Raw genomic sequence first — 55,414 nt, forward strand, 5'->3', positions numbered from 1 at the left:
GCGTGAGAAGGGCGGCGGCGACAATCCTCATCAACGGCTCCTTACGGCATCGTCACGCGGGGCCGGCCGGCGGCCATGTCATAGTCGCGGAACACACCGGCGACACGGATGCGGTAATCGGTGAACAGCAGCTCGATCCCTTCCTGCTGTGCCTTCTTGTGATTGGCCACCTTATACCACGCCTCGACCGCCTGCTCATCGCGCCAGGTGGACAGCGACAGATACTTGTTCTCGGTCACCAGGCTCTTGAAACGCTCCACCGAGATGAAGCCATCCACCTGATCCAGCTCGCGGCGCAGGCTGGCGGCAATCTCGAAATAGCGGTCGCCCTTCGCCGGGTCGAGATACACCTCGAACAGTACCACCACCATATCGCGCCTCTCCCGTTTTGCCTGGCCCCGGTTTCTTACCGCCGGATATAGGCCTCCCAAAGCGCAAGGTCAAAGCATGGTGCTCGACCTCCTTTCGCAGGTCCGATGCAGAGAGACCGCGCCTTACCGTCCGTCACCCCCGCATTTATTGCGGGGGGTCCAGGCTTCCGCTTACTGGATCGTCGGTCGAGTGGGCTGAACCCTGGATTCCCGGGACAAGCCCGGGAATGACGGTCGGAGTGGATAAACGCCAATCACCACGCAAGGTAACGCCAGTGAGCCTCTTGACCCGCCCCGGCCCCGCGCCATCTGCTAATATGCACGCCATCATTCTTCGGGACATGCAGAGGGGGAGATGCCGCATGATCCGCTTTGCCCGACGGACCTTCCTCGCCCTGCTGGCCCTTATCTGCCTCCTCGCCGCCCCGCCAGCATCGACACCAGCGCGCGCTGATAATCTGGATCTGCTGCTGGTGCTGGCCGCCGACGGCTCCGGCTCCATTGATGAGGACGAGTTCAAGCTGCAGCGCGAGGGCTATGCCGCCGCAATCAGCGATCCGCGCGTCGTGCAGGCGATCCAGTCCGGCTATGGCGGCGCGATTGCCGTCGCCCTCATCGAATGGGGCGCACCAACCTCCCAACACATCATCGTGGAATGGACGGTGATCCGGGATCAGGCCAGCGCCGATGGATTCGCCGCCGCCATCCTGGCCGCCCCACGCAAGGCCTTCGGCTATAATTCGATCTCCAACGCCATCGCCTATTCCGCGACGCTGATGCGCGAAAGCGGCCTGAAGGCGCCGCGCAAGGTGATCGATGTGTCGGGCGACGGGCCGCAGATCGGCGGCATGCCGCTGGAGCGCATCCGCAACGAGGCCATCGACGAGGACATCACCATCAACGCGCTGGCGATCAACAACAAGGACGGCATGCTGCGCGGCCCCGGCGGCATGCCGCTGGACGAGCATTACCGGCGCGATGTGATCGGCGGCTTCGGCGCCTTCGTGGAAGTGGCGGAAAGCCGCGCCGACCTGAACCGCGCGCTGCTGAAGAAGCTGATCCGGGAAATCGCCGATGCCCGCCCTACAGGCCGGGCACTGGCCGAACGCTAGGCCTCAGCCCAGCCGCTCTGGCACATAACCCTCCGGCAGCATTGGCACATGGCCGTGATCGCTGGCGATCCGGTCGAGCCAGAGCCCGATGGCGGGATAGCGAGACAGGGTGAAACCGCCATCCTCCGCCGCATGGGTATAGGCGTAAAGCGCGATGTCGGCGATGGTCATGGAATTGCCGACGAAGTAGGAACGGCTGAGCAGGTGCCGTTCCATCACCTCCAGCGCCGCCTCGCCGCGCTCCCGCTTGTCCGGCTCCTGCTGGCGGCGGGCCGCGTCCATCGGCCCGTGTCGGTACCAGAAGCGCAGCACGGCGAGATAGGGCTCGTGGCTGTACTGCTCGAAGAACATCCAGTGCAGCACCTGGGCGCGCGCCAGCCGGTCTTCCGGCCAGAAACGCGTCCCCTCCGCCAGATAATAGAGGATGGCGTTCGACTCGGCGATGACCGTGCCATCCTCCAGTTCCAGCGCGGGAATACGGCCGTTCGGGTTCTTCGCCAGGAAGTCCTTCGTACGGCTCGCGCCCTTTAGAATGTCCAGCTCGACCAGCTCATAGGCCAGCCCCAGCTTGGCCAGCAGAAGCCGGACCTTATAGCCGTTGCCGGAATCGAGATAATCGTACAGCCGGAGCATCAGGCCCGCAGTTCCGCCGGCTCGGCCGACAGCGGCTGCGGCAGCTTGTTCAGCATCTCCTTCGGCACGACCTGCCAGAAGGTGCCGGCTTCCAGCTTCCAGTCGATCAGCAGGCGTTGCGCGAAGGCGGAATGTGTCTCCTCCGCATGGCGGCGGATCAGCGACTGCAGCACCTCCGTCCAGTAGGGCGACTCCAGACGCTGCCAGATGACCGTCTCCGGATTCACCCGGCGCTCGAAGGAACCGTCGCTGTCATGGATGAAGGCCATGCCCCCGGTCATGCCGGCGGCGAAATTGTCGCCTACCGGCCCCAGGATGGCGACGGTGCCGCCGGTCATGTACTCACAGCCGTTCGAGCCGCAGCCCTCGACCACCGCCTCGGCGCCGGAATTGCGCACGGCGAAGCGCTCGCCCGCCTGGCCGGCGGCGAACAGCGTGCCCGCCGTCGCCCCGTACAGCACCGTGTTGCCGATGATCGTGTTCTCGTTGGTCACCAGCGGGCTGGAGGTCATCGGCCGCACCACGATGGCGCCGCCCGACAGCCCCTTGCCGACATAGTCGTTGGCGTCGCCGAACACTTCCAGCTTGATGCCCTGCACGGCGAAGGCACCCAGCGACTGGCCGGCCGAACCGCGCAGGCGGACCGTCAGGTGGCCGGGCTGCAGCCCCGTCATCCCGTATTTGCGCACGATGTGGCTGGACAGCCGCGTGCCGATGGCGCGCATCGTGTTCGAGATGTTGTAGGTCAGCTGCATCTTCTCGCCGTCCTTCAGGAACGGCTTGGCATCGGCCAGCATCTTGGCGTCCAGCGTGTCGGGCACCTCATTGCGGCCTTCCAGAGTGCAGTAGCGCGGATAATCGCCGGGGTCGGCCTGCGCCAGGATGGCGTTCAGGTCCAGCGCGTCCACGTCGGACGAGCCGCGATTGACCTGGGCCAGCAAGTCGGACCGGCCAACGATGTCGTTCAGCGTGTTCACACCCAGCGAGGCGAGGATTTCGCGCACTTCCTCGGCGACGAAGCTGAACAGGTTCACCACCTTCTCCGGCGTGCCCTCAAACTTGGCGCGCAGCTCCTCATCCTGCGAGCAGATGCCGACCGGGCAGGTGTTGGAATGGCACTGCCGCACCATCAGGCAGCCCATCGCCACCAGCGAGGCGGTGCCGAGGCCGAATTCCTCCGCCCCCAGCATGGCGGCGATCACCACGTCGCGGCCGGTCTTGATGCCGCCATCGACGCGCAGCGTCACGCGGTGGCGCAGCCGGTTCAGCGTCAGCACCTGATGCACCTCCGACAGCCCCATCTCCCAGGGGATGCCGGCATATTTGATGGAGGTCTGCGGGCTGGCTCCAGTGCCGCCGGAATGGCCCGAGATCAGGATCGTGTCAGCCTTCGCCTTGGCCACGCCGGCGGCGATGGTGCCGATGCCGCTGCGCGCCACCAGCTTCACGCACACCTTGGCCTCGGGGTTGATCTGCTTCAGGTCGTAGATCAGCTGCGCCAGATCCTCGATTGAGTAGATGTCGTGATGCGGCGGCGGGCTGATCAGCGTCACGCCGGGCGTGGAATGGCGCAGCCGGGCGATCAGGCCGGTGACCTTCATGCCGGGCAGCTGGCCGCCCTCGCCGGGCTTTGCGCCCTGCGCCATCTTGATCTCGATCTCGCGGCAATTGTTGAGGTACTCCGCCGTCACACCAAAGCGGCCAGAAGCGATCTGCTTGATCGCGGAGCTGGGATTGTCGCCGTTCGGCCGTGGCTTGTAGCGTGCCGGGTCCTCGCCGCCCTCGCCGGAATCGGACTTGGCGCCGATCCGGTTCATGGCAATGGACAGGGTCTCGTGCGCCTCCGGCGAGAGCGCGCCCAGCGAGATGCCGGGGGCAACCAGTCGCTTGCGGATTTCGGTGATGGAATCGACTTCCTCGACCGGGATCGCCTCCTTCTGCGGGCGGAAATCTAGCAGGTCGCGCAGGCTGACCGCCGGCATCTGCCGCACCGTCTCGGCATACTTCCGGTAGGTCGAGTAGCTGTCATTGTCGCAGGCGTGCTGCAGCATATGGATCAGCGAGCCCTCGAAGGCATGCGTCTCGCCGCGCTGGCGGAAGCGGTAGAAACCGCCGACCGGCAGGGCGGTGAAGTCCTCGGCATAACCGCGCCCGTGCTGTGCCAGCACCTGACGCTGGATGCCGGGCAGGCCGATGCCGGAAATGCGGCTGGGCATGCCGGGGAAGAATTCGGCGACCAGCGCGCGCGACAGGCCGATGGCCTCGAAATGATAGCCGCCGCGATAGCTGGACAGCACCGAGATGCCCATCTTGGACATGATCTTCAGCAGGCCCTCGTCCAGCGCCTTCTTGTAGCGCCGCACGCATTCCTCAAGGCTCATGCCCGGGAACAGGCCGCGGGCATGGCGGCCGGCAATGGCCTCCTGCGCCAGATAGGCGTTCACCGTGGTGGCGCCGACGCCGATCAGCACCGCGACGTAATGCACGTCCAGGCATTCGCCGGAGCGGACATTCAGCGAGGTGAAGGTGCGCAGATTCTGCCGCACCAGATGGCTGTGCACGGCACCGACGGCGAGGATCATCGGGATCGCCGCACGATCCTCGTTCATCGCCTCGTCCGACAGGATCACATGGGCGCAGCCGCCACGCACCGCCTCCTCCGCCTCGCGGCGGATGCGGGTAATGGCCTGGCGCAGCGCTTCCTCACCATCCTCGCCGGCATCGAAGGTGCAGTCGATATCGACCGCCATGTCGCCCATATAGGCGCGCATCGCCTCGAATTCGGCGCTGGACAGCACCGGGCTTTCCAGCAGCAGGTGCTGGCACTGGGTCGGGTCCTCGTCGAGGATGTTGCCAAGATTGCCCAGGCGGGTCTTCAGCGTCATCACCCGGCGTTCGCGCAAAGAATCGATCGGCGGGTTGGTGACCTGGCTGAAATTCTGCCGGAAGAAATGATGCAGCCCGCGATAGGTCTGCGACAGCACGGCGACCGGCGTGTCGTCGCCCATCGAGCCGACAGCCTCCTTCGCGTCCTCGACCATCGGCTGCAGGATCAGTTCCAGATCCTCCAGCGACCAGCCATAGGCCACCTCGCGGCGGCGCAACTCCTCGCGCGACAGGTAGGCCGGCTCGCTCTGGTCGCCGCGGATCAGCTTGTCCAGCTTCACCGAGCCGGCAATCCAATCGCCGAACGGACGCTTGCCGGCCAGATGATCCTTCAGCGGCCCGTCATGGAACACCCGGCCGGTGGCCAGATCGACGCCGATCATCTCACCCGGGTCGAGCCGGCCCTTCTCCAGGACGCGGCTTTCATCGACCTTCACCATGCCTGTCTCGGAGCCGGCGATCAGCAGCTTGTCGCCGGTGACGGTGTAGCGCATCGGGCGCAGGCCGTTGCGGTCCATGCCGCCGATCACCCAGTCGCCGAAGCAGGCGGCAATCGCCGCCGGACCATCCCACGGCTCCATGACCGAGTTGCAGTAGGCGTACATGTCCTTCACCGCCTGCGGCAGGTCAGTATGCTCGCCCCAGGCCTCCGGCATCATCATGGTCTTCACCATGGGCAGCTCGCGGCCACCCTGGCACAGCAATTCGAACACTGCGTCGAGCGCCGCCGAGTCGGAACTGCCGGACTGGATGACCGGCTTCAGATCCTCGCCATGGTCGCCGAAGGCCGGCGCAGCCATGCGCGTCTCATGCGACATCATCCAGTTGATGTTGCCCTTCACCGTGTTGATCTCGCCATTATGCGCCAGCACGCGGAAGGGCTGGGCCAGACGCCAGGTCGGGAAGGTGTTGGTGGAATAGCGCTGGTGATAGATCGCGAAGCGCGACACGAAGCGCTCGTCCAGCAGGTCAGGATAGAAGATCGTCAGCTGCTCCGCCAGGAACATGCCCTTGTAGATGATCGAGCGGCAGGACAGCGAGCAGATGTAGAATTCGGTGATGTGCGCGTCCAGCACCCGCTTCTCGATGCGCCGGCGGATGATGTAGAGGTCACGCTCGAAAGTCGTCTCCGGCACGCCCTTGGAGTTGCAGATCATGATCTGCTCGATCTCCGGGCGGGTCGCGTTTGCCTTGTCGCCGATCACCTCGATGCTGATCGGCACCTGGCGCCAGCCATAGATGGTATAGCCGAAATTCAGGATCTCGGTCTCGACGATGGAGCGGCAGGTCTCCTGCTGGTCGAAGCTGGTGCGCGGCAGGAACACCTGGCCGACAGCCATGCGCGTGCTGTCGGTCCGGAAGCCCAGACGCTCGACGACTTCGCGGAAGAAATCCTGCGGAATCTCGATATGGATGCCGGCGCCGTCGCCGGTCTTGCCGTCGGCATCGACGGCGCCACGGTGCCACACCGCCTTCAGCGCGTTGATGCCGGCCTCGACCACGTCGCGGCGGGCGGTCGCATCCAGCGAGGCGACGAACCCGACGCCGCAGGCATCATGCTCGTCAGCCGGATCATACAGGCCGGTCTCGGCCAGGATTTCGGCGTTGCGGCGATATTCGGAAACGAACTGCTGGCCGCTGTCCTGCTTGATCTTCTCGATACCCATTATCCGGCCCTCCCTCAGGATGCCATGGCGAGCGACTTGCCGCCCGCGCTCTTCTCGGTTTCCGCCCCAGCCTTGGCCTGCCCCGCCTTGCCCTGGATGAAGCGGTGGATGCTTTCCGCCACATCCCGGCCATCGCGCACCGCCCACACCACCAGCGAGGCGCCGCGCACGATGTCGCCAGCGGCAAACACGCCGTCCAGCTTGCTCATCATGGTGCGGTGATTGACCTTCACCGTGCCCCAGCGCGTCACTTCCAGCCCCGGCTGGCCGAACAAGGCCGGCAGGTCTTCCGGGTCGAAGCCCAGCGCCTTGATGACGAGGTCGGCCGGATGAGTCTCCGACGAGCCCTCAATGGGCTGCGGCGTCTGCCGGCCGGTGGCGTCCGGCACGCCCAGATGCATGCGGATGGCGCGCACGCCGGTGACAGTGTCGTCGCCGATGAAGGCCTCAGGCGCCGACAGCCAGACGAACTCCACACCCTCTTCCTCGGCGTGATGCACCTCACGCTGGCTGCCCGGCATGTTCGCCTTGTCGCGGCGATAAAGGCACTTCACCGATGTGGCCCCCTGGCGGATGGCGGTGCGCACGCAGTCCATCGCGGTGTCGCCGCCGCCAATGACCACGACATTCTTGCCAGCCGCATTCAGCGAGCCATCGTCATAGGCCGGCACCTCGTCGCCCAGCCCCTTGCGGTTGGAGGCGACCAGATAATCCAGCGCCGGCACGATGTTGCCCAGCCCCACGCCCGGCAGCTTGATGTCGCGCGCCTTGTAGACGCCGGTGGCAATCAGCACCGCGTCATGGCGCTCGCGCAGCTCGTCCATCGTGACGTCGCGGCCAATATCGCAGTTGAAGTGATAGATGATGCCGGCATCCTGCAGCAACCTGGTGCGGCGCTCGACCACTTCCTTCTCCAGCTTGAAGCCGGGAATGCCGTAGATCATCAGCCCGCCGCCACGGTCATAGCGGTCGTAGATATGGACCTGATAGCCCTTCTTGCGCAGCTGCTCGGCCGCCGCCATGCCCGCCGGGCCGGCGCCGATGATGCCGACCGAGTGCTCCAGCTCGCGACGCGGCTTCGGCACCTTCACCCAGCCCTTCTCCCAGGCGGTGTCGGTGATGTACTTCTCGACCGAGCCGATGGTGACCGAGTTGAAGCCCTTCTCGATAACGCAATTGCCCTCGCACAGCCGGTCCTGCGGGCAGATGCGGCCGCAGATTTCCGGCATGTTGTTGGTCGCCGAGGAAACCTCGTAGGCCTCCTCCAGGCGCCCTTCGGCGGTCAGCATCAGCCAGTCGGGGATGTTGTTCTGCAAGGGGCAGTGGACCTGGCAGAAGGGCACGCCGCACTGCGAGCAGCGCGCGGCCTGCTCGGCGGCATGTTTCGGCTCGAAGCGGGAATAGATTTCCTGGAAATCCTGCCGGCGCGTCTCGACACCCCGCTTTTCGGGCATGTTCTGCGGCACGGTGACGAACTTCAGCATCTTGCTTGCCATCGGGCTGGCTCCCTATTGCTTCATTTCCGGCGCGCGCTGCCCCCGTTGCACATCTTCCGGTCCGTTTTGGGGCCGGAAGGGCGCGCGCACCTCCGCCGGCCTGCTCGCGGAGGCCGACCGGAGGACTGCTATACGCACGAAACCCGCATATGGCGAGTAAAAAATCAGGATTAGGACCGAATTGATACCTATATAACAGGAATTTCATTCTTTCCCGATCAGGGCGGATTCCGATCCAACGAAGGTCATTTGTAAATAGGTCGCACAAGTGACCTATTTTGGCGATGGGGGGCGCCTTCGCAAAATGCTATATAGTCAGCCGCTTGCGGGCGGCGGCAGGCTGGCCGCGCCCCTCTCCTCGCCTGCATGGTGCTGTCTTGCCGCTGCTTCATCTGATTGTCCTCGCCCTGGTGCAGGGCATTACCGAATTCCTGCCGATCAGCTCCTCCGCGCATCTGATTCTGGTGCCCTATGTCACCGGCTGGCAGGATCAGGGCCCGTTGCTCGATGTGGCGGTGCATGTCGGCACGCTGCTGGCGGTGCTGATCTATTTCTGGCGCGATGTCTGGGAGATGCTGCGCGGCCTGATGCTGGCGCTGCGCGGCAAGCGCTCGCCGGGGCAGCGGATGATCGTGCATCTGGTGATCGCCACCATCCCCGCCATCCTGGCTGGCTATCTGCTGCACAAATATGCCGGCGACGCGCTGCGCAGCGTGGCGATCATCGCCTGGGCGACCATCGGCTTCGGCGTGCTGCTCTATATCGCGGACAAGATCGGCATGACGGTCCGCCGCATCGAACACATGAACATCGGCACCGCCCTGCTGCTGGGCCTTGCGCAGGTGCTGGCCTTCATCCCCGGTACTAGCCGGTCGGGCATCACCATGACGGCAGCACGCTTCCTGGGCTATGAGCGCGCCGACACGGCACGGTTTTCGATGCTGATGTCGATTCCGGTGATTGCCGGCGCCGGTCTGCTGGGCGCTCTCGACCTGGTCGAGGCAGGCGATGTGCGGCTGACCGAGGATGCGCTGATCGGCGCCGGCCTCGCCTTCATCTCGGCGCTGATCGCGATTGCCCTGATGATGCGCTGGCTGCGCCGGGCGAGCTTCACGCCCTTCGTGATCTACCGGATGCTGCTGGGCGCGGCCCTGTTGGCGCTGATCTATCTCTGAGGCTTACGCCGCGTAGCGGCTGTAATGCCCGCCCCGCCGGAAGCGCTCCATATAGGCCGGCAGGATGACTTCGACCGTGGTCGGCTCGATACCGAGATCGGCCAGGGTCAGCGCGCCTTCGGAAACCACATTGTCGTTCTTCAGCAGCGTCACCTGATCGCGGGTCAGCGGCGGCACTGGCAGCAGCTGCAGGACGCTGGCCTGCAGCTCCGCAATGCCGAACGGCACCGGGACCAGCAGGCGGCTGCGGCCAATGGTGGCCAGCATCAGCTCCATCAGCGCCTTGAAGCTGTAGGCCTTCGGACCGCCCAGCTCATAGGTCTTGCCCTGTGCCTTCGGGTCGGACAGGACACGCAGCACCGCATCGGCGACATCGCCAACATAGACCGGCTGGAACAATGTGTGGCCGCCGCCGATCAGCGGCAGGGCCGGCGACAGCCGCGCCATCGCGGCGAAACGGTTGAAGAAGCCATCCTCCGGCCCGAACACAATGCTGGGGCGCAGGATCGTGGCTTCCGGGAAAACCTCACGGACAGCCGCCTCACCCGCCGCCTTGGAACGCGCATAAGCGGAGTCGGACTCGGCATCGGCACCAATCGCAGAGATCTGCACCAGCGCCCTGGCATCTGCCGCCTTCGCGGCCTCGGCAATGGTCCGGGCCGCCTGGTGATGCACCGCATCGAAACCGTGACCGTGACCCGAGGGATACAGGATGCCGACCAGATTGACGACCGCATCGGCGCCCTGCACGGCGCGTGCGACCGACTCCGCGTCGGTGATGTCGCAGCTGATCGGCGTGATCTGGCCGACATTGCCCATCGGCTTCAGGAATTTCGCGCGCTCGACATGGCGCACCGCGACATTGACGCGCGCACCCGTCTTGGCCAGCCGCTGAACGACATAGCGGCCGATAAAGCCCGAGCCGCCGAAAACCGTCACCACCTTATCGCTCATTGCCCATTCCTCAGCCTGGCGGGTGTTCCCGCGACATTGCCTGCGCGCCTCTCATACTACACCGGTCATGGCAGGTAAATCGACCCGGCGCATCTATTTAGCGGCTCTTTTCCGGGGCGGACACGGGAAGCGGGCACAGGGCGCCAAAGATTTTTCAAAACCATGAAGAATCGTATTGACAGAAGCCCGTCTCTTCTCGATTTTACGGCGCTCCAAGCCGTGCCCAGGTGGCGGAATTGGTAGACGCGCAGGTTTCAGGTACCTGTGGCCGAAAGGTCGTGGAAGTTCGAGTCTTCTCCTGGGCACCATCTCTTGCACCATGTCGCAAGAGCAGCTGGCATAAACAGGCCGGCGGTCATCATACCGGCGCCAGCCGGACAGAGACCGGAGGTACTGTTGACAATCCATCTTCATAAAGGCGACCTGCCCGACGGCCTCGACCTCGGCACCTGCGTTGCCCTCGACAGCGAGACCATGGGCCTGCGCCCCGGCCGCGACCGGCTGTGCCTCGTGCAGCTTTCGGCCGGCGATGGCGAGAGCCATCTGGTGCAGTTCGCGCCCGGCCAGTATGACGCGCCGAACCTGAAGCGGCTGCTGACCGACCCCAAGGTCACCAAGCTGTTTCATTATGCCCGCTTCGACATTGCCGTGTTCCGGCATTATCTGGGCGTCGAGACGGCGCCGCTCTACTGCACGAAGATTGCCTCCAAGCTGGTGCGCACCTATACCGACCGCCACGGGCTGAAGGATCTGTGCCGCGAGCTGCTGGGCGTCGATCTGTCGAAGCAGCAGCAATCCTCCGACTGGGGTGCTGATGAGCTGACCCAGGAGCAGCTGGCCTATGCCGCCTCCGACGTCCTGCATCTGCACAAGCTGAAGGCAGTGCTGGACGAGCGCCTGGCGCGCGAGGGGCGCACGGAAATCGCGGAGGCCTGCTTCCGCTTCCTGCCGACCCGTGCCGCACTCGATCTCGGCGGCTGGGCGGAAGAGGATATCTTCGCGCATTAGCGCCTTGCGCCTGGCATAACTCTTGGCCTCGGGGGCCGGAGTCCACATATCTGAGCCGACATATCTGACAGGGACATCCGCGGTTTCGTTGACCGTCAGGAGTCTGCCGCCCATAATCCGCGGGCGGTGCCCTGCAAACATGATGCCAGAGCGCCGCGCCTATACCGCCGGTACAAGAAGACGGGCGCTAGAAGACCGGCATTGAGAAGACCGGGGGTAATCCCCCAGGGGAGACAGTGAGCAGCCAGACGCACATCCCGCAGGACGCAAACGCCGATTGGCCGGCCCCGACGCCGCCCAGGAGCAGGCGCGCGCGCCGTTTGCCGGTCGCCGGCTACAGCCGCATGGTCTTCCTGATGAAGGTGCTGCTGCCATCGATCGCGGTGGTCCTGGTCGGGCTCGTGATCGCCTGGCCGGAGCTGATCTCCGACGATGGCCGCTTCCGGCTGAACGCGGTACGCATCGATCAGCGCGATGCCGAAACCCTGCGCATGGTGAACCCGCGCTATGTCGGTACCGACGACCGCAACCAGCCTTTCAACGTCACCGCCGACGTCGCCACGCAATCCAGCGGCAATTCCAACCTGGTGACACTGGATCATCCCAAGGCCGATATCGCGCTGCAGGATGGCTCATGGGTCGCGCTGACCGCCAGCGACGGCCTCTATCACCGCGACCGGCAATCCATCGACCTGAAGGGGGCGGTGAACATCTTCCACGATTCGGGCTATGAGTTCCGTTCGGAATCGGCCCTGATCGATCTGAAGGCCGGCACGGCTGCCGGCGAGCAAACGGTCACCGGGCAAGGTCCCGGCGGCGACATCGAGGCCGAAGGCTTCCAGATTCTCGACCGTGGCGCGCGCATCCTGTTCACCGGCAAGGCGCGCCTCGTCATGTATCCCGCGGCGGGAGGATGACCCCGACAATGCCGAGATCCGCCAGGCTTTCTCTTCCGTCCCTTCTGTCCGCCCTCCTGCCCGCCGCCCTTGTCGCCACGCTGCTCTGCCTTGCCGCCCTGCCCGCTGCCACGCCGGCCGGCGCGCAGGCACTGTCCACCCTTGGCGGCGGCAACGCCCCGGTGACGGTGGAGGCCGATAACGGCATCGAATGGCTGCGCGATGCGCGCCAGTACATCGCGCGTGGCAATGCAAGGGCGACACAGGGCGAGGTGACGGTGCGCGCCGACCGGCTGATCGCGAGCTACCGCGAGGCGGCGGACGGCAGCACCCAGATCTTCCAGCTGGAGGCCGACGGGAATGTACGCATCGCCTCGCCGACGGAAACCGCCTATGGCGACCGTGCGGTCTATGACATTGACAGTCAGCGAATGCGACTGACCGGGCAGAATCTGCGGCTGGTATCGGCCGAGGACACGGTAACGGCGCGTGAACGCATCGACTATTTCCAGCAGGAGAAGAGGGCCGTCGCGGTGGGCGATGCCGTCGCCAAGCGCGGCGACCGGACAATCCGGGCCGATACGCTGACCGCGCGCTTCACCGAGGACAAGGCCGGCAAGCAGCAGCTTTCGCGTGTCGATGCCGATGGCAATGTCGTCATCACCACGCCGAACGAAATCGCACGTAGCCGGCAAGCCGTCTATACTGTGGCCAATGAGACGGCGGTCCTGTCTGGAGATGTAAAGATCACCCAGGGCAAGAACCAGCTGAACGGCCAGCGCGCCGAGGTGAATCTGCGCACCGGCGTCAGCAGGCTGCTGGCTGGCACGGGCGGGGATGGCCGGGTAAAAGGTATCTTCGTGCCGCAGGAGGGCAGTTCGCTGCCCGGCCGCAGGACGCAATAGGCCCCTCCCCAGAGTAAGGGCAAGAAAGGATGGCGATGAACCAGCACGGTCCCCGATCCGCCGCCGAGAGCGAGGCCACCGGCACCGGCGCAGGCCCGCGCCTGGTCGCCGACAACCGGGGGCTGTCCGCCGTCAACCTCGGCAAGCAGTACAAGAAGCGGCCGGTGTTGCGTGGCGTCAGCGTCTCCGTGCAGCGCGGCGAGGCGGTCGGGCTGCTGGGCCCGAACGGCGCTGGCAAGACCACCTGCTTCTACATCATCACCGGGCTGATCGCGCCCGACTACGGCACCATCGCCCTTGACGGGGAGGACATCACCGACCTGCCGATGTACCGGCGCGCGCGCCTCGGTATCGGCTACCTGCCGCAGGAGGCTTCGATCTTCCGCGGCCTGACCGTGGAGCAGAACATCCGCGCGGTGCTGGAGGTGGTCGAGGCCGACCCGGCGCGGCGCGAGGAACAGCTGGACGAGCTGCTGGCGGAATTCTCCATCACCCATTTGCGCCGCACGCCGTCCATGGCGCTGTCCGGCGGCGAGCGCCGCCGTGTCGAGATCGCCCGCGCGCTCGCCTCGCGCCCCAGCTTCATCCTTCTGGACGAGCCGCTGGCCGGCATCGACCCCATCGCCGTGGGCGATATCCGCGACCTTGTCTCGCACCTGAAGGACCGGGGGATCGGCGTGCTGATCACCGACCACAATGTGCGCGAGACGCTGGAGATCGTGGACCGCGCCTACATCCTGCATGACGGGCGGGTGCTGATGGAGGGTGTGCCGTCCGAGATCGTGGACGATGCCGACGTTCGCCGGGTCTATCTCGGGGAACGGTTCAGCTTGTGATGCGTACGTAACCGGTCGGGCGGGGCGGGACGATCATGGCATTGGCGCAGCGGTTAGACCTGAGACAGTCGCAGGCGTTGGTGATGACGCCGCAGCTGCAGCAGGCCATCAAGCTGCTGCAGCTCTCCAACCTGGAACTGGCCGACTTTATCGAGCGCGAGATCGAGCAGAACCCGCTGCTGGAGCGCGACGATGGCGATGGCGACATCCGCATCGAGGGCGGCATCGACGCCGATCTCGACCGCGACGATACGCCCCTGGCCTCCTCCGACCGGCAGGACACCTCCCTGCTGACCGGCAGCGGCACCCTGCCAGGCGAGGGCGACGGGCCGCTGGATTCCGACTCCGGCGACCAGAATCTCTGGAGCAGCAACGAATATACCGGCGAGGGCAGCGACGGCGAATCGCTGAACTGGAAGACCTCCGGTGGCGGCGGTGGCGATTTCAGCGACGAGGAGGACCAGCGCGACCGCACGCTGGCCGCGGAGAAAAGCCTGTCCGACCATCTGAACGAACAGGTCGGGGCGGATTTCGCCGACCCGTTGGAGCGCGCCATCGCCAGCTACATGATCGGGCTGCTGGACGATTGCGGCTGGTTCACCGCCGGCTGCGAGACTGTCGCGGACTCGCTCGGCTGTACGCTGGAACAGGTGGAGTCTGTGCTGGACCGGCTGCAGCGGCTGGACCCGCCCGGCATCTTCGCCCGTTCGCTGAAGGAATGCCTGGCCCTGCAGCTGCGCGAGAAGGACCGGCTGGACCCGGCGATGCAGGCGCTGCTCGACAATCTGGAGCTGCTGGCGCGCCGTGACCTCGCAGCCCTGCGCCGGATCTGCGGCGTCGATAATGAGGACCTCGCCGACATGGTGGGGGAGATCAAGGCGCTGAACCCGAAGCCGGGCGAGCGGTTCGAGCATGAAGCACCGCCGACACTGATTCCCGATGTGCTGATGCGCCCGGCCGCCGATGGCGGCTGGGAGATCGAGCTGAACAGCGACACCCTGCCACGCGTGCTGGTCAACCGGCGCTACCATGCCGCGATCAGCCGGGGCGGCCTGCGCCGGGAGGACAAGGACTACCTGTCGGAGCAGCTGCAATCGGCGAATTGGCTGGTGAAGTCGCTGCACCAGCGCGCCACCACCATCGTCAAGGTGGCGGGCGAGATCGTCCGCCAGCAAGATGCCTTTTTCCGGCATGGCATTGGCCATCTGCGCCCGCTGGTGCTGCGCGACATCGCGGACGCCATCGGCATGCATGAAAGTACAGTTAGCCGCGTCACGGCGAACAAGTACATCGCCGGCCCGCGTGGCGTGTTCGAACTGAAGTTCTTTTTCAGCGCCGCGATCTCGGCGATGGACGGTGCCGAGAGCCATTCCGCCGAGGCGGTGCGCTTCCGCATCAAGTCGCTGATCGATGCGGAGCCCGCCGATGGCGTGCTGTCGGATGACCGGATTGTCGAGATCCTGCAGAATGGCGGCATAGATATCGCCCGAAGAACAGTCGCCAAGTATCGGGAATCCATGCGCATTCCCTCATCGGTCCAGCGCCGCCGGGAAAAAAGCCTTGGACTGTGATCCGGCACACCCAATTTTTGCTTTTGTCAAGGCCTTGCCAGGCCGGCGCGCCTAAGCTTGACTCTTCAGGCGGGGGCAGTATGGTCCGCGCCTCTTGCCGGATAAAATCCGCATCGGCGGCGGACCGGCGGAGTGGATAAACACAAGAAACGGGGTGCTCGATGCAGCTCACCGTCAAGGGCAAGCAGATTGATGTCGGCGACGCCTTGCGCCAGCATATCGACAGCAATCTGCGTTCCGAGATCGAGAAGTATTTCGGGTCGGCGCTTGAAGCCAATGTCGTCATGTCACGCGATGCGGTGATGTTCACCGCCGATATCGACGTGCATGTCGGACGGGGCATCGACGTGCAGGCCAGCGGCCAGGCGGATGACGCCTATGTCGCCTTCGACAATGCCTGCGACCGGATCGCCAAGCAGTTGCGGCGCTACAAGCGCCGGCTGCGCGACCACCACAAGAACGCGGCCAGGGCTGAAGACGCCTTGTCGGCACAGCACTATGTTCTGGCGCCCGAACCGGAAGAAGACGGGGCGGAGCCTGTCGGCGATGACGCGCTGATCGTCGCCGAAATGAAGACGGAAATTCCCACGCTGACGCCGCGTGATGCGGCCATGCGGATGGATCTTGGCGGCAAGCCGGTACTGATGTTCCGCCTTGCTTCAAACGGCCGGCTGAACGTCGTCTATCGGCGTGAGGACGGCAATATAGGGTGGATCGATCCCCAGATGTAGGAACGGGCGGGCCGTGCCCGCCCCGCAACAGACACAACGGGGCCGTTTCAATCATGGAAATTATGGACCTGATCTCGCCAGATGCCGTGATCGCCTCTCTACGGGCGACCAGCAAGAAGCAGGCTTTGCAGGAGCTTGCGCGCAAGGCCGCCGACCTCACCGGTCTGGAGGAGCGGCGGATTTTCGAAGTGCTGTTGGAGCGCGAGCGCCTGGGCACCACCGGCGTGGGCAATGGCATCGCCATTCCGCATGGCAAGCTGCCGGAGCTGACGCGCCTCTACGGCATCTTCGCCCGGCTGGACAAGCCGATCGATTTCGATTCGATTGATGACGAGCCGGTCGATCTGATTTTCCTGCTGCTGGCGCCGGAATCGGCAGGTGCGGATCATCTGAAGGCGCTGGCGCGCGTCTCCCGCCTGCTGCGCGACCGCACCATCTGCAGCAAGCTGCGCGGCTGCGACACGGCGGACGGGCTCTATGCCGTGCTGACACAGGCACCGGCCAGCCACGCCGCCTGAGAAGCGGAGAGCCCTAAAAGGCTGGAACCGGGCGCCGCAAGGGCGCCCTGATCCGCTCCCCTGGCCCGATCAATGAACCAGCAGCGGCTCCATGTCGTTCTGGCGGATCGTCGCCATCGCCAGCGCGACATTGTCCACGACCAGCATTTCGGTGCCATCTGCCGCATGGATGGCAAAGCTGGCCGGACCCTCTTTTGAAGAGACCCTGCGGATATAGGCCACATCGTTCAGACCCAGCATGACCAGATCCTGATGCGACATCGGGTGGAATTTCTGAAGCATGTTCATGGTCACTATCCCATATTCCTCCGGGCGGCCTGTGGCAAGCAGCCTGCGCCCGGTCCGGACGCCCCATAGTGGGGGCAAATCACTGATGATTGGTTAAGATACCGTCTTGATCGCGATGCGCTGGACCGCCGCTTCTGGCTCCGGGCGTTCCAGATCGACGTGCAGCAGGCCATTGTTCAGGGTCGCCGCACTGACCTTCAGCCCCTCGGCAAGCACAAAGCTGCGCTGGAACTGACGGGTGGCAATGCCGCGATGAACGAAGACCCGCTCCGTCTCCTCGACCTGCCGGCCACGAATCTGCAACTGGTTTCCCTCGACGAGCACTTCCAGCGCCTCGGGGCCGAAACCCGCGACGGCCAGCGTGATCCGAAGCTCGTTCGGGCCGGTCTGCACAATATTGTACGGGGGATAGCTTTCGGTGGACGCCTTGCTGATGCGGTCCAGCGCCCGCTCGAAATGATCGAAGCCCAGAAGGAACGGGCTGTTGAATGCAGGCATGCGCGTCATACGACCTTCCTCTCCTCCCGATGAGCGAGACGGTCTTGAGACGGCTTCAGAAGGCCCGGTAAGCGGCGCCTGAAGCCGGCGGCCCGATTGGCGCCGCCATGCCTTATGTAGGAGAGGGGAAATACCTGATCAAGTCCCCGCCGAAGCGAGAGCGAGCGGAACACGGCCGGGGTGCCGCCTGTGGCGTACAGACGGCGGAAAGGGCCCGATGGAAGCCTGCGCGGGCAAGTACCGGCTTCAGCCGGCGAGGGCTGCCATCGGATGCACCCGGAAGCGCTGCTTGTCGGCCAGCGCCGACACCGCGATGGTGATCGAATCGCGCGACGGATCAACCGGCATCAGTCGGGCATGGGCGATCCCTTCAATGCTGACGACCCCCTCGATCATCCAGCTCGTGTCGCCCCAGCGGCTCAAGGTCTCGACCCGCATCCCCGGTTCGATATGAATGTCCTTCTTCCACAGAAACATCGAGTCCCCCATCTTTGGATATATAGGACAGCTGTGAAGATAACAGATTCGTTGTAAATCGTTAAACTAATGTTAATTCAAAAAAGAAAAATCACTCCATTTATGAAAACCAAAACCTCAACTCTTCATCTGCATATTTTCATAAATTTTTACACAATTGAATTTCCCGTTATCTTGTCAGCGTCGCCACTGACTGCGCCGGGTAAATGAAGCCATGCGCAGGATAGACATTTCCAAATGATCCTTGCGTGTTCATGAAGCGCAGCTGGCTCCAGTCATTGGCTGGAGAGACATCCATTACTGGCTGGCGGGTGTGAATTTTTCCCCGCGTCCGGGAGTCCCCGCCCCAGTTCGCGTGACTGACAAGTAGACGCCGCTCGTCGATCTGCGCAACGACCACCGCGACATGCCCGAGGCGCAACCGGCCGGTCTTCCGCAGCGCCAGCACCGCCCCCACCTTCGGCGCCTTGCCGCGGGCATAGCGCCCCTCGGCCTGGCCCCACCAGGTCCAGGCATCGCCATAGATCTCGACGCCGGAAACGGTGCGGGCAAAGGGCACGCATTGCAGGAACTCGTCCGTTTCCGGATAGGGGTTCAGCAGCGGCTCTTCTTGTGGCGGCAGAACGGCAACCGAAGGCGCCTGCGGCTTTTGCGTCGCAGCGCACCCTCCCAGGACGGCAATTGCCAGAAGCGCCAATAGAATCCGCATCATCCCCTCCTCTGTCGCAATACACAGGAATTAGACGGTAAAATCAACTCATTAAGAAAAAGCGCTGAGATTTAACAGGAAAGAAACTCCATAACACCCCATGGATTGGCCGGACGACCGGCGCTAGGATGCGACGCAACAAAGGGGCAGCTTCGGCGCAGCAGGGGGTGGGGCATGGATTTTTCCGCGGTAAAGGCCTTAACGTTCGATGTGTTCGGCACGGTGGTCGACTGGCGCACCAGCATCGCGCGCGAGGTCGACGCCTTCGCGCGCTCGCACGGTCTGGGGCTCGACGGGCATGCCTTCGCCGATGCCTGGCGCAGCCTCTACCAGCCCTCGATGGAAGAGGTGCGCAGCGGCGCCCGCCCCTGGACCAGGCTGGACGATTTGCACCGCGAAAGCCTGCTCACCCTGCTCGACCGGTTTGGCGTCACCGGCATTCCGGAGGAGGAGATCGACCGGCTGAACCGGGCCTGGCACCGGCTCGACCCCTGGCCGGATGTCGTCGAGGGGCTGACCCGGCTGAAAAGCAAATTCGTCATCGCCACCCTGTCGAACGGCAATGTCGCGCTGATGGTGAACATGGCCAAGCGCGCCGACCTGCCCTGGGATGCGATCCTGGGCGCGGAAGTGGCGCGCGCCTACAAGCCGCAGCCCCGCGCCTATGAGGCGGCGGCAGAGTTGCTGGGCCTGGCGCCAGCGCAGTGCATGATGGTCGCTGCCCATAATGCCGACCTGCATGCCGCCGCAAAAAGCGGCCTCCGCACGGCCTTCGTCGCCCGGCCGACCGAACATGGCCCCGGCCAGACCCGCGACCTCGCCGTCGAACCCGGCATCGAGCTTGCCGCCGACAGCTTCACGGATCTCGCCGACAAGCTGGGCTGCTGACACATTTCATCCGACCTTACCCGCAAACGAAGAGAGACCGATGGCACTGGACAACCGGCTGGGCTGCTTCTGCCCGCATGGCGATATCCATATCGACGGCAAGCCGGGCGGCCCGCTGTCCGGCCTCACCTTTGCCGCGAAGGATCTGTTCGATATCGAGGGCCATGTGACCGGGGCCGGTAATCCCGACTGGCTGGCAACGCACGCACCGGCGACGGCCACCGCCTCCTCGGTCCGCAAGCTGCTGGACGCCGGGGCCAGCCTGCACGGCAAGACCATCACTGACGAGCTGGCCTACAGCCTGGCCGGCGTGAACATGCATTACGGCACGCCTTTGAATCCGGCTGGCCCCGACCGGCTGCCCGGCGGCTCCTCCAGCGGCTCCGCCTCCGCCGTCGCGGGCAGGCTGGTCGATACCGCACTCGGCACCGATACCGGCGGCTCCATCCGCGTGCCGGCGAACAATTGCGGCCTCTATGGCATCCGCACCACGCACGGACGGGTGGCGAAGGACGGGCTGGTGCCGCTGGCCGACAGTTTCGACACGGTCGGCTGGTTCACCCGCGATGCCCGCACCATGGCCCGCATCGGCGAGGTGCTGCTGGGACCGCGCGAGAACTTCCCCGCCGGACGACTGGTGATCGCCACCGACTGCTTCGACCTGGTGGGCGCGGATGTACGTGCCGCGCTGAAGCCTCTGGTGGACCGGCTGATCGCGGCGGTCGGGCCGCGCCATTACGCGACGCTGAACCCGGACGGGTTCGATGTCTGGTTCGCCGCTTTCCGCCAGATCCAGGGCTATGAGGCCTGGCAGGCGCATGGCGAATGGATCGCCAAGACCAAGCCGAAGATGGCGCCGGAAATCGCCGAGCGCTTCAACCTTGGCCGGCAGGTGACGGCGGAACAGGTCGCCGAGGCCGGCAAGGTGCGGGAGAGGGCGCGCCAGCGCCTCGCTGCCATGCTGCAGCCGGGCGATGTGCTGTGCATGCCGGCCTCCAGCGGCCCGGCACCGGTGAAGAGCCTGTCGGGTGCTGCCGAGGGCGCCTACCGCGCTGCCATGCTGAAGCTGACCTGCACCGGCGGCCTCACCGGCATGCCACAGATGACCCTGCCGCTGGCGAAGCTGGATGGCTGCCCGCTGGGTATCTCCATCGCCGGCCTGCCCGGCAGCGACTGGATGCTGCTGGACCTCGCGGAGAAGCTGGAAGCCGCGGCCTAGGCCGCGAAGCCCACCGCCTTGCCCGGCATGCCGTCGAAGCTCTCCAGCAGGCGCTGGCGCCAGCCATAGAGCGGGTCGCTAGGCTCCAGCAGCTTCAGCGGACTGCCGCAGCGTGCCCATTGCAGGCTGCCGAACAGCGCATAATCGGCATAGGAGGGCGCCGAACCGGCCAGATAGGGCCGCGACGCCAGGCAGAGCCGCATCGGCTCAAGCGCCGCGCGGAAGGCCGCCAGCCGTTCCGGCGACTGGTCAGTGAAGGCCTCCAGCGTCATGCCGAAGCGCTTTTCCCGGCTCTCGCGGAAATAGGGCTGGTCCTCCGGCAGCACGATTCTGAACACATCGCCGAGGATCAGCTTGATGAGGTGCGGATGCACCTGCGTGTTGGTCCAGTGCATGACGAATTCGGCCAGCGCTTTCCCGCCAGAATCGCCAAAGATGCTGGGCCGGTCAGGATAGGCCGCCTCCAGATGGTTCACGATGGCCCAGCTGTCATGGATTGTCGTGTCGCCATCGACCAGCACTGGCACCAGCTTCTGGCCGGAAAAACCGATGATCTCCTTGTCGGTGAAGCGCACCGGCACCCATTCGGAGTCCAGCCCCTTATGGGCAAGCGCCATGCGCACGCGCCAGCCATAGGGGCTCATGCGGCGCTGATCGGTTCCGACGAGGTCATAGAAGCGGATGGTCATGCGAAAAGCTCACCTGTGGGCATGGCGGCGACCGGAATGATCGCGCCGGGATGACGGATGACGGCGGCAGCAAGGCGGTGTCCCTCGCGTGCTGCCGCCGGCGGTTCCTGCCCTCGCAGACGGGCGGCCAGATAGCCGGCATTGAAGGCATCGCCGGCCGCGGTAGTGTCCACGGGCTCGGCAACCAGCTCGGGAGGAATCTGCCAAGTCCGCCCGCCGAACGCAACCAGCGCCGGGGCGGGGCCGCGCTTCACCACGATTTCGGGCACGCCCAGCGCGCTCAGCCGGGCCAGGGTCGCCTCCGGCGTCGGGTCATCGAACAAAGCCTGCTCGTCCTCGAAGGTCGGCAGCGCGATATCGACCCGCGCCAGCGTCGCCTGTACGGCCAGGCGGGCCGCCTCCCGGCCGGACCAGTTGCGCGGCCGGTAATTGCTGTCGAAGGCGACCAGACCGCCGGCGCCGCGTAGCGCGTCCAGCGCGCCGTTCAGCCGCGCCCGACTGGCCGCATCCAGAATGGACAGGGTTATCGCCGACAGATAGGCGCAGCCGGTACGCGCGATGGCATCGGCAATGCGTTCGCCGGCGGCGTCCTTCATCATGTCGCGCGCGGCAGCCGCAGTGCGCCAGTGGAAGAAGGAGCGTTCTCCACCGGAATCGACGCGGATCGCATAAAGGCCGGGCAGCTTGCCGGGCAGGATCGCGACATCGCCGCACTCCACGCCTTCAGCGCGCCAGGCGGCCAGCATCTCCGCACTGTAGGGATCGTCTCCCAGCGCCGTCAGATAGGCGACCGGAATGCCCAGCCGCGCCAGATAGACCGCCGTGTTCAGCGTATCACCGCCGAACGCGCGGGAAAGCTGGTCCGGGCGGTCGCGCAATTCCACCATGCATTCGCCAATGGAAACAACCTTGCGCGGCGGATCGCCTGCCCGGCCAGCCTTTGCCATTTCGGCAGGCATCAGCATTCCTTTCGGAGTACACGTTATTATTGCCTGGAAGTATTGGCCTGCTACTGTCCGAACGACAAGAACTTGCGTCGAGGAAACGATGCGTAATGAACTGGGGCTGGAAATCTTGCCGGAAGACTGGCGGGGGGCGACGCTGGTGGGGCGCGCCTGGAACCCTGCCATTGCCGGTCCGTGCGTCATAACCCTGCGCGATGGCATGGCTGTCGATGTCACGCGGCACTGGCCGACCGTAGCCGACCTGCTGGATACGCCCGACCCGGCCGCCGCCCTGCAGGAGGCAGACGGCGAGGCGCTGGCGCCGGTCGAGGCTCTGCTGGCCAACAGCAGGGCCGACAGCCGCGACCCGCAGAAGCCCTGGCTGCTGGCGCCCTGCGACCTGCAGGCGGTGAAGGCTGCCGGCGTGACCTTCGCGCGCTCCATGCTGGAACGGGTGATCGAGGAACAGACGAAGGGCGACCCCGCCGCCGCCGAGGGCGTGCGCAAGCTGATCGTGGCCGAGATCGGCGACGATCTGCGCGCCGTGAAGCCCGGCTCGGACGCCGCCCTGCGGCTGAAGCAGGCTCTGATGGAGCGCGGCCTGTGGTCGCAGTATCTGGAGGTCGGCATCGGCCCGGATGCGGAAATCTTCACCAAGGCACAACCGATGTCGGCGGTCGGCTGCGGTGCGGAGATCGGCATTCACCCGATCTCCTCCTGGAACAATCCGGAGCCGGAGATCGTGCTGGCCGTCGTCCCCTCCGGCCAGATCGTTGGTGCCAGCCTCGGCAATGACGTCAATCTGCGCGACGTCGAAGGGCGCAGCGCCCTGCTGCTGGGCAAGGCGAAGGACAATAACGGCTCCTGCGCCATCGGCCCTTTTATCCGGCTGTTCGATGCCAATTACACGCTGGAGGATGTGCGCCGGGCGGAGCTGTCGCTGACTGTCGAAGGCGAGGACGGCTTCCGCCTCGATGGCCGCAGCTCCATGGCCGAGATCAGCCGCGACGTGACCGACCTTGCCGCCCAGACCATCGGCGCTAACCATCAGTATCCCGATGGGCTGGTGCTGTTCACCGGCACGCTGTTTGCCCCGGTCGAGGATCGTGATGCGCCCGGCCAGGGCTTCACCCACAAGGTGGGCGATGTGGTGACGATCGCCAGCGCGAAGCTGGGCAAGCTGGTGAACCGCGTGAACCGGACGGACCGTATTCCGCCCTGGGAATTCGGCACACGCGCCCTTATGCGCAATCTGGCCACGCGCGGTCTCTTGCGAGGCGCATGACGCGGTAAGGACGAAAACCAGGCATGGCCGGCGAGAGCAATCCCCCTCCTGACCCGACGCAGGCCACCGATATGGAGGCCCTGCAGGCGCGTCTTGCCAGCCTTGAAGCGGAGCTCGAAAAACTGCGCGAAGTGCCGCGCCTTGCCCGGCTGTGGCGCTGGGAAACCGATTCCGAGCTGCGGTTTTCCTACCTGTCCGACGAGTTCAGAACGGAGACCGGCTACGATCCCGCCGGGTTCCTCGGCAAGACCCGCGCCGAGGTCGGCATGCCGCGCAAGGATGTGGCGGCGTGGCACCGGCATCTGGACGATCTGGCAAATCACCGCCCTTTTTTCGATTACCGCTATAGCTATCTCGATCCGGACGGCAAGGAGCGCACGGTCAGCGTCTCCGGCAACCCGGTCTTCGACGCCGAGGGACGTTTCCAAGGGTATCGCGGCACCTGCCAGAACATCACCGATCAGGTCCGCGAGGTCGATACCGCCAACATCGCGGCGATGCGTCTTGTTCAAGCGCTCGACCTTTCCTCCGAGGGGATCGTGCTGTTCGACGCCGATGATCGGATGGTCCTGTGCAACAGCCGGCACCGGGCGCTTTTCCCGCACATTGCGGAGCTGCTTGTTCCCGGCAACCACTATTTCGACATCCTGCGCGCAAACATCCAGAACCTGCAGCCGGAACGCACGCCGGAACAGGTCGAACAATGGCTGGCCTACCGCATTGCCTATCACAGCAATCCCCAGGGTACGCTGACGCTGCCGCACAGGGATGGCCGGGTCATCACCCTGCGTGAGGAAAGGCTGGCCGATGGCGCCACGCTGGTCATCACCAGCGACGCCACGGAAATCACCCGGCGCGACGCCAAAGAGGCCAGGAAGGAAGCCCTGTTCCGACTGCTGTTCGAGCGCTCGCCGATGGGCATGGCCGTGGTCGACATGAAAGGCCGCTACATCCGGATGAACGACGCCTATTGCCGCTTCGTCGGCTACAGCCGGGAAGAGCTGATGCAGATGGTGGTGCGCGACGTCACGCACCCCGATGACGCGGTGGCGCTTGAGCAGCGGCTGTCAGTGCAGGCACAGAACGGCCACGGCGAATTCCAGTTCGAGAAACGCTACATCACCAAGTCGGGCGATATCGTCGTCGGGCTGATGACGACGGCGGTGATCAGCCCGACAGAGGGTGGCGATCCGCAGGTCATCGCCCAGGTGATCGACGTCACCGAACGCGCAGCGGCAGAAGACGAGCTGCGCAGCGCAAAGGAAGAGGCGGAAATCGCCAACCGCGCGAAGAGCGATTTCCTGGCCAATATGAGCCACGAGCTGCGCACGCCGCTGAATGCGATCATCGGCTTTTCGGAAGTGATGCTGGGCGAATATTTCGGCCCCTTCGACAATCCGCGCTACCGCGACTATGCCGAGGATATCCACGCCAGCGGACGGCACCTGCTGGAATTCATCGACGACCTGCTGGACCTGGCCAAGATCGAGGCCGGACGGCTGACGCTGATCGAAAGCCATGTCCATGTCGCCAGCCTGGTCCAGGGCGCGATCCGGCTGTTCGCGGACCGGGCGGAGAGTGCCGAGATCGAGCTGACCAACGACGTGCCGCCCGGCCTGCCGCATCTGCTGGCGGACGAGCGCATGACACGCCAGATCCTGGTCAATCTGATCTCCAACGCGATCAAGTTCACGCCGGCCGGCGGGCAGGTCTCGGTATCCGCCGTGCAGACCGCCTCAGCAGCGATCCAGGTTCTCGGCTCCGCCACCGGCATCGGCATCGAGCCGGAGGAAATTCCGCTGATCCGCCAGCGCTTCGGCCGCGCCAGCCGGGCCGCGAAACACAAGATTCAGGGAACCGGCCTTGGCCTTGCGATCATCGACAGCCTGATCGGCCTGCATGATGGCGAGATGGAGATCGAGAGCTGGCCCGGCCGCGGCACCATCGTGCGCGTGACCTTCCCGGCGGGGCGTACCGTCCGGGCGCGGAGCGTATAGCGCCTATTCCAGCCCCATCAGGTTGCGCGCGAAGCTGTTGGCATCGAAGGGCCGCAGATCGTCCGCCCCCTCGCCGACACCGACCGCATGAACCGGCAGGCCGAAGGCATCGGCCAGCGCCACGACCACGCCACCGCGCGCGGTACCGTCCAGCTTGGTCATCACCAGGCCGCTCACATTCACCATCTCGCGGAAGGTGTCGACCTGGGCATGGGCGTTCTGGCCGGTGGTGGCATCCAGCACCAGCACGGTGGAATGCGGCGCCGACGGCTCCAGCTTGGTGATGACGCGGATCACCTTCTTTAGCTCGTCCATCAGCGCGGCCTTGTTGTGCAGCCGCCCGGCGGTATCGATCAGCAGCACATCGGCGCCCTCCGCCTTTGCCTGCTTCAGCGCATCGAAGGCCAGCGAGGCGGCATCGCAATTCTCCGGCCCGGCAATGACCGGCGCGCCGGTGCGCTCGCCCCAGATTTTCAGCTGCTCGACGGCGGCGGCACGGAAGGTATCGCCGGCCGCCAGCATGACCTTCTTGCCCTGATCGCGGAACTGCTTGGCCAGTTTGCCGATGGTCGTGGTCTTGCCGGTACCGTTCACGCCGACCACCAGCACGACATGCGGCCGGTTGGCGGGGTCGAGCGTCAGCGGCAGCGCGACCGGGGTCAGGATTTCCGCGATATCGTCGGCGAAGGCCTGACGGACTTCCTCCGACGTCACTTCCTTCTCGAAGCGTTCGCGTGCCAGGTTGGCGGTCAGCTTGGCCGAGGTCTTCACGCCGAGATCGGCCTGGATGAGCAGCTCTTCCAGCTCCTCCAGCGTGGCCTCGTCCAGCTTGCGCTTGGTGAACAGCCCGATGATGCCGCCGCCCAGCTTGGCGGAGGTGCGGGCAAGCCCCTGTTTCAGCCGCGCCAGCCAGCCCGGCTTGCGCGCTTCGGTCTCAGTATTCTGGTCAGTCATGCGGCGGTCCGGATATCGACGGTCTGGCCGGTAAGCTGCTCCGCCCCGGCGCCGGTTACCCTGGCACGCAGGATGGTGCCGGGCGCGACGTCGGTGTCGAGGGCGATGGGCGCGAAATGCTCGGTACGCCCGATACCGGGCTTTTCCATCAGCACTTCGGCCTCGGTCCCGATGCGCGAGGCGAGGTAGTTGGCCAGCCGCGCCTCCCCTGCCGCGCGCAGGCGGGCCGCACGCTCCTTGCGGATTTCCACCGGCACCTGCGGCATGCGCGCCGCCGGCGTGCCGGGGCGCTCGCTGTAAGGGAACACGTGCAGGTAGGTCAGGTCGCACTCTTCCACGCTGCGCAGCGTGTTCTCGAACATATCGTCGGTCTCGGTCGGGAAGCCGGCGATCAGGTCGGCACCGAATACCATATCGGGACGGAGATCCTTCACCTTCTCCACGAAGGCGATGGCATCGCCGCGCAGATGGCGTCGCTTCATGCGCTTCAGCACCATGTCATCGCCGGCCTGCAGGCTGATATGCAGATGCGGCAGCAGGCGCGGCTCCTCGGCGATCAAGCGGAACAGATCATCGTCGATCTCCACCGGATCGAGCGAGGACAGGCGCAGGCGCGGCAGCTCCGGCACATTCGCCAGCAGCCGGCGGATCATCTGCCCCAGCGCCGGCTTGCCCGGCAGGTCGGGGCCGTAGCTGGTGATGTCCACGCCGGTCAGCACCACCTCGCGATAGCCGTTGCGCACCAGTTCGCGCACCTGCTCCACCACCCGGCCGATGGGGACGGAACGGCTGTTCCCCCGGCCATAGGGGATGATGCAGAAGGTGCAGCGATGGTCGCAGCCCTGCTGCACCTGCACGAAGGCGCGGGCGCGGTCCTCGAAGCCGGCGATCATATGCTCGGCGGTCTCGCGCACGCTCATAATGTCATTCACCAGCACGCGCGCCTCGCCGGCAAGCCCATAGCTTTCCGCCTTCAGCTTCTCCTCATTGCCGAGGATGCGGTCCACCTCCGGCATGGCGGCGAACTGTTCCGGCTTCACCTGGGCGGCGCAGCCGGTGACGATGATCTTGGCGTCCGGAGTCTTGCGGCGCAGCTTGCGGATGGGCTGGCGCGCCTGCCGTTCCGCCTCGGCGGTGACGGCGCAGGTATTCACGATGACCGTATCGCTCAGCCCCGCCTTGCCGGCCAGATCCTTCATCACCTCGGATTCGTAGGAATTGAGGCGGCAACCGAAGGTGACGATCTCGACGCTCATTGGGCAGACTCGATAACCGCAGGCTCCAGCTCGCCCCGGTAGGAAATGGCGACCGGCCCGGTCATCAGCACCCGGCCATCCGCGGTCCATTCGATGGTCAGCGTGCCGCCATCCAGGATCACATCGGCCTTGCGCTCGCTGAGGCCGCGCCGAACGGCGGCGACCAGGCTGGCGCAGGCGCCGGTGCCGCAGGCGCGGGTGATGCCGACACCGCGCTCCCACACCCGCATCCGCATTTTCGTCGGCGACAGGATCTGTACCGCCTCGACATTGATGCGTTGCGGGAACATCGGGTCATGCTCGATGCGTGGGCCGATCTCGGCCATCGGAATCGCCTCGGCATCCTCCACGAAATAGACGGCATGCGGATTGCCGACATTCACGCAGGTGGCCTCCAGCAGCGGCGCCACACCGGCGGCCACCTTCAGCGTGTCCATCTCGCGGGCCAGCGGAATTTCATCCCAGCCCAGCCGCGCCTCGCCCATATCGACGGTCACAGTGCCGTCCGCATTAACATTGGTCAGCAGCGTGCCGACCACGGTCTCGATGGACAGCGCCGGACGGTCCGCCTCTTCCGACAGCCAGGAGGCGACGCAGCGCGTGGCATTGCCGCAGGCCTCCACCTCGCCGCCATCAGCATTCAGGATGCGCATGAAGGCATCGGCGCCGTTCTTCGGCGGCTCGATCACGATCATCTGGTCGAAGCCCACGCCGGTGCGCCGGTCGGCGATGGCCCGAATCTGCGCCTCGCTGAGCGCGATCGGCGCGGCGCGGCCATCCAGCACGACGAAATCGTTGCCCAGCCCGTGCATCTTTATGAACGGAAGCTTTTCCATAGTCCGCGTTATATGGCGAGCGGGGCCCCAGAGTCCACGGCCAGCTTAAGCTGGCAGCCGTGCTTTCCGGTGCGGGCACACGCAGGACTGCCTTGCAGAGGCCGATGGGCAGGATCGAAAACGCACGATCAATCGTTCTCTTATAGAACTGTTGAAGGAGACACCAATGCCCTACATATTACTTTGGCTCGTGGGAATTCCCATTCCCCTCATCCTGCTGCTGTGGCTCATCTTTTCCTGAATTCCGCCATTCCCCTTGCTTTTTCAGGGGAACGGCCCCACATTGCTGTGACCATTCTGCTTCAGACTGCCGGCTCGTAACGCCCCTTCGGGTGTCCAGTTCGCGCTATCCCTGGACACAGAGTGCGACGCTCCGCCCATCCGGGTGGCGCGAACCGACAACGAAGGAGGCATCTATGCCGATCGGTACCGTCAAGTGGTTCAATAGCACCAAGGGTTATGGCTTCATCCAGCCGGAGAATGGCGGCCCGGACGTTTTCGTCCACATCTCCGCCGTCGAGCGCGCTGGCATGCGCAGCCTGAATGAAGGCCAGAAGATCTCCTACGAGGAACAGCGCGATCCGAAGCGCGGCAAGACCTCGGCCGAGAATCTGAAGGCCGTCTGACCCTCGCGTCAGAGCCTAAAGCGGAAGGGCGCCGGAGTACCGGCGCCCTTTTCATTTCAGGCCCCTTTCATTTCAGCCTGCCGGGAGACGCCCAGATGGCCTTCAAGCCGAACTATAATCAGCAACGCGCCGAACGAAACCGGGCCAAGGAGCAGAAGAAAAAGGAAAAGCTCCAGCGCAAGGAAGAGGAAGTCGCCAAGCGCAAGGGGCTGCTCGACGGCGAGCCCGCCGACAGCGATACCGATGACAGCGGCACATCCGATGCGCCGCCCGAAATCCGCGACTGACGAAACCCGGGACTGACGAAACCCGGGACTGACGAAACCCGCGACTGACGAAACCCGCGACTGACGACATCGTCCGCCGTCCACCTTTCGTGCCCTTTTACCCTATCCCTTGGAGACCATCTTGGGCCGCCAGAAGAAACCCGCCGCACCCGCCAGCTTCGTGCTGTTCAATGTGATCTATGAGGATGGCAGCCTGTCCTCCAACCGCAAGGTGCCCGGCGAGCTGCTGGACGGCCTGGACGGCGATGCGCCCGCGCGCACCTTCATCATGGACCAGGACCGCAAGATCGCGGAAATGTCCGGCCAGCCGCGCGGCCCGATCAAGAGCCTGAAGCGCGTGGGGAAATAGCCCCACCCTGACGGTCCGCCAGCTCCGGCGGCCAGACGATCTCGAACCGCTCGCACACCACCTCAATCCGCTCATCGAAGGCAAAGCCCTCGCGCTCTGCCTGCCGGCCGAAATAGCGGCAATGCCCCTCGCGCCAATAGGCGAGGCTGCCATCGCCCTCGCCTTCTGCCGCGGCGAAATCCTCCCCCACCTCGATAAAGGGCAGGATATCGATGCGGGCGGTCCGCCAGATACAGGTGGGATTGCCCGCGCCATCCAGCACCAGCACATGGTCACCCGGCTTCGGCACCGCACCCGGCGCATAGTCGCGCAACAGCGAGGCCGTCGCCCGCTTGCGCCCGGTGCGCACCAGCGCCAGCAGCTCGTCGGCAAGTTCCGGCGAATCCCCGAAGCTGACGACGTCATAGACCTGATCCGGCACACCCGTCGCTGCCCGGTAGGCGGCCCAGAATGCTTTTGTCTCTCCGTCTTTCATGAAGCCCCTGCTTCCTGGCCGCTGCGATGAGTGACTCTGGCACCGGCTTCCCCTAGTTTCCGCCCCGTTCACGGCAAGTTGGCCGCCCATAGAAGCCCTCCACCCCTGTCGGGGGGCACCGTCCGTCCGCGAGTTTCGCGCACGGGCGCATTTTCGATTGGGCGACCATCATTGCCGTGAGGATTGTTTAACCGAAGCAACGGCAACGGGATAGAGTCCTTGTTCGACGGCCTGACCGGCAAGCTCGGCGATGTGTTCGAGCGACTGAAGCGGCGCGGCGCGCTCTCCGAGAGCGACGTCCAGGCCGTCATGCGCGAGGTGCGCGTGGCGCTGCTGGAGGCCGACGTCGCCCTGCCGGTGGTGAAGGAATTCATCACCAAGGCCGGTGAGAAGGCGGTCGGCCAGGAAGTGCTGCGCTCGGTCACGCCGGGCCAGATGGTGGTGAAGATCGTCCACGACCAACTGGTCGAGATGCTGGGCGCGGAGCCGGAACCGGTCGATCTGAACGCCCCCGCCCCGGTGCCCATCCTGATGGTCGGCCTGCAGGGTTCGGGCAAGACCACCACCACCGGCAAGCTGGCGCGCCGCCTCACCCAGCGCGACAAGAAGAAGGTGCTGATGGCCTCGCTGGACGTGCATCGTCCGGCGGCGCAGGAGCAGCTGCGCATCCTGGGCGAACAGACCGGCGTTGCCACCCTGCCCATCGTGGCCGGCGAACAGCCGGTTTCCATCGCCAAGCGCGCCATGACCGTCGGCCGCCTGCAGGGCTATGACGTGGTGATGCTGGACACCGCCGGCCGGCTGCATGTCGATGAGGGGCTGATGGCCGAAGTGGCCTCGGTGCACGACCTCGTACAGCCGCATGAGGTGCTGCTTGTCGTCGATGCGATGACCGGCCAGGACGCGGTGAATGTCGCCAAGGCCTTCAAGGAGCGCGTCGGCGTCACCGGCATCGTCATGACCCGCGTCGATGGCGATGCGCGCGGCGGTGCCGCGCTGTCCATGCGCGCTGTCACCGGTTGCCCGATCAAGCTGCTGGGCGTCGGCGAGAAGATGGACGCGCTGGAAGATTTCCATCCGCAGCGCATCGCCGGCCGCATCCTCGGCATGGGCGACGTCGTCTCGCTGGTCGAGAAGGCGGCGGAGACCATCGAGAAGGATGAGGCCGAGCGGCTCGCCAAGAAGATGGCGAAGGGCGATTTCGACCTGGACGACATGGCAGCGCAGCTGCGCCAGCTGCGCAAGCTGGGCGGACTCGGCGGCGTCATGGGCCTGCTGCCCGGCATCGGCAAGATGAAGAAGCAGCTGGCCGGCGCCAACATCGACGAGAAGCAGCTGGCCCATCAGGAGGCCATCATCTCCTCGATGACGAAGAAGGAACGCAAGGACATCAAGCTGCTGAACGCCTCGCGCCGCAAGCGCATCGCGGCCGGCAGCGGCACAACGGTGCAGGAAGTGAACCGGCTGCTGAAGCAGTATCAGGACATGAGCCGGGTCATGAAGCAGATGGGCAAGTCCGGCATGCTGAAAGGCATGATGGGCGGTCTGATGGGTGGCGGAGGCGGCACGCCGCCGCAACTCCCGCCCGGTGGCCTAGGGGGCCTGGGCGGCGGTGGCCTCCCCGGCCTGCCGAAGCTGCCCGGCGGCAAGCTGCCCCCCGGTTTCGGCCGGCGCTGAGATTTTAATCCGAGATCAACCAGAACACGCGTAACAGGTTAAGGAAGAAACTAATGGCACTGAAGATTCGTCTGGCCCGTGGCGGCGCGAAGCGGCGTCCGTTCTATCGCATCGTGGTGGCGCAGAGCACCGCCCCGCGCGATGGCGCCTTCATCGAGCGCATCGGCTCCTACAACCCGATGGTCGATCATGGCCACCCGGACCGGCTGAAGATCGACGCCGACCGCGCCAAGCACTGGATCTCGGTTGGCGCCGTGCCGACCGACCGCGTTGCGCGCTTCCTGGCCACCGTTGGCCTTGGCGAAGCCCCGGCCCTGCCGGAGCAGACCAAGAAGAACCAGCCGCGCGCCAAGGCGCAGGAGCGTCTGAAGGAACAGGCCGCCCTGGCCGAGAAGGCCGCTGCGGAGAAGGCCGAGGCTGAGGCCGCCGCTGCCGAGGCTGCTGCCGCGCCGGCTGAAGAAGCCCCTGCTGAAGCTCCGGCCGAAGCGGCTGCTGAAGCTCCGGCCGAGGAAGCGGCCGAAGCCGAGAAGCCCAGCGCCTAAGGCGCCGGGCCGATGGCAACGCGCAGCTTACGGACGGGAGCGGCCTGGTCATGGCGAGCCACCCAGAGCGCCAGCCGGCGACGGCAGGTGCAGTTGACGATGGCGACGCAGGACAACTCGTCCTGCTCGGAATCGTCGTCGGCGCCCATGGTATCCGGGGTCAGCTCCGCGTCCGCAGCTTCACCGGCGAGCCTGCCGCGATCTTCGGATACGGCATGCTCCTCGGAAAGCGGCGCGACAGTGACGCGGGACGCAGCCTGACGCTGAAACCGGCCGGCCAGCCGAAAGGCGAGGTCGTGCTGGCATCGGTTTCCGGCGTTGCCGACCGCAATGCTGCCGAGGCGCTGAAGGGCTTGCGGCTGTATGTCAGCCGCGATGCCCTGCCGGCGCTGGAGGAAGATGAGTTCTACCATGCCGACCTGATCGGCCTGGTGGTCGATCAGGTAGCGGGGGAACTACTCGGCACGGTGAAGGCGGTCCATGATTTCGGGGCCGGCGACGTGCTGGAGGTGATCCGGGAGGAAGGCGGCAGCGTGTTCCTTCCCTTCACGCGGGCCGTTGTACCGGTGGTGGATATTGCGGGCGGCCGGCTGGTTGCCGATCCGCCGGCTGAATTGCTGGAAAGCGGTTCGGCGGGCGAAGAGGATGCGGAATGAGCTGGCGGGCGACCGTGCTGACGCTGTTCCCGGAGATGTTTCCGGGGCCACTCGGGGCGTCGCTACCGGGCAAGGCGCTGGAAAAGGGCGTCTGGCTAATGGAAACGCTGGACATTCGCGAGTTCGCGCGTAATAAACACCGCTCCGTCGATGACACCCCCTTCGGCGGCGGTGCCGGTATGGTAATGCGGCCCGATGTCGTGGATGCGGCGTTGGGCGCGGTTGCGGACCGGCCGGGGCCGGTGATCTACCTGTCACCGCGCGGCCGCAAGCTGGATCAGGCCATGGCCCGCGATCTGGCGGACGGGCCGGGCGTGACGTTGTTGTGCGGCCGGTACGAAGGGGTGGATCAGCGGGTCATCGACTCGCGCCGGATCGTCGAGGTCAGCCTCGGCGACTTTGTCCTTTCCGGGGGCGAACCGGCGGCGATGGCGCTGATCGATGCCTGTGTCAGGCTGCTGCCTGGGGCCATGGGGTCCGAGGAAAGCCTGGACGAAGAGAGTTTCGAACGGGGATTGCTGGAATATCCCCACTATACGCGGCCGCAGGCCTGGATCGACCATGAAGGGGTCGAGCGCGTGGTGCCGGAGGTGCTGACCTCGGGTCATCACGAAAAGGTGCGGCTGTGGCGCCGCGCGGAAGCGGAACGGATTACGGCCGAACGCAGGCCCGACCTCTGGTCGGCCTATGTTGCGGCTGGTGAGGAAGACGGGAACTAGGCGCCGCGAGGCGTCTGTTGAAGCGGTTTGCCGCAGGGCCCTGCGCGGCAGGGTTCACGGTTAGGCAGGCATTAGGTTAGGTAGGGATTAGGACAATGAACATCATCGAACAGCTCGAGCAGGAGCAGATCGCCAAGGTCACGGCCGATCATCAGGTGCCGGAATTCGTGCCGGGCGATACGCTGCGCGTGAATGTGAAGGTCGTCGAAGGCACGCGTGAGCGCGTCCAGGCTTTCGAAGGCGTGTGCATCGCCCGCAGCAATGCCGGGCTGAACTCCTCCTTCACCGTGCGGAAGATTTCCTACGGCGAGGGTGTGGAGCGTGTGTTCCCGCTCTATTCGCCGCGCCTGGCCTCGATCGAGGTGGTGCGCCGGGGCGATGTCCGCCGCGCCAAGCTGTATTACCTGCGTGGCCTGACCGGCAAGGCAGCCCGTATCCGCGAGAAGCAGACCGTCCGCACCGTCAAGGGTGCAGCCGGCGAAGCAGCGGCGGCGCCTGCCGGCGAGTAAGGCTTACAGCCAGTGAAAACGGGCCCTGAGGGGCCCGTTTTGCGCTCCGTCCGACCTCTCGCGATGGTGCATGGCTGACAAGAATGCATGCTGCTTGGTGCGCCCGCACCGGCGGGTCTAAGCTGAGCGGCCAAGAGCCGGGTTCCTGGTCAGCAGGCACCCGGCGACAATAGTGACGACCGCCAGGAGTGAGGACCGCCTTCGTGACCGCAGCCACTTCCAAGCCCCGTACCCTTTTCGACAAGATCTGGCAGAACCATCTGGTGGACGTCCAGGAGGACGGCACCTGCCTGATCTATATCGACCGCCACCTCGTCCATGAGGTGACCAGCCCGCAGGCCTTCGAGGGGCTGCGCACGACCGGCCGCAAGGTCCGCCGGCCGAGCCAGACGCTTGCCGTCGCCGACCATAACGTGCCGACCTCCGACCGCTCCAAGGGCATCAGCGACGAGGAAAGCCGCATCCAGGTCGAGACGCTGGAATCCAACGTGAAGGAATTCGGCGTTCCCTATTTCGCGATGGATGACGCCCGCCAGGGCATTGTGCACATCATCGGGCCGGAGCAGGGCTTCACCCTGCCGGGCACCACCATCGTGTGCGGCGACAGCCACACCGCGACGCATGGCGCCTTCGGCGCACTGGCCTTCGGCATCGGCACCTCCGAGGTAGAGCATGTGCTGGCCACCCAGACGCTGGTGCAGGCGCCGGCCAAGAACATGCTGGTCCGGGTCGAGGGCGACCTGCCCTTCGGCGTCACCTCCAAGGATCTGATCCTGGCGATCATCGGCAAGATCGGTACCGCCGGCGGTACCGGCCATGTGATCGAGTATGCGGGCGAGGCGATCCGCAACCTGTCCATGGAAGCCCGCATGACGATCTGCAACATGTCGATCGAGGGTGGTGCGCGCGCCGGTCTGATCGCCCCGGACGAGGTCACCTTCGAATATCTGAAGGGCCGCCCGCTGGCGCCAAAGGGCGCCGCCTGGGAGCAGGCCGTCGAATTCTGGAAGACCCTGCCCTCCGACGAGGGTGCGTCCTACGACAAGGAAATCGTCATCACGGCCGCCGACCTGGTGCCGACCATCACCTGGGGCACCAGCCCGGAAGACGTGGTGCCGGTCACCGGCATCGTGCCCGACCCGGATAAGGCGCCGAACGCCGGCAAGCGCGAGGCGATGCTGCGCGCGCTGGACTATATGGGTCTGAAGCCGGGCATGAAGATGACCGACGTGAAGGTCGATACCGTATTTATCGGCTCGTGCACCAATGGCCGCATCGAGGATATCCGTGCGGTGGCCGAGGTCGCCAAGAGCCGCAAGGTGGCGGCCAATGTCCGCGCCATGGTGGTGCCGGGTTCCGGCTTGGTGAAGGAACAGGCGGAGGCCGAGGGGCTGGACGTGGTGCTGCGCGAGGCCGGTTTCGACTGGCGCGAGCCGGGCTGCTCCATGTGCCTTGCCATGAACGCCGACAAGCTGGCGCCGGGCGAGCGCTGCGCCTCCACCTCGAACCGCAATTTCGAGGGCCGGCAGGGCCGCGGCGGGCGCACCCATCTGATGAGTCCGGCAATGGCCGCGGCGGCGGCCGTCAAAGGCCACATCGCCGATGTGCGCGAGCTGATGGGCTGACCGGGACCAGCGGGAGGATAGAGAGATGGACAAGTTCACGACGCTCACCGGGATCGCCGCACCGCTGCCGATGGTCAACATCGACACCGACATGATCATCCCGAAGCAGTATCTGAAGACGATCAAGCGCACCGGCCTCGGCCAGTTCCTGTTCGACGAGATGCGCCGCGACAGCAATGGCAAGGAGAACCCGGATTTCGTGCTGAACCGGGAGCCCTACACCAAGGCCGAGATCCTGGTGGCCGGCGACAATTTCGGCTGCGGCTCTAGCCGTGAGCACGCCCCCTGGGCGCTGCTGGATTTCGGCATCCGTGCCGTCATCGCCCCCAGCTTCGCCGACATCTTCTTCAACAACTGCTTCAAGAACGGCATCCTGCCGATCCGGCTGCCGCAGGAAATAGTCGATCAGCTGACCGAGGACGCGAAGCTGGGCGGCAATGCCCGCATCACCGTCGATCTGGAGAAGCAGGAGATCACCCGCCCGAACGGCGAGAAGATCGCCTTCGAGGTGGATGCCTTCCGCAAGCACTGCCTGCTGAACGGTCTGGACGATATCGGCCTGACCCTGCAGAAGGACCAGAAGATCGCCGGTTATGAGGAGAAGCTTGCCCTCTCCCAGCCCTGGATCGCCGCCTGATCGCTCCCAAAGAACGGAAAAATAAAATGGCATCGAACAAGAAGCTGCTGGTCCTGCCGGGTGACGGCATCGGGCCGGAGGTGATGCGTCAGGTCCGCCGCGTGGTGGACTGGATGGACAAGCGCCGCCACGTCTCCTTCGACATTCAGGAAGGCCTGGTCGGCGGCGCCGCGCTCGACGCGCACGGCACCCCGCTGACCGACGAGACGATGGCCGACGCGCTGGCGGTGGACGCCGTGCTGTTCGGCTCGGTCGGTGGCCCGAAGTGGGACGACCTGCCGTTCGAGAAGAAGCCGGAGCGCGGCCTGCTGCGCCTGCGCAAGGAAATGGACCTGTTCGCCAATCTGCGCCCGGCCATCGTGTTCCCGGCGCTGGCCGATGCCTCGACGCTGAAGCGCGAGCTGGTCGAGGGGCTGGATATCCTGATCCTGCGCGAGCTGACCGGCGGCGTCTATTTCGGTGAGCCGCGCGGTGTAGAGACCCTGCCGGACGGCACCAAGAAGGCCGTCGATACCCAGGTCTATACGACGCCGGAGATCGAGCGCGTGGCGCGCGTCGGCTTCGACCTCGCCCGCAAGCGCGGCGGCAAGGTACATTCGGTCGAGAAGGCCAATGTCATGCACACCGGCGTGCTGTGGCGCGAGACGGTGACCAAGCTGCATGAAGCCGAAGGCAAGGGCATCGAACTGCACCACATGTATGCCGACAACTGCGCGATGCAGCTGGTGCGCAATCCGAAGCAGTTCGACGTGATCGTCACCGACAATCTGTTCGGCGACATCCTGTCCGACTGCGCGGCGATGTTGACCGGCTCGCTCGGCATGCTGCCCTCGGCCTCGCTCGGCCTTGAGGATCCGACCACCGGCCGCCGTATGGCGCTGTACGAGCCGGTGCACGGTTCCGCCCCGGACATCGCCGGCCAGGATATGGCGAACCCGCTGGCCGAGCTGCTGAGCTTCGCCATGCTGCTGCGCTATTCCTTCGACATGGGCGAGGACGCCGACATGATCGAGAAGGCCATCAACAACGTGCTGGATGCCGGCTTCCGTACCGCCGACATCTATGTGCCGGGCACCGCCAAGGTCTCGACCACGGTGATGGGCGACACGCTGCTGCGCGAGCTGGACAAGCTGTCGGCCTGATCCAACAACATCTTCTTTATGGAAAGGGCGGCCTTTGGGTCGCCCTTTTTCTTGGCCGGGACGAAATGCCTGTCCTTTCGGGACAGGCAGTCAGGCAGGCCCGCCGCAGGGACGCTACACATGCTCCTGTGTTCAATCGGGAGGATCAGAGATGTCCCTGGAAAATATCGGCGGTTTCATTCAGGCGTTGCAGCAGGATGCGGCCCTCAAGCAGCGTTTTCAGTCCACCGTCGCCACCCTGCCCCAGGATGCCGATCCGGCACCGCACATCGTGGCCTTCGCCAGGGACGAAGGGCATGCACTGGAAACCAATGACCTGGCGGCGTTCGGCGATCTGCTCACCCGGGCGCGGAACGATCAGCTGACGGACGCAGAGCTGGACAAGGTCAATGGCGGCATTTTCGGCGGAGTGCTGAATGCGGGGTTCGGTGCCATGAGTTTGCCCGGCACGCTCTACGGCTCTCTGGTGAACACCCAGAATGGCCTCGACCCCTCGAAGCGTGAATTCTGGCTGGGCTTCTGAGTCACCCGCACTTGGAATAGCCGCAGGAGGTGCAGGTATCGCAGCCCTCCTGCCGGATCAGGCTGGGCTGGCCGCATTTCGGGCATTGCCGCAGGCGCTGATCGGCGAGCCCCACCACCTTGCGCTCGGCGAGATGGCCCTGGCGCTTTTCTTCCGGCTGCGGAATGAAGCCAATGTCGATCAGGTGGCGTTCGATCACATCGCCGATGGCGGCCAGCAGGGAGGGCACATAACGCCCGCCCATCCATTGCCCGCCGCGCGGGTCGAACACGGCCTTCAGCTCTTCAACCACGAAGGAGACGTCGCCGCCGCGCCGGAACACCGCGCTGATCATCCGGGTCAGCGCCACGGTCCAGGCGAAATGCTCCATGTTCTTGGAGTTGATGAAAATCTCGAAGGGCCGGCGGCGCCCATCCTGGATCACATCGTTCACGGTGATGTAGAGCGCGTGCTCGCTCTCCGGCCAGTTGATCTTGTAGGTCTTGCCCGGCAGTTCCTCCGGCCGGTTCAGCGGCTGCGTCATGTAGATGACCGCCCCCGCCTCGAACTGGTCTGCCGGCCTTGCCTCCGGCTTGTCCAGCGCCAGCTCCGGCTGCTGTGTGCCCTCCACCGTCTCCGGCTTCACCTGCAGCACGGCGCCTGTGATCTCGTTCGGCCGGTAGGTGGTGCAGCCCTTGCAGCCCGATTCATAGGCCATGCGATAGACATTCTTAAACTGCTCGAACGGCAGATCGACCGGGATGTTGATGGTCTTGGAAATCGAGCTGTCGATGTATTTCTGCACGGCGGCCTGCATCACCACATGGTCGCTGGGCGACAGCCGCTGGGCATCGACGAAGGCATCGGTCAGCCGCGCGGTCTCGCCCTTCAGCCGGCGGTAGAGGCGCAGCGCATAGTCGGTGACCTGCTCCTCCCTGCGGCTGCCATCGGGCATCAGCACGGTGCGGGTATATTCGAAGCTAAATACAGGCTCCAGGCCCGAGGACACATTATCCGCCAGGATGGAGATGGTGCCGGTCGGCGCGATGGAGGTCAGCAGCGCGTTGCGGATGCCATGCTGGGCGATAGCGTCCCGCACATCCGCATCCAGCTCCCGGATCGTCTCGCCTGCCAGATAGTGGTCCCGGTCGAACAGCGGAAACGGTCCCTTCTCCTTCGCCAGCTCGACCGAGGCGAGATAGGCTGCACGACGGATCGCCGCCATCCAGCGCTCGGTCAGCGCCACCGCATCGGCGCTGCCATAGCGCGCGCCGCAGAAGATCAGCGCGTCGGCCAGCCCGGTAACGCCAAGCCCGATGCGCCGCTTTGCCTGCGCCTCATGCTGCTGCTGCGGCAGCGGGAAGCGCGATACGTCAGTGACGTTGTCCATCATGCGCACGGCGGTCGCGACCAGCGCCTCCAGCCGGCCGATATCGATCGCGGCATCGCTCTCGAACGGACGCTCCACCAGCTTCGCCAGATTGATCGAGCCCAGCAGGCAGGCGCCATAGGGCGGCAGCGGCTGCTCGCCGCACGGGTTGGTGGCGGCGATGGTCTCGCAGTAATGCAGGTTGTTGCGGTTGTTCACCCGGTCGATGAAGATCACCCCCGGCTCGGCATAGGCGTAGGTCGCGCGCATGATCCGATCCCACAGTTCGCGCGCCTCGACCGTGCGATAGATTGTGCCGCCGAACACCAGGTCCCAGGACCCGCCCTCCTGCACCGCCTGCATGAAGGCGTCGGTCACCAGCACCGACAGGTTGAACATGCGCAGGCGGCCCGCCTCCTGCTTGGCGGCGATGAAATCCTCGATGTCGGGATGATCGCAGCGCATCGTCGCCATCATCGCGCCGCGGCGGTGGCCGGCGCTCATGATGGTGCGGCACATCGCATCCCACACATCCATGAAGGGCAGCGGGCCGGATGCATCCGCCCCCACCCCCTTCACCGGCGCGCCCTTGGGCCTGAGCGTCGAGAAATCATAGCCGATGCCACCACCCTGCTGCATGGTCAGCGCGGCTTCCTTCAGATGCTCGAAGATGCCGGCCATATCGTCCGGGACAGTGCCCATGACGAAGCAGTTGAACAGGGTGACGCTGCGGTCGGTGCCGGCCCCGGCCAGGATGCGGCCGGCGGGCAGGAACTTGAAATCCTCCAGCGCCTCGTAGAACCGGCCTTCCCATAGCGCCTGGTCGCGCTCCGGCGCGGCAAGCGCCGTCGCCACACGGCGCCAGCTATCCTCCAGCGTGCGGTCCAGCGGCGCGCCATCGGCCCGCTTCAGCCGGTATTTCATGTCCCAGATCTGCTGCGAAATCGCCGCGATACCCGCCATGAAACGCTCCAACGCAATCGAACGGCCAGATAGTGTACCAGCTTGGCGGCGGCGGACAATAACTATGTTCTTGTTATGTTTCCACCGACCGTTGCCGGATAACCTCCTGCCAGGCCTTGCAGATCAGCCTTGTCCCCGGGATTCACAAGGACAAATCTCAGGCTTCTGGGGATAAGCCTTCCGCTGACAGACGGTCCGTCGCCTGCTCGATGGCAGTCTCCAGCGCGACCATGAAGCCGGCCCGGTCCATCCCCGGCGGGATCGCCGGCAGGAACTCCAGCCGGATGGTCCCGGGCTCCTTGCGGAAGGCGCGCCGCCCCCAGAACAGGCCGGAATTCAGCGCCACCGGCACCACCGGCACGTCCAGCCCCTTGTACAGGGCAGCGATGCCCGGCTGGTAGGGTCGGTGCGTGCCGGGGGCAGTCCGCGTGCCCTGCGGGAAGATCACCGGCACCATGCCCTGCGCGATGGCCCGCCGCGCATCCTCCAGCAGCATGCGCAGTGCCTTGGCGCCCGCTTTGCGGTCCACAGCGATATGGCCGGCGCGCTGCGCGTACCAGCCATAGAGCGGGATCGCCAGCAATTCCTTCTTCAGCACATAGGCCGGACGGTACAGCAGCAGGAAGAAGATGATCGTGTCCCAGGCCGACTGGTGCTTCGAGGCGATAATGAAGGGGCCGTCCGGGAGGTTCTCCCGGCCGCTGACTGTGTAGCCGGTGCCGGCCAGCAGCCGCAGCAGCCCGATCACGCCCCGCGCCCAGAAGCGCTGCGCGGCGATGATCCAGCCCGACGGCGCTGCCAGCAGCGGGACCCCGCCGATGCACAGGATCGCGGTCCAGCCGAAGAACGCCATATTGAACAGCAACGAACGCAACGCACTCATTTCCGGGCGTCTATCCTTTGATGAGGCCGGCCAGGGACAGGCGCAGATGCGCCATCAGGAACTTGTTGTACTCCGAGAAGATCAGCGCGGCACTGCCCGGCCAGCGCCACCATTCCGCAAGGTGGAAATCCTCCGGAAACACCGGATGCGGGACGATCTCGATCTCCGGCATGGCGTCGCGGAATTCCAGCAGGCTGCGGCGCAGATGATAGTTCGCCGTCACAAGCCGCAGCGAGCGGTAGCCGCGCTCGCGCAGCCATTCCGCCGTTTCCGAGGCGTTACCGACCGTATTATTGGCCGCATAGTCGATATCGATGCGCGCATTCATCGACTCGGTCCATTCCGGCAGCAGCCGCAGCAGCGCCTCCCGCGTCACATCCGGATGGACGCCGGACACCAGAAGCCGGTCCGCCAGCCCGGCCCGCAGCAGGCGCAGGCCCACCTCCAGCCTAAGGCTGCCGCCGGTGAGCACGACGATAGCGTCGGTCCGCTGGTCCGGATTCCCGACTTCGCGCGGGATCGACGCGGCATAGCTGAAGAACCCGCCCGCCCAGACGGCAAGGGCCAGCGCAAGGGCCGGCAGCAACAGCCGCCAGCGCCCTGGCCCTGGATGCCTGGACGAACCGGATCGGCGAAAGATGCGGCGGCGCGCGGTCATCGGCGGCAGTCCTATACCAGCCGGGAAAGCGCACGCATCACGGCCAGCCGTGTCGCCAGCACCGCCAGCAGGATGGCGCCCACCGGCACGGCGGCCAGCGCCGCCCAGTCCAGCGGCCGCAGGATGCGCCAGAGATCGGCTGGCAGGAAACCCTCCGCCGACAGCCCCTCGGCACCCCCATTGGCCAGAAGGGCAATGCCCGCCAGCAGTGCCAGGGCGAACAGCGCCCCCAGAATGCTGCCGCGCAGGCTGAGAGTCAGCGCATGGCGGGCGAACTGCTTGGCGATGTAGCTGTCACGTGCACCGACCAGATGCAGCACGTCGATCACCTCGCGGTGGATGGCAAGGCCGGTGCGGACCGCGAACACCACCGCCAGCACCGCTGTCAGCGCGACCAGCAGCACCGCCGTCGCGGCTACCAGCTCCACCGACCGCGCGACCCGCACCAGATCGCCCAGCCAGCGGCCGTGATCATCCAGCACGATGCCGGGCGCGATGCCGGCCAGCCTGGTTTCCAGCGCCGCGAAATCCAGCCGCGCGCCGGGCCGCAACGCCACGTCGATCAGGCGCGGCAAGGGCAGCTCGTCGATGATCTGGCCGCTGCCGAGCCAGGGCTCCAGCAGGGCGCGGCTCTGTTCGACCGACAGCGGATCGGCGCGCCCGATGCCCGGCGTGTCACGCAGTACCTGCAGCACCTCGGCCAGCTGGGCCTGCGGGTCCGTCTCATCGAACGGCGGCGGCACCTGCACGGTGAGCGTCCCGGCCAGGGCGGAGCGCCAGCGCTGCGTCACATCCTGTGCCAGTAGCAGGCCGGCGACTGACAGCGTCGCCAGGAACACCATCACACCGATGATCCAGGGCAGGAAGCGGCTGGTTGCATCGCCGCGGAGCGGCAGGTCGGAATGGCGCCGGAAAATCATCTGGACCTCAGGCAACCGCGCTGTCGATGCCCGGCCGGGACAGATGCCCGTCGCGCAGATCGAGACGAGGATAGCTGAACCGGTCCACCAGCATGTTGTTGTGGGTGGCGATCAGCACGGTGGTCCCCATCCGGTTCAGCTCCTCGAACAGGAACAGCAGCCGCATGGCGATCTGGTCATCGACATTGCCAGTCGGCTCGTCGGCCAGCAGCAGCTTCGGCCGGCCGATCACCGCGCGCGCGATGGCGACGCGCTGCTGCTGCCCGCCCGACAGGGTGGCCGGCAGCGCATTCATGTGATCGCCAAGCCCGACCCAGTCCAGCAGTTCGGGCACATGACGGCGGATCAGGCTTTCCTTCGCGCCGGCAATACGCAGCGGCAGCGCCACATTGTCCAGCGCGGTCAGATGGCCGAGCAGCCGGAAATCCTGGAACACCACGCCAATGCGGCGGCGCAGGTCAGGCTGTTCCCGGCGCGGAATCCCCGCAACATCGCGGTCGAACAGGCGGATACGCCCGGAGGAAGGCTTCAGCGCCAGATAGATCAGCTTCAGCAGGGTGGATTTGCCAGCGCCGCTCGGCCCGGTCAGGAAATGGAAGGAGCCAGGCGGCAGCGTGAAGCCGATATTCTCCAGCACGGCTGGCCCGTCGCGAAACCGCATCCCGACATTTTCGAAACGAACCACGGAAGCCGCCACCTTTCCTGATACTCGCCTACCCGCAGGACATAACACCCCTAAGGGAAAGCCCGCGGGCAAGATGGCACAGCCGGCGGCCCAGCGTCCAGCCGCCCGCCGCGGGAAGCCCGCCGAGAAAAGTCCGACAGTCCCCCTGCCCTAAGAGCCTCGCTTGCCACCGGTGCGACGGGCAGGCTAAAAGCTAGACCATGACATGGTGGTCCGCACAATGATCCTCTCCTGTCCCGAATGCTCCGCGCGCTACGCAATCAGCGATGCGCAGCTGGGGCCGGCTGGCCGCAAGGTCCGCTGCAACGATTGCGGCCATGTCTGGTTTCAGGAGCCTGTCGCGGAGACCAGCCGCCCCTCCGCAACGAAAAGCGCTGCTAAACCCCCGAAGCAAGCCGCTGCGCCGCCGCCGGAACCGGAGGTAGAGGCGCCGCCACACCCCTTCGACCAGTATCAGGACGATGACGCCGGGACGGCGGACACACTAGAGGAAGAGAACGCCGGTTGGCCCGACGATCCGGCGCAGGAGCCCGCTGCCGCCCCATTCCCGGATGAAGAGGAGGAACGGCCGCGCATCCCCCGCCTGCCGCGCATGCCGGTCGAGCAGAAAAAGCCCAGCAGCGGCCGTGGCGCCTGGATTCTGCTGTTCCTGCTGGTGATCGGCCTCGCCGCCGGCATCTTCTTTGGCCGCGCGCATATCGTCGCCGCCTGGCCGCCCGCCGCCCTGCTGTACGAGAAGATCGGCTACCCCGCCCCGGTGCCGGGGGAAGGGCTGCTGATCCGCAACATCCGCGTCGAACGGCTGATGGAGGGCACCACGATGATCCTGGTGGTGCAGGGCGAGGTCGTGAACCTGACCGACGAGCCGGCGACCGTGCCGCCGATGAAGGCCCATCTGCGCGACCTGCAGCGCAAGGATCTGCAGGATTGGGAGTTCGAGGCGAACCGCCTGGACCTGTCGCCCGGCGAGATCGCCGCCTTCCGCACCGAATTCGTGAATCCGGCTGGCGAGGCCGCCGACATCGTCGTGACCTTCAGCGCCCAGCCCAGGGACTGATTGTTCCAGCCCCTGGGCCCCATGGGCTGCTACGGCCTGGTTAGCGCTTCTTCTCGATCAGCTGGGCGATCTTCTGGTTGAGGCCAGGATCGCGCTGCGCGGCGGCCGTGATCGAATTATATTCCTCGACCGACAGCCCCTGATTCTGCACCGCCTCGATCATCTCGGTGCGGGCCTCGCGCTGCGCCTCCATGGCTTTTTCCTGGCTGTCGGCGCCGCGAATCTCCGGCTCCCAGCGGACGCGGATATCGTAGATCTTCACCGCCGCCTCGGCATAGGAATCGAGCTGGGTTTCATCGATCTTCGGCGCCTGCTGCTGTTGCTGAGCGGGCGCCTGGGTCTGCGCCATGGCGGCCATAGGCGCAACGGCGAGCAGAAGCGCCGGCACAAGTGCGGTCATGAAATGTCGTGTCATCGGGAAATCTCCTGAATTGTGGAATTCTTCGGCCTGAAAACGACCGCCTGGAAGCATCGGATGACGGGGCCGCTGGCCCCGTCATCCGGAAGCGATGGCGTGGCAGGGCGTCAACCGCCGCCAGAAGTGCCCCCGGTGCTTCCGCCAGCACCACCGCCCGAACCACCACTAGGCGGCGTCAGGCCCTGCTGACCCTGGTCCTGCGGGGGCTGGCCCTGCTGCGGCGCGCCACCATCGTCACAGGCCGCCGCGCCAAGCAGAAGAAAGGCCGCGAAGGCAGGGGCAACCACTTGTTTCCATTGGAACGTCATTGTCTCCTCCTTGTCTGTTCGGAACGCTAAGCTCAGGCCCTGCGGGCTTTGGCGCCCGAAGCCGAACGGCATTCCCGAAAACACAGACGCCCCATCCCGCTGGATATTCCCAAAAAAAAGAGCCCCGCCATCAGGCGGGGCTTCAAGGTCAACAGGAACCATCAGGGAGGCTCACAAGAAGGCGTTACGGAATTCGCCTTCGGCTTCATGGACGATGGCAGGCCATCGATATTCCATCGTTCGGCAAACTCTTATGCCGCGCCCGCCTCTCGTGCGCGGGGGGCCTGTCCATCCGCGCCATCCGGACGGTTCGTCGGGTTGGGGGCGATGGCGGGGGCTGCCGGAATGGAGGGCGGCTGCAGCGCCTCGGGCGGGGTCGCCGGACGCAGGCCCGTGGCCGGGCCAGGCACAGCCTTGGGCGCAATCGGCGCGCGCAGGCCGGCCGAGGCGGCATCGTCAAGCGTCGTGGCAATCGCCATCATCGCGTCACGGCCAATGGTGCCGACAAGGTTGTAGGCAAACCCGCCCTTGCGCCAGGAGAGCACGGCGCGCCCATCCGGATAGATCGCCCGCAGCGGCGCCTCGCCGCCATCCGTCGCACCGACATAGAGGCTGACCCACCTGCCGTCCGGCCGCTCATAGGTGAGATGGGTCACCGCCGATGCTGCCTTGCCGAGCTGCCGCTCGCCGGAGAGCCGCAGGCCAAGGCCGGAGAAATCGGGCGGCTGGAAGCCGGCGGGGGCAACCAGCGCTGCCCCGCCCGCCGGCATGATTCCAGCGGCGGTTTTTTCCGCCAGCTTTTCAGCCATCGGCGCTTGTTGCAGCGAGGAGGCGACCGGCGCCACCGGCGCGTGGCCACGATATTCGGCCAGGACGAACCCGCCGACGAACGCGATCAGGGCCACGGATGCCGCAAGGGCCATCGGACGCCAGCCGCTGAAGCGCCGTTCCGGCCTGATGGCCTGAGGGGGCACAGCCTGAGGGGGTTCAGCCTTCCGCAATTCCGACTCGAGGCCGGCGATGACCGGGTCCAGCGGGTCGGCCAGATGACGATCAAAAAGATCGTGCAGCGCGCGGGTCTGCGCACGATAGGCTTCCACCTTCGCCGCCATCTCCGGGTCGCGCTCAAGGCGTGCCTCGACGGCATCTCGCTGCGCCTCGGCCAGGCTGCCATCGACATAGGCCAGCAGCATCGCCTCGGTGATCAGCGGCGTCGTATTGCTTGCGGTGTCCTTGTTCTTCATCACGTCATCCTGCGCAGATTGGTGACCGCACTTTCCTCCATCAGGGCACGCAGCGCCTTGCGGGCGCGGCTGAGGCGCGACATGACGGTGCCCGGCGGGATGCTCAGTATCTCCGCCACCTCCTGATAGCTGGCGCCTTCCAGCGCCACCAGCAACAACACCGCACGCTGCTGCTCCGGCAGCGCGTCGATGGCCAGGGCCAGCTCCGCATGGCGCAGCCGGGAGGGCTGCTCCGCCGGTCGTGACAGCCGGTGTTCCACAGCCTCCAGCGGCAGTGCCGTGCCGCGCCGGGTGCGCCGTCCCAGCAGATCGACGCGCAGATTGTGCAGGATGCTGAACAGGTAGGTTCGTGCATTCCGCACTTCCGCGCCCTCCTTGATCCGGGCCAGGGCCCGCACGAGGCTCTCCTGCACCAGATCATCGGCCTCGGACGCATCGCCGGTCAGGGCAATGGCATAACGCCTGAGGCTGCGGACATGTTCCGCAAGCTCCTCCCCGCCGACAGTGCCGGCACCCGCTTTGCGGGCATTCTCCATCCAGCCTTTCATGCCGTAAGGCTGGGCGGCAACTAAGCCCGGAGGACGGCGCAAATCTGCCGAAAAAGTGGCAATCACCCGTATGGACGCGGAACCCGCCGGAATATTCCCGATTACCGCCCCAGCGCCATGGTGGAGGGCAGCCACAGCGCCAGTTCCGGGAAGAACAGCACCAGGAACAGCGTCGCCAGCATGATCGCGACATAGGGCAGCACGCCGCGCACGATGGGGCCCATGGCCCCGCCGGTGATGCCCTTGATGACGAACAGATTCATGCCCACGGGCGGGGTGATCAGCGCCAACTCCAGATTGATCGTCAGCAGCACGCCGTACCAGACCGGATTGATCTCCAGCAGCAGCATCACCGGCAGCACGATGGGCGTGGTGATGAGGATGATGGAGATGGTCTCCAGGAACATGCCCAGCAGGAAGATCAGCGCCATCACCGCCAGCATGAAGGTGATCGGCCCGATGCCCAGCGCCGTGGTGATCTCGACCAGCTGGCGCGGCAGCCCCAGGACGGAGATGACATGGCCGAACATGGCGGCCGCCGCCAGGATCATGAACAGCATGCCGGTGGTGCCAACCGAATCGCGTGCCGCGTCGTACAGGTCGGCAAGGCTGAGCCTCCCATAGGCGAAGCGCGCGATCAGGATCGCAGCGATGGCGCCGACGGCGGCCGCCTCGGTCGCGGTGAACACGCCGGCATACATGCCGCCCAGCACGATGGGGGGCAGCAGCAGCGCCCAAAAGCCGCGTTTCAGGCTCGGCCAGACCTCGGACCAGCTGGCTCGCGGCGGACGCTCGGTCTGCCGGGTCAGCAGGCTGTGCAGCACGCAATAGAGCGAGAACAGCAGCGCCATCAGTGCGCCGGGAATGATGCCGGCGACGAACAGCGCGCCGATGGAGGTATCAGAGACGACGCCATAGAGCACCATCGGCCCCGATGGCGGGATCAGGATGCCCAGCGTGCCGCCGGCGGCCAGCACGCCATAGGCAGCATGCGGCTTGTAGCCATAGCGCAGCATCTGCGGGATCGCCGCCGTGCCGATGGTCAGCGCGGTGGCGACGGAGGAACCGCTGATCGCGGCGAAGATGGTGCAGGCCATCACGGTGGCGACGCCCAGCCCGCCCGGCCAGTGCCGCACCAGCGTATGCGCCAGCGCGTAGAGATCGTCCACCACGCGAGCCTTGATCATCACATGCGCCATGAAGGCGAACAGCGGGATCGCCACCAGTAGATAGTTCGACAGCTTGGCGAACACCTCGTCCGCCAGCCCGGCCACCCGGCCCTCGACAGCCAGCAACAGGCCGATGGACGCCAGCGACATGCCGGCGAACAGGGGGATGCCGGTCAGCAGCACTGCCAGCAGGCCGATCAGAATCCAGGCCAGCGTCATGATTTATGCCCACCCGTCTCGCGGGGAGCCTCAAGTCCCGTCAGCAAGCGCAGCAGCCGGTTCAGCGCGGCCAGGCCCAGCAGAGCGAAGCCCAGCGGCAGGGTGGCCTGCGGCAGCCACATCGGCATCGCCAGATAGCCGGTCGAGCGGATGCCCATATCGGCGGAAAAGGCCGTCATGTCCCAGCCGGAGACGATCAGCACGCCGGCCACCACGATCACCGACACCATGCCCGCGACATCCACCCAGTAGCGGACGCGTGCACCCAGCCGCTCCACCAGCAGGTCGATGGAAATATGCTCACCCCGGCGCAGCACCTCGGCAATCGCCAGCATGACCACCAGCACGATGAGGTAGCTGGCCAGCTCGTCGCTCCAGACCTGCGGCTGGTTGAACAGATAGCGCATGGCGACGCCGTAGCCGACGATGCCGGTGATCGCCAGCATCAGCAGCGCCGCCAGCGCCGTGGCCAGCGCGGACAGCACGCCGACCACGCGCTCCAGCAGGACAAGGATGGATTTCATTAAGAAAAACCTCGCATTCCGGCACGGCCCCGCACTCGCATCGGGCGGGGCCGTCCGGTGACGCTCAGAGCTTGTTGACGAGGTCGATCAGCTTGCCGGCATCTGGAGATGACGCCTTGAACGCCTCCATGACCGGCGGCTGCATGGTGGCGGTGAAGGTCTTCACCTCCTCGGCCGACTGGATATGCAGCTTCATGCCCTTTTCCTTCAGCGCGGCGATAGAATCCTCTGCGGTCTTCTCGGTCACGCCGATGGAATCCTGCTCCGCCTGGGCCGAGGCTTCCAGCACCGCCTTCTGCAGGTCAGGCGACAGGCCGTCGAACCATTTCGGGTTCACATAGATGTGGAAATAGACGGTGAAGAACGGCGCCACCGTGCCGAATTCCTGCACCTCGAAATATTTCCGGCTATAGGCCGCCGACACGTCGGTCAGGCCGGCGTCGATTACCTTGGTCTGCAGCGCCTGATAGACCTCGGAACCCGGCATCGAGGCGGGCGCCGCACCCGCCGCCACCAGGCCGGCATCGACCAGCTTGTTCAGGCCGCGGATCTTCACCCCCTTGAAATCGTCCAGCTTCACCAGCGGCTTGCCTGAGGAGGTGAAGATCGACTGCCGCGTGGTGTAGAGCCAGGCGACGTTGCGCACGCCCTTCTCCATCAGCTTGCCTTCCAGCAGCTTCGCCGCCTCGGAGCCGGGGAACTTCTTGATCCGCGCCAGATCGGTCATGAAGTAGGGGATGGTCACGACGTTCATTTCCGGGATCGTGTTGCCCCACTGGAAATTCACCGCCATCGCCGCCTCGACCTGGCCGCGCGCGACCGCCGGATGGTTCTGGTCCGGCTTGAAGGCCTGGGCCGAGCCCAGCACCTCGACATCGATCTTGCCGCCCGAGCGCTTCTCGATATCGGCCGCCCAGCTTTCGACCAGCTTGGCAATATGGTGCGCCGGCGGCAGCTGATGGCTGACGCGCATTTTCTCCTGCGCCATGGCCTGGCCAACTATGGGGCCGGCCAGGGCGATGCCGCCGGCCAGCAGGGCCAGCGCCGCGTAACGGGTGATCTTCATGATGGGAGTCCCTCCTTTGTTGTCGTGACGCTTATTCCGCCGCCCGGTTCTTGCCGCCGGCGGCCTTGCGCCGGGCCAGCAGGTCGCGGGCGGAATCCTGATAGCCGGCCTCCGTGCGGCGCAGATCGCCGAGGCCAACCAGTTCGTTGAAAGTCTCGAAGCTGTACATCCGGTCATACAGCGCGGTCGCCACACTGGTCTTGCGGATTTCGCCCAGCACCGCCTCCAGCGCGTGGGCTACCGCATAGGTCGCCGCCGTCGGGAAGGCGACCGTGGCATAGCCGATTTCCTGCAGCAGCCCGGCCTCCAGCACCGGCGACAGCCCGCCATCCAGATTGTTGGCGAGGCACGGCCCGTCGATCTCCGCGCAGATGCGGCGCATCTGGTCCTGGTTCTCCGGCGCCTCGACGAACAGCAGATCGGCGCCGGCCTCACGCGCTGCCTGGGCGCGCTCGATGGCCTCGTCGATGCCATGCACGGCCAGCGCATCGGTGCGCGCCATGATGACGAGGTCCGGGTCGGTGCGCGCATCCAGCGCCGCCTTCAGCTTGCCGAGGAACTCTTCCAGCGGCACCACATCCTTGCCGGCCATGTGGCCGCAGCGCTTCGGGAACACCTGATCCTCGATGAACAGGCCGGCGACACCGGCACGCTCATAGGCCTTCACCGTGCGGCCGGTATTGGTGACATTGCCATAGCCGGTATCGGCATCGGCGAAGACCGGCAGATCGGTCGAATCGCAGAGGCGGGCGTAGTAATCCGCCATCTCGGTCGCGGTCAGCTGCGAAGTGTCCGGGCGGCCGAGCAGCGTTGCGGTAGCACTATAGCCGCCGCTGGTGATCGCCTCGAAGCCCAGCTTCTCCGCGATGCGCGCGCCCAGCGCGTCATGGACACCGGGCAAAAGCAGCAATTCCGGCGCCTCGATCAGGCGGCGAAACCGGGTGGTGCGGCGCATGGCCTCCTCCAGCATGTCGAGCAAAAAGCCTAGGTAGCGCCGAAGCCGGCAGCTGCGCAATAGGGCTTTACCACCAGCCGGCGGGGCGTTTTGTCATTGGCGATGACAAATCCTCGCGCTAATGCTTTTGGAATCATCCGAAGCCCCATCCGAATCCAAGGGAAAACGCCATGAACGATCTCGCCTCCAACCAGCCCCGGATCGATGCCGAGGAAATCCTGGAAGGCATCCGCCGCTGGGTCGAAATCGAAAGCCCGTCGCACGATGCCGCCGCGGTGAACCGCATGGCCGACCAGGTCGAGGCCGACATGCGCGCCATCGGCGCCACCATCGAGCGCACGCCGGGCCGCGATGGCTGGGCCGATATCCTGACCGCCCGCACGCCCTGGGGCGGCGATGGCCCCGGCATCCTGGTGCTGAGCCATATCGACACCGTGCATCCGATGGGCTTCATCAAGGATGTGCTGCCCTTCAAGCAGGACGGCGACAAGGTGTTCGGCCCCGGCATCTACGACATGAAGGGCGGCGCCTATCTCGCCTATTACGCCTATCGCCATCTGGTGCGCAGCGGCAAGCAGACCAAGCTGCCGATCACCTTCATGTTCGTCCCGGAAGAGGAGGTCGGCAGCCCGACCTCGCAGAAGATGATCGAGCAGATGGCGCTGAAGAACAAATATGTGCTGGTCACCGAACCGGCCCGCGATGGCGGCAAGATCGTCACCTCGCGCAAGGGCGTGCTGCATTTCGACGTGAAATGCGAAGGCCGCCCCGCCCATGCCGGCGCGCAGCACCAGGACGGCCGCAGCGCCATCCGCGAGATGGCGAAGCAGATCATCCGCTTCGAGGAACTGACCAATTACGAGACCGGCGTGACCTGCAATGTCGGGCTGGTCAGCGGCGGCACCGGCGTGAATGTGGTGCCGCAATTCTGCACCGCCGAGGTGGACATGCGCGTGCCGACGCCGGAGCTGGCCGAGGAGATGACGAAGAAGATTCTCGGCTTCACCGCCTTCGACCCCGATGTGAAGGTGACCATCACCGGCGGCATCAACCGCCCGCCCTATGTGAAGGATGAGGGCATCACGAAGCTGTTCGACCACGCCAAGGCGCTGGCCGCCGAGATCGGCTTCGAGCTCGAGGATGTGAAGATCACCGGCGGTGGCAGCGACGGCAATTTCACCGCCGCCGTCGGCGTGCCGACGCTGGACGGGCTAGGCGTCGACGGGCGTGGCGCGCACACCGATTATGAGCAGGCCTATTATTCCTCCTTCGAGCCGCGCGCCAAGCTGATGCTGCGGCTGTTCGAAACCCTGGAGTAACGGAGCAGGCATGTCGGACGGGGAACGCTGGGGCCGCTACTACGACGCAGTGGCAGCCAAGCCGCCCCGCCCGACCTTGCTGCACGCCCTCGACCGCTTCGCGGCGGAGGGCATACCCGCGAACGGCAAGCCGCCGCCCCTGGCCCTCGATCTCGGCTGCGGCGACGGGCGCGACACGGTGGAGCTTCTACGCTGCGGCTGGAAGGTGCTGGCGATCGATGCGACGCCGAAAGCCATCGACCGGCTGCTGGCCAGGCACGACCTGCCCAAAAGCGCGCTGCTGGAAGCGCGCGTCGAACAGTTCGAGGATTTCCAGCCGCCGGCCTGTGATCTGGTGAATGCCAGCTTCTCCCTGCCCCTGTGTTCGCCGGAGGATTTCCCCGCCCTCTGGGGGCGGCTCACTGCGGCAATTCGTCCCGGCGGCCGGTTCGCCGGACAGCTCTATGGCCCGCAGGACGATTGGGCCGGACGCGGCATCACCATCCATGACCGCGCCGCCATCGAGAGACTGTGCGCCGGATTCCGGGTCGAAAAACTGGATGAGACCGTCGAAGACGGCACCACCGCGCTGGGCAAATCCAAGCGCTGGCATATCTTTCATCTGGTGCTGGTAAAATTGCCCGCTTGCACTTTTAATTAAAAATTTATCATTCTTTGTTTATCTAACGACCGGCCCGCAAAGCGTGGCCTTCGGAAAACGTTGCAGAATGTGGTGTCGGTTTGTCGGAAAAGATTGATTTCAGCCAGATCCGGTTCCTGATCGTGGATCCGAACCCGCTGTCCACAGAATTGCTGTACGACATATTGCGGATGCTGGGCGCCATCGCCATCCGCAAGGTTACCGACAGCAACAAGGCGCTGGCCGTCATCAAGGCCGGCGAGGTGGATGTGATGATCACCGAATGGATCGTGGAGCCGCTGTCCGGCATCGAGCTGATCGACACGGTACGCAACACCATGCATTCGCCGAACCGCATGCTGCCGATCATCATGCTGACCGCAAATTCCGAGCCGGAATATGTGATCGAGGCCCGCGACCGGGGCGTCACCGAATTCCTCGCCAAGCCGTTTACCGTGGACTCGCTCTATCGCCGGCTGGTGTCGGTGATCGCGCGGCCGCGCTCCTTCGTGAATGCCGGCACCTATTTCGGGCCGGACCGTCGGCGTCGGCAGGTGCCGCATGGCGGCCGGAACCGGCGCGCCGACTAGCTACCGCAATTCATCCCCCAGACCAGCACACAAGGTCCCGACGATATGGCGAAGGCCCAGATCATTCCGCCCTCGATGGATCTCCGCCGCCGCGCGGTGAACAGCAAGAAAGGGTTCTCGATCAATCCGCAGCCCGACGAGCTGAAGAAGATCGAGAAGGCCGTCCACCAGTCGAGCGACAAATTCATCGCCAGCGTCGCCGCCGCCTTGCGTTCCTTGCGGGAAGCGCTGGCCAGCGCCGAGACAGACCCCGCGCGATGGGAGGCCCTGATGGTCGAAATCCGGCGGCACGCCTTCGACATCAAGGGGCTGGGCGGTACCTTCGACTATCCGCTGCTGACCGAAATCGCCCGCTCGCTGCATGCCGTGGCCGGACGCATGGGCGACGCCAATCCGAAGCAGATGGCGATCATCCGCTGCCATATCGATGCGCTGTACGTCGTGCTGGCGGAGCGTATCCAGGGCAGCGGCGGCAAGGTTGAGCAGGAGTTGCTGGAGGCCTTCCGCCTCGCCGTCGCCAAGAACTGGTGAACCGGCGCGCCGACGCCGGAGGGGACCAGCCGGAGGAAGCGCTTGCACGCGCCGCGATTCAAATCGACAATGGCCGGCAAACAGAAGCGGCAGCCGTGACCGCCATTCGTTTCTTCACGGCGCGCTATTTTACGGCATGTCCCAGCAGGACGGCGCAGGAGAGACGATGACATCCGATAACAGCCAGACCGGAAGCAGTCAGGCCCAAGACAGCCAGGCCAGAAGCGGCCAGGATCGTCAGGCCCTGGGCATACTGGCAGAGACCGTCAGCGTGACGCTGGGCATGTCGAACATCGTCACCCGCGAAGTCCGCCGCGCCTATGAAAGCGGACGGACCGTCGACCTGTTCACCGCCAAGGCCGCCTTCAACGCCCTGCCCGGCTGGCAGCGCCAGCAGATCGGCGATGCCGCGGAGGAACGTGCCTGGCACTTCCAGCGCGTTGCCCGCGCCAGCCACCGCGACTGGCGCGAACTGGCCGACCGCGAGAAGACGATCATCTTTCCGCGCCTGCCGAATGGCATCCGGCCCCGGGAATCGGCGACCGCCCGGCCAACCGCTGCGCCAGCCGTGCCGCCAGCCAGCAACCAGACGACCTCCTTCAAGTCGGTCGGTCCGCAGACCCCGCTGAAGGCCGCGCCGAAACCTCCCACGTCTGGAATGCCGCCCCGCCGGCCGGCCTGATTGAACTCAACCGCAGCCGGCGAGCTTCCTCGGCTTGAAATAATGCGCGCCGACCTTCGCTTTTTTACAGACCGGGAGTGGCGAAAACTGGCGCCTTCCACGACTGATAATGCGTCTATTCGAAACTGATTTTTATTATCTT

58 protein-coding genes and 1 tRNA gene are annotated in these 55,414 nt (G+C 65.4%); 32 read left to right on the forward strand and 27 right to left on the reverse strand.

The genetic code is table 11. The features are described from left to right. Window positions 1-41 precede the first annotated feature (41 nt). On the reverse strand, window positions 42-371 hold the full coding sequence (locus tag MK313_RS04780; protein ID WP_008943966.1) for an antibiotic biosynthesis monooxygenase family protein: 330 nt from the start codon (window positions 369-371) through the stop codon (window positions 42-44). Window positions 372-733: 362 nt separating this feature from the next. Here MK313_RS04780 and MK313_RS04785 point away from each other — a divergent pair, with 362 nt between their 5' ends. Continuing rightward, on the forward strand, window positions 734-1,483 hold the full coding sequence (locus tag MK313_RS04785) for a DUF1194 domain-containing protein (RefSeq protein WP_287780307.1): 750 nt from the start codon (window positions 734-736) through the stop codon (window positions 1,481-1,483). Window positions 1,484-1,486: 3 nt separating this feature from the next. On the opposite strand, the gene MK313_RS04790 is transcribed toward MK313_RS04785, so the two are convergent. From MK313_RS04790 to MK313_RS04800, 3 genes are read right to left on the reverse strand one after another with little or no spacing between them, the layout of a single operon-like run. Continuing rightward, on the reverse strand, window positions 1,487-2,116 hold the full coding sequence (locus MK313_RS04790; protein WP_121220942.1) for a glutathione S-transferase family protein: 630 nt from the start codon (window positions 2,114-2,116) through the stop codon (window positions 1,487-1,489). Next, entirely contained in the window at window positions 2,116-6,669 is a 4,554-nt protein-coding gene (gltB, locus tag MK313_RS04795; protein ID WP_287780308.1) for a glutamate synthase large subunit, read from the reverse strand. The genes MK313_RS04790 and gltB overlap by 1 nt, the downstream gene beginning before the upstream one ends. Before the next feature lie 14 nt (window positions 6,670-6,683). Then, window positions 6,684-8,165 (reverse strand): NAD(P)-dependent oxidoreductase, encoded by a 1,482-nt coding sequence (locus tag MK313_RS04800; RefSeq protein ID WP_287780309.1) that lies wholly within the window; start codon window positions 8,163-8,165, stop codon window positions 6,684-6,686. 377 nt (window positions 8,166-8,542) lie between these two features. On the opposite strand from MK313_RS04800, the gene MK313_RS04805 reads away from it, so the two are divergent. Continuing rightward, window positions 8,543-9,340 (forward strand): undecaprenyl-diphosphate phosphatase, encoded by a 798-nt coding sequence (locus MK313_RS04805; protein WP_287780310.1) that lies wholly within the window; start codon window positions 8,543-8,545, stop codon window positions 9,338-9,340. 3 nt (window positions 9,341-9,343) lie between these two features. On the opposite strand, the gene MK313_RS04810 is transcribed toward MK313_RS04805, so the two are convergent. Further along, window positions 9,344-10,294: a complex I NDUFA9 subunit family protein gene (locus MK313_RS04810; protein WP_287780311.1), complete on the reverse strand. Its 951-nt coding sequence runs from the start codon at window positions 10,292-10,294 to the stop codon at window positions 9,344-9,346. Window positions 10,295-10,515: 221 nt separating this feature from the next. Here MK313_RS04810 and MK313_RS04815 point away from each other — a divergent pair. The 8 genes from MK313_RS04815 (at window position 10,516) to ptsN (ending at window position 16,759) form a co-directional block, all read left to right on the forward strand. Further along, window positions 10,516-10,602, forward strand: a tRNA-Leu gene (locus tag MK313_RS04815). An 88-nt stretch (window positions 10,603-10,690) separates the two neighbouring features. Continuing rightward, window positions 10,691-11,302, forward strand: a complete 612-nt coding sequence (locus MK313_RS04820; protein WP_121220951.1) for a ribonuclease D — start codon at window positions 10,691-10,693, stop codon at window positions 11,300-11,302. A 236-nt stretch (window positions 11,303-11,538) separates the two neighbouring features. Continuing rightward, window positions 11,539-12,219: an LPS export ABC transporter periplasmic protein LptC gene (lptC, locus tag MK313_RS04825; RefSeq protein ID WP_147431077.1), complete on the forward strand. Its 681-nt coding sequence runs from the start codon at window positions 11,539-11,541 to the stop codon at window positions 12,217-12,219. Between the two features lie 8 nt (window positions 12,220-12,227). Further along, window positions 12,228-13,103 (forward strand): LptA/OstA family protein, encoded by an 876-nt coding sequence (locus MK313_RS04830; RefSeq protein ID WP_287780312.1) that lies wholly within the window; start codon window positions 12,228-12,230, stop codon window positions 13,101-13,103. Window positions 13,104-13,138: 35 nt separating this feature from the next. Further along, entirely contained in the window at window positions 13,139-13,939 is an 801-nt protein-coding gene (lptB, locus tag MK313_RS04835; RefSeq protein ID WP_040706887.1) for an LPS export ABC transporter ATP-binding protein, read from the forward strand. Window positions 13,940-13,974: 35 nt separating this feature from the next. Beyond that, window positions 13,975-15,510 (forward strand): RNA polymerase factor sigma-54, encoded by a 1,536-nt coding sequence (rpoN, locus tag MK313_RS04840; RefSeq protein ID WP_287780313.1) that lies wholly within the window; start codon window positions 13,975-13,977, stop codon window positions 15,508-15,510. A 161-nt stretch (window positions 15,511-15,671) separates the two neighbouring features. Continuing rightward, complete coding sequence (gene hpf, locus MK313_RS04845; RefSeq protein ID WP_008943954.1) at window positions 15,672-16,241, forward strand: ribosome hibernation-promoting factor, HPF/YfiA family; 570 nt, start codon at window positions 15,672-15,674, stop codon at window positions 16,239-16,241. Window positions 16,242-16,294: 53 nt separating this feature from the next. Next, entirely contained in the window at window positions 16,295-16,759 is a 465-nt protein-coding gene (gene ptsN, locus MK313_RS04850) for a PTS IIA-like nitrogen regulatory protein PtsN (RefSeq protein ID WP_008943953.1), read from the forward strand. Window positions 16,760-16,828: 69 nt separating this feature from the next. Here ptsN and MK313_RS04855 read toward each other — a convergent pair whose 3' ends face one another. The 4 genes from MK313_RS04855 to MK313_RS04870 form a co-directional block, all read right to left on the reverse strand. Continuing rightward, the gene (locus tag MK313_RS04855; RefSeq protein WP_008943952.1) at window positions 16,829-17,047 is read right to left on the reverse strand and encodes a DUF1150 family protein; all 219 of its coding nucleotides are present in this window, start codon (window positions 17,045-17,047) and stop codon (window positions 16,829-16,831) included. A gap of 93 nt (window positions 17,048-17,140) precedes the next feature. Next, a complete protein-coding gene (locus MK313_RS04860; RefSeq protein WP_008943951.1) occupies window positions 17,141-17,554 on the reverse strand; it encodes an Hsp20 family protein in 414 nt (137 codons plus the stop codon). A gap of 237 nt (window positions 17,555-17,791) precedes the next feature. Continuing rightward, window positions 17,792-18,022 (reverse strand): hypothetical protein, encoded by a 231-nt coding sequence (locus tag MK313_RS04865; protein WP_008943950.1) that lies wholly within the window; start codon window positions 18,020-18,022, stop codon window positions 17,792-17,794. Window positions 18,023-18,191: 169 nt separating this feature from the next. Continuing rightward, window positions 18,192-18,719 (reverse strand): CHAP domain-containing protein, encoded by a 528-nt coding sequence (locus MK313_RS04870; protein WP_287780314.1) that lies wholly within the window; start codon window positions 18,717-18,719, stop codon window positions 18,192-18,194. 186 nt (window positions 18,720-18,905) lie between these two features. Between MK313_RS04870 and MK313_RS04875 the strand changes: the two genes are divergently transcribed. Together MK313_RS04875 and MK313_RS04880 are read left to right on the forward strand one after the other, a co-directional pair. After that, a complete protein-coding gene (locus MK313_RS04875; protein ID WP_121220967.1) occupies window positions 18,906-19,619 on the forward strand; it encodes a haloacid dehalogenase type II in 714 nt (237 codons plus the stop codon). A 40-nt stretch (window positions 19,620-19,659) separates the two neighbouring features. After that, window positions 19,660-20,838, forward strand: a complete 1,179-nt coding sequence (locus MK313_RS04880; RefSeq protein WP_287780315.1) for an amidase — start codon at window positions 19,660-19,662, stop codon at window positions 20,836-20,838. Here MK313_RS04880 and MK313_RS04885 read toward each other — a convergent pair. Together MK313_RS04885 and MK313_RS04890 are read right to left on the reverse strand one after the other, a co-directional pair. After that, window positions 20,835-21,527, reverse strand: a complete 693-nt coding sequence (locus MK313_RS04885) for a glutathione S-transferase N-terminal domain-containing protein (protein ID WP_287780316.1) — start codon at window positions 21,525-21,527, stop codon at window positions 20,835-20,837. The genes MK313_RS04880 and MK313_RS04885 overlap by 4 nt on opposite strands. Further along, window positions 21,524-22,486: a sugar kinase gene (locus tag MK313_RS04890; protein WP_287780317.1), complete on the reverse strand. Its 963-nt coding sequence runs from the start codon at window positions 22,484-22,486 to the stop codon at window positions 21,524-21,526. The genes MK313_RS04885 and MK313_RS04890 overlap by 4 nt, the downstream gene beginning before the upstream one ends. Window positions 22,487-22,574: 88 nt before the next feature. Here MK313_RS04890 and MK313_RS04895 point away from each other — a divergent pair, with 88 nt between their 5' ends. After that, complete coding sequence (locus MK313_RS04895) at window positions 22,575-23,756, forward strand: fumarylacetoacetate hydrolase family protein (RefSeq protein ID WP_287780318.1); 1,182 nt, start codon at window positions 22,575-22,577, stop codon at window positions 23,754-23,756. A gap of 23 nt (window positions 23,757-23,779) precedes the next feature. Beyond that, the gene (locus tag MK313_RS04900) at window positions 23,780-25,753 is read left to right on the forward strand and encodes a PAS domain-containing sensor histidine kinase (protein WP_287780319.1); all 1,974 of its coding nucleotides are present in this window, start codon (window positions 23,780-23,782) and stop codon (window positions 25,751-25,753) included. Between the two features lie 3 nt (window positions 25,754-25,756). Here MK313_RS04900 and ftsY read toward each other — a convergent pair whose 3' ends face one another. From ftsY to dapF, 3 genes are read right to left on the reverse strand one after another with little or no spacing between them, the layout of a single operon-like run. Continuing rightward, entirely contained in the window at window positions 25,757-26,707 is a 951-nt protein-coding gene (gene ftsY, locus MK313_RS04905; RefSeq protein ID WP_121220976.1) for a signal recognition particle-docking protein FtsY, read from the reverse strand. Next, window positions 26,704-27,963: a tRNA (N(6)-L-threonylcarbamoyladenosine(37)-C(2))-methylthiotransferase MtaB gene (gene mtaB / locus MK313_RS04910; RefSeq protein WP_287780320.1), complete on the reverse strand. Its 1,260-nt coding sequence runs from the start codon at window positions 27,961-27,963 to the stop codon at window positions 26,704-26,706. The genes ftsY and mtaB overlap by 4 nt, the downstream gene beginning before the upstream one ends. Then, on the reverse strand, window positions 27,960-28,799 hold the full coding sequence (gene dapF / locus MK313_RS04915; protein ID WP_287780321.1) for a diaminopimelate epimerase: 840 nt from the start codon (window positions 28,797-28,799) through the stop codon (window positions 27,960-27,962). The genes mtaB and dapF overlap by 4 nt, the downstream gene beginning before the upstream one ends. Window positions 28,800-29,215: 416 nt before the next feature. Between dapF and MK313_RS04920 the strand changes: the two genes are divergently transcribed. The 3 genes from MK313_RS04920 (at window position 29,216) to MK313_RS04930 (ending at window position 30,061) form a co-directional block, all read left to right on the forward strand. Further along, entirely contained in the window at window positions 29,216-29,425 is a 210-nt protein-coding gene (locus tag MK313_RS04920) for a cold-shock protein (RefSeq protein ID WP_008943939.1), read from the forward strand. A gap of 95 nt (window positions 29,426-29,520) precedes the next feature. After that, window positions 29,521-29,712 carry a hypothetical protein gene (locus tag MK313_RS04925; protein ID WP_121220981.1) on the forward strand — a complete coding sequence of 64 codons (192 nt, stop codon included), beginning with the start codon at window positions 29,521-29,523 and terminating at the stop codon, window positions 29,710-29,712. A gap of 121 nt (window positions 29,713-29,833) precedes the next feature. Beyond that, the gene (locus MK313_RS04930; protein WP_008943937.1) at window positions 29,834-30,061 is read left to right on the forward strand and encodes a hypothetical protein; all 228 of its coding nucleotides are present in this window, start codon (window positions 29,834-29,836) and stop codon (window positions 30,059-30,061) included. On the opposite strand, the gene MK313_RS04935 is transcribed toward MK313_RS04930, so the two are convergent. Further along, window positions 30,033-30,536: an ASCH domain-containing protein gene (locus tag MK313_RS04935; protein WP_287780322.1), complete on the reverse strand. Its 504-nt coding sequence runs from the start codon at window positions 30,534-30,536 to the stop codon at window positions 30,033-30,035. The two genes, MK313_RS04930 and MK313_RS04935, sit on opposite strands and share 29 nt — an antisense overlap. Window positions 30,537-30,755: 219 nt before the next feature. On the opposite strand from MK313_RS04935, the gene ffh reads away from it, so the two are divergent. From ffh to MK313_RS04980, 9 genes are all read left to right on the forward strand, one after another. Beyond that, window positions 30,756-32,213, forward strand: a complete 1,458-nt coding sequence (gene ffh, locus MK313_RS04940; protein ID WP_287780323.1) for a signal recognition particle protein — start codon at window positions 30,756-30,758, stop codon at window positions 32,211-32,213. A 53-nt stretch (window positions 32,214-32,266) separates the two neighbouring features. Next, window positions 32,267-32,755: a 30S ribosomal protein S16 gene (gene rpsP, locus MK313_RS04945; protein ID WP_287780324.1), complete on the forward strand. Its 489-nt coding sequence runs from the start codon at window positions 32,267-32,269 to the stop codon at window positions 32,753-32,755. A gap of 50 nt (window positions 32,756-32,805) precedes the next feature. Next, window positions 32,806-33,411, forward strand: coding sequence for a ribosome maturation factor RimM (gene rimM / locus MK313_RS04950; protein ID WP_287780325.1), 606 nt, complete (start codon window positions 32,806-32,808; stop codon window positions 33,409-33,411). Next, window positions 33,408-34,130: a tRNA (guanosine(37)-N1)-methyltransferase TrmD gene (gene trmD / locus MK313_RS04955; protein ID WP_121220991.1), complete on the forward strand. Its 723-nt coding sequence runs from the start codon at window positions 33,408-33,410 to the stop codon at window positions 34,128-34,130. Before rimM ends, trmD begins: the two co-directional genes overlap by 4 nt. Before the next feature lie 95 nt (window positions 34,131-34,225). Continuing rightward, window positions 34,226-34,639, forward strand: a complete 414-nt coding sequence (gene rplS / locus MK313_RS04960; protein ID WP_008943931.1) for a 50S ribosomal protein L19 — start codon at window positions 34,226-34,228, stop codon at window positions 34,637-34,639. A 203-nt stretch (window positions 34,640-34,842) separates the two neighbouring features. Further along, window positions 34,843-36,264 (forward strand): 3-isopropylmalate dehydratase large subunit, encoded by a 1,422-nt coding sequence (gene leuC / locus MK313_RS04965; protein ID WP_287780326.1) that lies wholly within the window; start codon window positions 34,843-34,845, stop codon window positions 36,262-36,264. Between the two features lie 25 nt (window positions 36,265-36,289). Next, window positions 36,290-36,901 carry a 3-isopropylmalate dehydratase small subunit gene (leuD, locus tag MK313_RS04970; protein ID WP_008943929.1) on the forward strand — a complete coding sequence of 204 codons (612 nt, stop codon included), beginning with the start codon at window positions 36,290-36,292 and terminating at the stop codon, window positions 36,899-36,901. Between the two features lie 26 nt (window positions 36,902-36,927). Further along, window positions 36,928-38,043: a 3-isopropylmalate dehydrogenase gene (leuB, locus tag MK313_RS04975; protein ID WP_287780327.1), complete on the forward strand. Its 1,116-nt coding sequence runs from the start codon at window positions 36,928-36,930 to the stop codon at window positions 38,041-38,043. A 151-nt stretch (window positions 38,044-38,194) separates the two neighbouring features. After that, a complete protein-coding gene (locus MK313_RS04980; RefSeq protein WP_287780328.1) occupies window positions 38,195-38,566 on the forward strand; it encodes a Nif11 family protein in 372 nt (123 codons plus the stop codon). Window position 38,567: 1 nt separating this feature from the next. On the opposite strand, the gene MK313_RS04985 is transcribed toward MK313_RS04980, so the two are convergent. From MK313_RS04985 to ftsE, 5 genes are all read right to left on the reverse strand, one after another. Continuing rightward, window positions 38,568-40,877, reverse strand: a complete 2,310-nt coding sequence (locus MK313_RS04985; protein WP_287780329.1) for an adenosylcobalamin-dependent ribonucleoside-diphosphate reductase — start codon at window positions 40,875-40,877, stop codon at window positions 38,568-38,570. 157 nt (window positions 40,878-41,034) lie between these two features. Then, on the reverse strand, window positions 41,035-41,760 hold the full coding sequence (locus tag MK313_RS04990; protein WP_287780330.1) for a lysophospholipid acyltransferase family protein: 726 nt from the start codon (window positions 41,758-41,760) through the stop codon (window positions 41,035-41,037). Between the two features lie 10 nt (window positions 41,761-41,770). Continuing rightward, window positions 41,771-42,346, reverse strand: coding sequence for a YdcF family protein (locus MK313_RS04995; protein WP_008943924.1), 576 nt, complete (start codon window positions 42,344-42,346; stop codon window positions 41,771-41,773). A gap of 83 nt (window positions 42,347-42,429) precedes the next feature. Then, on the reverse strand, window positions 42,430-43,338 hold the full coding sequence (locus MK313_RS05000; protein ID WP_287780331.1) for a cell division protein FtsX: 909 nt from the start codon (window positions 43,336-43,338) through the stop codon (window positions 42,430-42,432). Between the two features lie 7 nt (window positions 43,339-43,345). After that, entirely contained in the window at window positions 43,346-44,023 is a 678-nt protein-coding gene (ftsE, locus tag MK313_RS05005; RefSeq protein WP_083859607.1) for a cell division ATP-binding protein FtsE, read from the reverse strand. A 205-nt stretch (window positions 44,024-44,228) separates the two neighbouring features. Between ftsE and MK313_RS05010 the strand changes: the two genes are divergently transcribed. Continuing rightward, entirely contained in the window at window positions 44,229-45,080 is an 852-nt protein-coding gene (locus MK313_RS05010) for a DUF3426 domain-containing protein (RefSeq protein WP_287780332.1), read from the forward strand. Window positions 45,081-45,120: 40 nt separating this feature from the next. On the opposite strand, the gene MK313_RS05015 is transcribed toward MK313_RS05010, so the two are convergent. From MK313_RS05015 to MK313_RS05045, 7 genes are all read right to left on the reverse strand, one after another. After that, on the reverse strand, window positions 45,121-45,495 hold the full coding sequence (locus MK313_RS05015) for a DUF4168 domain-containing protein (protein ID WP_183077989.1): 375 nt from the start codon (window positions 45,493-45,495) through the stop codon (window positions 45,121-45,123). A 562-nt stretch (window positions 45,496-46,057) separates the two neighbouring features. Then, the gene (locus tag MK313_RS05020; RefSeq protein WP_287780333.1) at window positions 46,058-47,050 is read right to left on the reverse strand and encodes an anti-sigma factor family protein; all 993 of its coding nucleotides are present in this window, start codon (window positions 47,048-47,050) and stop codon (window positions 46,058-46,060) included. Then, window positions 47,050-47,598 carry an RNA polymerase sigma factor gene (locus MK313_RS05025; RefSeq protein WP_287780334.1) on the reverse strand — a complete coding sequence of 183 codons (549 nt, stop codon included), beginning with the start codon at window positions 47,596-47,598 and terminating at the stop codon, window positions 47,050-47,052. Before MK313_RS05025 ends, MK313_RS05020 begins: the two co-directional genes overlap by 1 nt. Before the next feature lie 101 nt (window positions 47,599-47,699). Then, complete coding sequence (locus MK313_RS05030) at window positions 47,700-48,986, reverse strand: TRAP transporter large permease (RefSeq protein ID WP_008943916.1); 1,287 nt, start codon at window positions 48,984-48,986, stop codon at window positions 47,700-47,702. Next, entirely contained in the window at window positions 48,983-49,510 is a 528-nt protein-coding gene (locus tag MK313_RS05035; protein ID WP_008943915.1) for a TRAP transporter small permease, read from the reverse strand. Before MK313_RS05035 ends, MK313_RS05030 begins: the two co-directional genes overlap by 4 nt. Window positions 49,511-49,574: 64 nt before the next feature. Then, window positions 49,575-50,576 (reverse strand): TRAP transporter substrate-binding protein DctP, encoded by a 1,002-nt coding sequence (gene dctP / locus MK313_RS05040; protein WP_287780335.1) that lies wholly within the window; start codon window positions 50,574-50,576, stop codon window positions 49,575-49,577. Window positions 50,577-50,607: 31 nt separating this feature from the next. Continuing rightward, a complete protein-coding gene (locus tag MK313_RS05045) occupies window positions 50,608-51,531 on the reverse strand; it encodes an isocitrate lyase/PEP mutase family protein (RefSeq protein ID WP_244922283.1) in 924 nt (307 codons plus the stop codon). Window positions 51,532-51,701: 170 nt separating this feature from the next. On the opposite strand from MK313_RS05045, the gene MK313_RS05050 reads away from it, so the two are divergent. The 5 genes from MK313_RS05050 to MK313_RS05070 all read left to right on the forward strand — a co-directional run bounded on the left by MK313_RS05050 (window position 51,702) and on the right by MK313_RS05070 (window position 55,272). Then, the gene (locus MK313_RS05050; protein ID WP_121221020.1) at window positions 51,702-52,850 is read left to right on the forward strand and encodes a M20 family metallopeptidase; all 1,149 of its coding nucleotides are present in this window, start codon (window positions 51,702-51,704) and stop codon (window positions 52,848-52,850) included. 10 nt (window positions 52,851-52,860) lie between these two features. Beyond that, on the forward strand, window positions 52,861-53,490 hold the full coding sequence (locus MK313_RS05055) for a class I SAM-dependent methyltransferase (protein WP_287780336.1): 630 nt from the start codon (window positions 52,861-52,863) through the stop codon (window positions 53,488-53,490). Window positions 53,491-53,570: 80 nt separating this feature from the next. Beyond that, on the forward strand, window positions 53,571-54,059 hold the full coding sequence (locus MK313_RS05060; RefSeq protein ID WP_008943910.1) for a response regulator: 489 nt from the start codon (window positions 53,571-53,573) through the stop codon (window positions 54,057-54,059). Between the two features lie 45 nt (window positions 54,060-54,104). After that, window positions 54,105-54,590, forward strand: coding sequence for a putative two-component response regulator (locus MK313_RS05065; protein WP_008943909.1), 486 nt, complete (start codon window positions 54,105-54,107; stop codon window positions 54,588-54,590). Window positions 54,591-54,756: 166 nt separating this feature from the next. Further along, a complete protein-coding gene (locus tag MK313_RS05070) occupies window positions 54,757-55,272 on the forward strand; it encodes a hypothetical protein (protein ID WP_287780337.1) in 516 nt (171 codons plus the stop codon). The last annotated feature ends 142 nt before the right edge of the window (window positions 55,273-55,414 follow it).

It is taken from the genome of Oceanibaculum sp. (assembly GCF_022449305.1).
Lineage (GTDB): Bacteria > Pseudomonadota > Alphaproteobacteria > Oceanibaculales > Oceanibaculaceae > Oceanibaculum > Oceanibaculum indicum.

Bases quoted from the DNA above. Each gene is read 5' to 3' on its own strand.
- MK313_RS04780 (WP_008943966.1), bottom strand. From the start codon at position 371: ATGGTGGTGGTACTGTTCGAGGTGTATCTCGACCCGGCGAAGGGCGAC.
- MK313_RS04785 (WP_287780307.1), top strand. From the start codon at position 734: ATGATCCGCTTTGCCCGACGGACCTTCCTCGCCCTGCTGGCCCTTATC.
- MK313_RS04790 (WP_121220942.1), bottom strand. From the start codon at position 2,116: ATGCTCCGGCTGTACGATTATCTCGATTCCGGCAACGGCTATAAGGTC.
- gltB (WP_287780308.1), bottom strand. From the start codon at position 6,669: ATGGGTATCGAGAAGATCAAGCAGGACAGCGGCCAGCAGTTCGTTTCC.
- MK313_RS04800 (WP_287780309.1), bottom strand. From the start codon at position 8,165: ATGGCAAGCAAGATGCTGAAGTTCGTCACCGTGCCGCAGAACATGCCC.
- MK313_RS04810 (WP_287780311.1), bottom strand. From the start codon at position 10,294: ATGAGCGATAAGGTGGTGACGGTTTTCGGCGGCTCGGGCTTTATCGGC.
- MK313_RS04830 (WP_287780312.1), top strand. From the start codon at position 12,228: ATGCCGAGATCCGCCAGGCTTTCTCTTCCGTCCCTTCTGTCCGCCCTC.
- lptB (WP_040706887.1), top strand. From the start codon at position 13,139: ATGAACCAGCACGGTCCCCGATCCGCCGCCGAGAGCGAGGCCACCGGC.
- rpoN (WP_287780313.1), top strand. From the start codon at position 13,975: ATGGCATTGGCGCAGCGGTTAGACCTGAGACAGTCGCAGGCGTTGGTG.
- hpf (WP_008943954.1), top strand. From the start codon at position 15,672: ATGCAGCTCACCGTCAAGGGCAAGCAGATTGATGTCGGCGACGCCTTG.
- ptsN (WP_008943953.1), top strand. From the start codon at position 16,295: ATGGAAATTATGGACCTGATCTCGCCAGATGCCGTGATCGCCTCTCTA.
- MK313_RS04855 (WP_008943952.1), bottom strand. From the start codon at position 17,047: ATGAACATGCTTCAGAAATTCCACCCGATGTCGCATCAGGATCTGGTC.
- MK313_RS04860 (WP_008943951.1), bottom strand. From the start codon at position 17,554: ATGACGCGCATGCCTGCATTCAACAGCCCGTTCCTTCTGGGCTTCGAT.
- MK313_RS04865 (WP_008943950.1), bottom strand. From the start codon at position 18,022: ATGTTTCTGTGGAAGAAGGACATTCATATCGAACCGGGGATGCGGGTC.
- MK313_RS04875 (WP_121220967.1), top strand. From the start codon at position 18,906: ATGGATTTTTCCGCGGTAAAGGCCTTAACGTTCGATGTGTTCGGCACG.
- MK313_RS04880 (WP_287780315.1), top strand. From the start codon at position 19,660: ATGGCACTGGACAACCGGCTGGGCTGCTTCTGCCCGCATGGCGATATC.
- MK313_RS04885 (WP_287780316.1), bottom strand. From the start codon at position 21,527: ATGACCATCCGCTTCTATGACCTCGTCGGAACCGATCAGCGCCGCATG.
- MK313_RS04890 (WP_287780317.1), bottom strand. From the start codon at position 22,486: ATGCCTGCCGAAATGGCAAAGGCTGGCCGGGCAGGCGATCCGCCGCGC.
- MK313_RS04895 (WP_287780318.1), top strand. From the start codon at position 22,575: ATGCGTAATGAACTGGGGCTGGAAATCTTGCCGGAAGACTGGCGGGGG.
- MK313_RS04900 (WP_287780319.1), top strand. From the start codon at position 23,780: ATGGCCGGCGAGAGCAATCCCCCTCCTGACCCGACGCAGGCCACCGAT.
- ftsY (WP_121220976.1), bottom strand. From the start codon at position 26,707: ATGACTGACCAGAATACTGAGACCGAAGCGCGCAAGCCGGGCTGGCTG.
- mtaB (WP_287780320.1), bottom strand. From the start codon at position 27,963: ATGAGCGTCGAGATCGTCACCTTCGGTTGCCGCCTCAATTCCTACGAA.
- dapF (WP_287780321.1), bottom strand. From the start codon at position 28,799: ATGGAAAAGCTTCCGTTCATAAAGATGCACGGGCTGGGCAACGATTTC.
- MK313_RS04920 (WP_008943939.1), top strand. From the start codon at position 29,216: ATGCCGATCGGTACCGTCAAGTGGTTCAATAGCACCAAGGGTTATGGC.
- MK313_RS04925 (WP_121220981.1), top strand. From the start codon at position 29,521: ATGGCCTTCAAGCCGAACTATAATCAGCAACGCGCCGAACGAAACCGG.
- MK313_RS04935 (WP_287780322.1), bottom strand. From the start codon at position 30,536: ATGAAAGACGGAGAGACAAAAGCATTCTGGGCCGCCTACCGGGCAGCG.
- rpsP (WP_287780324.1), top strand. From the start codon at position 32,267: ATGGCACTGAAGATTCGTCTGGCCCGTGGCGGCGCGAAGCGGCGTCCG.
- rimM (WP_287780325.1), top strand. From the start codon at position 32,806: ATGGCGAGCCACCCAGAGCGCCAGCCGGCGACGGCAGGTGCAGTTGAC.
- trmD (WP_121220991.1), top strand. From the start codon at position 33,408: ATGAGCTGGCGGGCGACCGTGCTGACGCTGTTCCCGGAGATGTTTCCG.
- rplS (WP_008943931.1), top strand. From the start codon at position 34,226: ATGAACATCATCGAACAGCTCGAGCAGGAGCAGATCGCCAAGGTCACG.
- leuD (WP_008943929.1), top strand. From the start codon at position 36,290: ATGGACAAGTTCACGACGCTCACCGGGATCGCCGCACCGCTGCCGATG.
- leuB (WP_287780327.1), top strand. From the start codon at position 36,928: ATGGCATCGAACAAGAAGCTGCTGGTCCTGCCGGGTGACGGCATCGGG.
- MK313_RS04980 (WP_287780328.1), top strand. From the start codon at position 38,195: ATGTCCCTGGAAAATATCGGCGGTTTCATTCAGGCGTTGCAGCAGGAT.
- MK313_RS04985 (WP_287780329.1), bottom strand. From the start codon at position 40,877: ATGGCGGGTATCGCGGCGATTTCGCAGCAGATCTGGGACATGAAATAC.
- MK313_RS04990 (WP_287780330.1), bottom strand. From the start codon at position 41,760: ATGAGTGCGTTGCGTTCGTTGCTGTTCAATATGGCGTTCTTCGGCTGG.
- MK313_RS05000 (WP_287780331.1), bottom strand. From the start codon at position 43,338: ATGATTTTCCGGCGCCATTCCGACCTGCCGCTCCGCGGCGATGCAACC.
- MK313_RS05010 (WP_287780332.1), top strand. From the start codon at position 44,229: ATGGTGGTCCGCACAATGATCCTCTCCTGTCCCGAATGCTCCGCGCGC.
- MK313_RS05015 (WP_183077989.1), bottom strand. From the start codon at position 45,495: ATGACACGACATTTCATGACCGCACTTGTGCCGGCGCTTCTGCTCGCC.
- MK313_RS05020 (WP_287780333.1), bottom strand. From the start codon at position 47,050: ATGAAGAACAAGGACACCGCAAGCAATACGACGCCGCTGATCACCGAG.
- MK313_RS05025 (WP_287780334.1), bottom strand. From the start codon at position 47,598: ATGAAAGGCTGGATGGAGAATGCCCGCAAAGCGGGTGCCGGCACTGTC.
- MK313_RS05030 (WP_008943916.1), bottom strand. From the start codon at position 48,986: ATGACGCTGGCCTGGATTCTGATCGGCCTGCTGGCAGTGCTGCTGACC.
- MK313_RS05035 (WP_008943915.1), bottom strand. From the start codon at position 49,510: ATGAAATCCATCCTTGTCCTGCTGGAGCGCGTGGTCGGCGTGCTGTCC.
- dctP (WP_287780335.1), bottom strand. From the start codon at position 50,576: ATGAAGATCACCCGTTACGCGGCGCTGGCCCTGCTGGCCGGCGGCATC.
- MK313_RS05045 (WP_244922283.1), bottom strand. From the start codon at position 51,531: ATGCGCCGCACCACCCGGTTTCGCCGCCTGATCGAGGCGCCGGAATTG.
- MK313_RS05050 (WP_121221020.1), top strand. From the start codon at position 51,702: ATGAACGATCTCGCCTCCAACCAGCCCCGGATCGATGCCGAGGAAATC.
- MK313_RS05055 (WP_287780336.1), top strand. From the start codon at position 52,861: ATGTCGGACGGGGAACGCTGGGGCCGCTACTACGACGCAGTGGCAGCC.
- MK313_RS05065 (WP_008943909.1), top strand. From the start codon at position 54,105: ATGGCGAAGGCCCAGATCATTCCGCCCTCGATGGATCTCCGCCGCCGC.
- MK313_RS05070 (WP_287780337.1), top strand. From the start codon at position 54,757: ATGACATCCGATAACAGCCAGACCGGAAGCAGTCAGGCCCAAGACAGC.